Raw genomic sequence first — 56,580 nt, 5'->3', positions numbered from 1 at the left:
GTCATCCTGTCGATCCTGGCGCTGGTCATTGTCCCCCGTGTCATCGACCGCCCCGATCAGGCACGTGCGGCACGCGCACAATCGGATGTGGCGGCAATCTCGAGCGCGGTGCAGCTCTACCGCCTCGACAATTTTCGCTATCCCACCACCGAACAGGGGCTGGCGGCCCTTGTGACCCGGCCCACAACAGATCCTGTTCCCGCCAATTGGGCCACTTCCGGTTACATGGACCGGGTGCCGGTCGACCCCTGGGGCGCGCCGTACCAATATCTTGAACCGGGGGTACATGGCGAATTCGACGTCTTTTCCTATGGGGCGGATGGCGTGGCGGGGGGCACCGGCGCAGACGCGGATGTGGGATCGTGGGCGGTGAACTGACCCCGGATCGCCGCTGCGTCGGTGTCATCCCAAAGCACCGCGATGCCGGCGTTACCCTGATTGAACTGCTGGTGGTGGTGGCGGTGCTGGCCGTGCTGGCCGTTGGCGTCACCATCACGGCAGTGCGCGGGCAGGGGGCGGCCACGGCGGCGGATGCCCAAAGTTTTGCCCGCGCCTTTGATCTGGCCCGCCATCTGGCCGTGCACAGCCGTCAGAGCCAGGGGTTGCAGATCACGCCCACCGAATGGCGCCTGATGCGCCGCACCGCCCAAGGCTGGGTCGAGGCGGCCCCGGCACGGGCCTGGCGGGGCCGTGCGACCCTAAGCACAGACCACACCGTTTTCGACCCTGATACGCCTGAAATCGTGGTTTTGGCGACGGGGCAGAGCAGCGCCTTTGATCTGGTCTTTTCCACGCGCGGCGATGTGGCCCGCTGTGCCAGCGATGGTTGGGACGGTGTGACATGCAGCGGCTCATGAGCCGCCGGGATAGCGGTCTGACCCTGCTGGAACTGGCGGTGGCCATTCTGGTCCTGTCCATCGGCAGCATCGCCGCGACCCGCGCCACGGATCAGGCGCGCCTGGCCACGGCGGGCATTCACGATCGCACTCTGGCCCAGATTGCCGCGCGCAACCGGGCCGAAGAATTACGCCTGCTGGGTCTGGGGGGCACCTTGCCCGCGCAGGTCACTTTGGGCGGCCAAAGCTTTGATCTGACAACCGCACAGGAGGTGACGGCGGCGGGGCTGGTCGAGGTCACCGTGACTGCGCGGGCAGCCCAAGGGGCAGGGGCGCAATATGTCGTTTATCTGCTGCCGGGGGGGCGCCCGTGACGGATGGGGGACAGGACAAGGATCAGGGCCTCACCCTGATCGAGCTGGTGGCGGCCATGGCCATCTTTGCCCTTATTGCCGTTATGGGTCTGCAAAGCCTGACGGCCACCTTGCGCACCCGCGACCGGCTGGCCGAGATGAGCGCCGAAGGGGCGGCGCTCTCGCGCCCCCTTGCGCTGTTGCGCGGCGATCTGAGCGGTACGGTGCCGATGCTGTTCTATCCGCCCGGCGGGGCCGCTCCCCATTCGGCCCTGCGGCTGGCCGGGGCAGAGGCGGGCGGCGAAGTGCTGGCCTTTTCCGTGGCGGGGCAACCGGCGCTGGACCAGGGCGGCAGGGCCGTCACAGCAGGCTTTCACCGGGTGGAATGGCGGTTGGCGGATGGCATGCTTTATCGCCGCGTCTGGACGGTGCTGGACCCGGCGGGTGACGCGCGCAGCCCCGAAGTCGTCGTGATGGAGGGGGTGAGTGGTATGGATCTGCGCAGCTATTGGCCCCAGATCGGCTGGCAGGCAGGCGTGCGTGGACCAACGGGCGCAACCATCGACCCCGGCGCACTGGATGCGGACCTGGCGGGCGGCGCGGCCGAGGTGTTTTCCGACACGCTGCCTTTGGCCATCGAAGTCACGCTGGAGATTGACGGCCAGGGCACAATCCCCTTGTTAGAGACGTTACGATGAAGGATCGCGGCTTTGTCCTGGTCAATGCGCTGGTGCTGGTGGCGGCCCTTGCAGCGGCAGCCGTCTTTGTGCTGGCCCGGGCCGAGGAAGGGCGCGCGCGCCTTGTGGCGGCCCAGGGGGCGGGGCAGTTGGACTATTATCTGGACGCGTTCGAGGCCTATGCCCGCGCGGTCCTGGACCGCGATGGTGGCCGGGGCGGCATGGATCATGCAGGCGAGGATTGGGCGCAGGCGGCACCGCCCTTTGATCTGGATCGCGGCATGGCCCAGGGGCAGATCACGGATGCGCAGGCGCTGTTCAACATCAACTGGCTGGGCGACAGCACCAACACCGTCGCCCGCCCGGCGCTGGACGCGCTGTTGCAGGCGCGTGGGCTGGCCCCGCGCGTGGCCGAAACGCTGGCCGAGGCGGTGCGCCCGGCCAATGCGGCCAGCCGCAGGGCCCATGCGGGCCTGGACCCGCCCCGTGATCCGGTGGGTGGGGCGCTCTTCATGCCGCGCCAGTTGGCCGATATTCCGGGGCTCAGCGCCCAGGATATGAGCCGTTTGCGCGGCCTTGTGACCGTTTTGCCCGGGGACAGCCGCCTGAACCTGAACGCGGCCCCGCCCGAACTGGTGGCGGGGTTCTTTCCCGATGTCTCACCGGATGTGATCCGCACCCAGTTGAGCCGCCGGGTCAGGACCCCCTTTATCTCGGTTGACGCGTTCATCACGGCGGTCGAGGCGGGTCAGGGTGCGGCCCTGCCCGAGGATTTCGACGCGGGCCGGCTGTCGGTGGGGTCCGACTGGTTCGATGTGACCATCACCGCGACGCTGGACGGGCGCAGTGCGGCGCGGCGCGCGATGCTGTATCGTCAATCACTGCCCACGGGCACAACCACCCGTTGGCGGATTACGACCCGCCCATGATTTCATTGAACAATCGGGCAGTGCACGGCATCTTGCCCCTCAAAGCTGCGGCAGGAGCCAGAAACACAGCGTGAGCGATCCCCAGACCCCCCATCAAACCCCAGACAGGCCCGATTACGGCCCGGCCTTTGGTCCTGCGGCGCAGGCGGTGGGGGCTGTGACGGGGCCGCGCGATATCGCGCTGGTGCCGGGGGCGGCGGTGGCGGTGCTGGATCTGGACCTGCCTGCCGGGGTGCGGGGGACCGCATTGGAGCAGGTGGCGCGGCGGCAATTGCAAGACCGCGTGGGCCTGAACCCGACAGCGATAGACATGCGCCCCTTTTCCATTGGCGTGCCCAAGGGGCAGGATGGCTGGCGGCGGGTACAAGTCACCGCAACCAGCGATGTAGCGGCCTGGCGCAAGGCTGCGGGGCGCTGTCAGGCGATCCTGCCCGATTACCTGGCCCTGCCTGCGGCCCCTGACATCTGGGTCATTGCCGCCACACCCCACGGTATTGCCGCGCGTCTTGGCCCCCATGACGGGTTCGGGGCCAGCGCGACCTTGGCCCTTGCCACGCTGACGCAGCACTTGTGCAAGGCCAAGCCCAAGGTCATCGTGAATGTGGATGACGCGCTGCCCGGGCTGGCCGATCTGGCGCGCGCCCATGACATTTCTTGTGTGACAGCACTGGCGGAGGCAAAGGGCCTGGTGGCCTTAGGCCATGATGAGCTGTCCTGTGATCTGCGCCGTGACCCGCAACTGTCGCAGGCCAAACTGGCCGCGCAATTGCGCGCCTGGCGCTGGCCGGTCTTGTTCGGGGGCACGGCGGCGGCGCTTTGGGCGGCGGCGCTTTGGATCGAAACGGCACGGATAGAGACTGAAACAGCCGCCATTCGTGCCCAGACCCAAGCCATGGTGCGCACGCATTTCATCCCCACAGGGCCGATCCTGGATGTTCGCAGCCAGGTCAGCCGCGCACTGGCCGCTGCCCGCGCGCAAAGCGATCCCGGTGCTGTGCCCCTGACCCCGTTCGAGATGTTTGCCCGCGCAGGGCCGGTGATCGAGACCGAAGGGGTCGCCCCCCAGACCGTGCGTGCGGTGCAGGGGGACGCCCTGACGCTGGTGCTGCAAGTGGCGGATTTTGCCGCGGCAGACGCGGTGACGGCGGCGGTGGCGGCCACGGGCTTGCAGGTGGATCAGGTGGAATCGGTGGTTTCCGAAGGGGACGCAGGCGTGCGGACCCAGATGCGCCTGCGCGCGCCGGAGGGGCAGCCATGACCGCCCTTGCCGCTTTTCTGGCCGAGCGGAGCGGGCGCGAGCGGATGCTCTTTGCCCTCTTGGTACTGGTTGTCCTGCCGCTGGGCGTCGCGTTTGGCCTGGTGCTGCCGATGCACGAGGCGCGCGCAACAGCCCAGGCAGAGCGAGCCGAGGCGCAAGCGATACAGGCCTGGGTGGCCGCCCGGGTCGTGGAAAACCGGTCCCTTGTCACGGCACCCGAGGTGCAGCGTCCGCCGCCCATGGGCTCGGCCCAGGTGGAACAGAGCCTGATCGAGGCAGGCCTGCGCGCCGACGTCTCGCAACTGGGTGAGGGGGACGGGGGCGTGGTGACGCTGCAATTTGACGAGGTGACGTTTACCCGGCTGGCCAACTGGATTTCGGCTGAGGAGCCGCGCTGGGGATACGGGCTGGGCAGCTTTGCCTTCGAGGCGACGGACCGATCGGGTAAGGTGCGGGCGCGGCTGACGCTGACCCCGCTGGAACCTTAGGGCCGGGGCGCATACCGAGGGCGTTGGAATGTTTGCGCCAAGCTGGTGGAGATTGATCGGGATAGGGGGGATGGCTTTGCAGACGCGAACCTGCCGTTCAGCCCGAGCATAAAATTTGCTAAATTCTATGGTTCGTCGTGTTTTGCGACAACATCCCTTGGCAGCATTTCGGCTGCAAATTCCGCTCCTTTCGCAATCCGTTCGTAGTAGTCGTGGGATATCTGCTGATATTCAGCTAAGGTGTTGCTCTCCCTATGCATAAGAAACCTTAGGTCACTAAGAACCAGGTAGATTTCTTTCAATTTTTCTTGATCACTTAGCTTGCTCATTTGGTTGCCTTTGGCCTGGGTCGTTAAGATTAAATCGGGCCATAACTCGGAACGAGTATCAACGAACCATCGCATTCAGATTTCTGTAAGTATGGGCGCAAAAGCAGGCATCAGAGCAACTACAATGCATACGCATGACTTCGCCCTGCCCCTCTTAAAGGGCGCGCAGGCGGACGGCTATGCTGGCGCGGCGGGCGGCCAGTGCGCCCAGTGGGTCGAGATCGGGATAGGTTGTGACCACCTGCTTCATCGCCGTATCGGCCTGGCGCAGGAAGGCCCCGCCTTTGGCGCTGTCGCCTGCGGCCAGGGCCGCCAGTCCCAATTCGTGATCTGCGGTGGCTTGCACCGACAGGGCCGCCCCTTGGGCAGCGCCGCTTTGGCTGCTGGCCACGCGCCGCGCCTCTTGGGCGGCTTGGGCAAATTTGCCGGCCCGCAGATAGCTGTGGGCCAGTTCCAGCCGCAGGCGGGGTTCAAGGGGTCCCGCCTCTGACAAGAGCCGGGTATAGCCCGAAATCGCCCGATCATAGCGGCCCGCCTCAAGGGCGGTGCGCGCCGTGCCGTATTGGGCCTGAAACGAGGTCGCGCCAAATTGTGCGCCGGGGGCGCAGCTGATCAAAAACACGGAAACAAGGCCAAGTAACCCGGCCCGGGCTTTGGAGACTGCCTGCATAATGATGCTCATATCGTTTCTTTTTTGTTGCCTGTCCCTATCACGGGGCGCGCATTTCGTCCACAAATGGTCAGGGTTGGACGCATCATGGGGGCCGATTTGCGCGCGATTGCGGCTGTTATAACACTGGTGGCGCTGGCGGGGCTCGGTTTTGCGGGCCACCGCCTCTATCAGGTTGTGCTGGCCGAGCCGGGGCAGGCCGTGACCGCGCCCGTTCTGGACGCCTCCGACCCCCAGCCACCGCAAAGCGCGCCTGAGGATCTGCCCACCCGCATCTGGCCTGCGGTGTTTGGCGCCCTTGAGCCGCCCGCACCGCCACCGCCGCCCCCCGCGCCTGCACCCGAGCCGCAACCGCCCACCCCGGTGGTGGTCGAAGAACCCCAGCCCCCCAAACCGCCCGCCCCCCCCATCGAAAGCCTGGGCTATACGCTGAGTGGTGTGGTGCGCGCAGGTGATGCGGTCTGGGGCATGGTTTCGCATCCCACCGGCAGCCGCATCGTGCGAGTGGGCGATGCGCTGGCCGAGAATGTCACCGTCACCCGCATCGACGAGGCGGGGCTGTGGGTCGACAATGGCGGGGACGCCCCGGTGCTCTTGGGCTTTACCGACCCGTAGAGCCGCAAAATCAAAGGCTGTGCACAGGGCCAAAATCAAGGTAGAGTGCCCCCATTATACATGACAACGTCCCGAAGGACCGGCGCAAGACCGGCCCACGGACCGAGGCAGAGAGTGGTCATGACACACATATTTTCCCTCAGGGCGGCGTTGCTGTCCCTTTGCATTGTCTGTGCACAATTGGGTGCAGGCACGCGCATGGCGCAGGCTCAGGATATCGAGCTGAACCTGCGCGATGCCGATCTGCGCAGCTTTATCGAGATCGTGTCAGAGGCCACCGGCCGCAGCTTTGTCCTGGATCCGGGTGTGCGGGGCACCGTCACGGTCTTGGCCCCTGATCCCTTGTCCGCTGACGAGCTGTACGAAGTGTTCGTGACGGTGCTGGAGCTGAACCGCCTGACCCTGATCGAGGGGGGCACCGTCACCCGTGTGGTGCCCATGAACGTGGCCCGCGAGCAATCCAGCGGCCCCATCGACATCACCCGCGCCGGCTTCGAGACCCGGGTGATCGAAGTGGAAAACGCGCCTCTGAGCGAAATCATCGAAGTGATCCGCCCCTTGCTGCCTGCCGAGGCGGTGCTGACGCCCGTGCCCCGGTCGCGGCTGCTTCTTTTGTCGGATCGCCGTCAGAACCTGAACCGGATCGAGGCGCTGGTCGAGCGGCTGGACCAGCGGCTGGACCAGCAACCCATCGAATTGATCCGCCTGCGCAATGCCAGTGCCGCCGAGGTGGCCCAGGTCATCGAAAGCATGGGCATCGTGCCCGAAGGGTCCGCCGTGACGGTGGACCGGCGGTCCAACGCGCTGGTGGTGTCGGGCGATGACGACCTGCGTCGGCAGCTGCGCGTGCTGGCGGGCCGCCTGGATACCCAACGCGACAGCGTCGTGTCCCATGCCATCGAGCTGAATTATGCCGATGCTGCCGCCATGGCCGATGTGGTGCTGCGCACGATCAACACCACCGATACAGGCCCCGGCCAGGCCCAGGTGCGCATCGTGCCCGAAAGCCAGACCAATTCCCTGCTGATCTCGGCCCCCGAGGACCAGTTGGGCGACATCATCCAGATGGTCCGCTTTCTCGATCGTCGCCCCAGCCAGGTGCTGGTCGAAGCCGTCATCTTCGAGATGTCGGTGCAGGGCTTTTCCGACCTGAGCGCTCAGTTCGGGGCCGTGCTGAACAACGCTCTGGTGGGCGGGGTGGAATTCACCCTTGGGGATCGCCCCAGCCTGTCGAGCTTGGTGTCGGCCATCAGCAGCGATGCCAGTTCGGTCTCGGCGGGGGCGGGCGGTGTCATTGGCGGGGTGGCGGGCAACAGTGAGGACGGGATTGCGGGGCTCTTGACGGCCATCGCCTCGACCTCGTCCACGCGGCTGTTGTCGACGCCCTCGATCATGACCCTCAACAACGAAGAGGCCGAGATCGTCGTGGCGCAAAACGTGCCCTTTGTCACAGGCTCTTTCAGCCAGGTGGGCGAAAGCAACCAGCCTGACAACCCGTTCCAGACCATCGAGCGTCAGGATGTCGGCCTGACCCTGAACGTGACGCCCCAGATCAATGCCGACCGCACCGTGCGCATGGTGATTGATCAGGAAGTGTCGAACCTGACCAGCACCAACGCCGCCGCGGGCGGCGAGATTACGGCCCGGCGCGCCCTGTCCACCACCGTGTTGGTGCGTGACGGCAATGTCATCATGCTGGGCGGTCTGCTGGAAGACGGCAACGGGTCGGTGTCCCAGCGGGTGCCGGGCATCAGCAAGCTGCCCATCGTGGGGGGGCTCTTTCGCGGCAAGAATGCCAGCCAGGACCAGCGCGTGTTGCTGGTCATGCTGCGCCCCCGCGTGGTCAAGACCGACGCCGAGGCCCAGAAGCTGAGCCGCCAACTGGCCCGCAAGGCCCAGACCGCAAGCCTTGCCATCCAGCCCCTGGATGATGGAGTGTATCCAAGAACCCCGCCCGGCGGGCTGCCCTTTGACGGGGCCGATTTGGATCAACCCTTTGACGCGGGTTTCGTGGATGACTTTGCCCAAAGCCGAAATTACCCACCCCTCCCCAGCCGCATCCGCTTTGGCAACTGAAGGCGCACGCAGCGCGCGCCTGCCCTTTGCCTTTGCCCGCGATCATCAGGTGATCTGGGACGGGACGGGGGTGCGCTATGGGCCGGGCGTGACCCAGATGGGCCTGCGCGAGGCCGGGCGACGGGCCGCCGCTGCGGGCCTCTTTGACGTCGAGACCACGGCCCTGGCCGCAGATGCCTTTGAGAGCACCCTGGGCCGCATCTATGAGGACGGCGCCGATGAGGACGCGGGCGAGGCGCCCTTGTCCTTTGAGCTGGAAGACGAGGGCATTGGGGGCACCACCACCCGCCAGCGCGATCTGTTGGAACAGACGGGCGAGGCCCCGGTGATCCAACTGGTCAATCAGCTCTTGCGCCAGGCCGTGTCGGCGGGGGCCTCGGACCTGCATATCGAACCTTACGAGGACGGGTTGCGCGCGCGTATCCGCATCGACGGATTCCTGCAAAAGATTATGGACCGCAGTGACGTGCCCACCCGCCGCGTGGTGTCCCGCCTCAAGGTGATGGCGGGGCTGGATATTGCCGAAACCCGCTTGCCCCAGGACGGGCGCATTCCGCTCAGCCTCGGGGGGCGGATGATCGACACCCGCGTCAGTTCCCTGCCGGGCCATTACGGCGAACGGATCGTGCTGCGGATCCTGGACCGGTCGGCGGGGTTGATGCCTCTAGAGGGGCTGGGCCTGTCGCCCGCCCAGGTGGCCCTGCTGGAACGGATGTCGGCCATGCCCAATGGCATCATTCTGGCCACGGGTCCCACCGGGGCAGGCAAGACCACGACGCTTTATTCCCTGCTGCAACTGGCCAACCGGGACGAGCGTAACATCGTCACCGTCGAGGATCCCATCGAATATGATCTGCCCGGCATCAGCCAAAGCCAGATCAACGCCGAGATCGGCATGACCTTTGCCAATGGTTTGCGCGCCACCCTGCGCCAGGATCCCGACGTGATCCTGGTGGGCGAGATCCGCGACGGCGAAACCGCCAGCGTGGCGGCCCAGGCGGCCCTGACCGGGCATCTGGTGTTTTCCTCGCTCCATGCCAATGGATCGGTGGGGGCGGTGGTGCGGCTGCGCGATCTGGGGCTGGACGACTTTTTGATCGCCGCCACCTTGCGCGGTGTGATTGCCCAGCGGCTCTTGCGCCGCCTGTGTGCAGACTGCTGCGCACCCCATGCGCCGACACCCAGCGAGGCCGCGCATTTTACCCGCTATGGGCTGGAAGTGCCCACCGCAGTTTGTGTGGCCACGGGCTGCGACAGTTGCGGTGGATCGGGCTATGCGGGCCGGATCGGTGTGTTCGAGATGATCGAGGTGGGCGCCGCGCTGCGCGCCGCCATCGACAGCGGGGCGAATGAGGCGGCCATGCAGGCCCTGGCGGTGTCCGAGGCTGAAACCCTCTTTGGCCAGGGGCTGGCCGAAGTGGCCGCAGGGCGCACCAGCCTGGCCGAGACCCTGCGCGTGGTGGGGGATGTGGCGTGAGGGCCTATGCCTATGTCGCCTTCACCGCCGAGGGCAAGAAGCGCAGCGGGTCCGTCGTGGCCGAAACCGAAACCGATGCCGCCGATCAGTTGAGGGGGCAGGGGCTTTATGTTTCCGAACTCAGCGTGCGGAGCACGGCCAGGCTGCCCGGATTATCCCGTGGACGTGCCACGCTGAACGCGGATTTGCAGGCGGTGTTCACCCGGCAGATGGCCGTGCTTTTGGGGGCCGACATGCAGGTGGATGCGGCATTAGAGGCGGTGCGTCAGGGCGGCCATGCGGCCCTGGATGCCGCCGCGGCCCGCGCGCGCGCGCAACTGATGGACGGGGCCACATTGTCGGCGGCGCTGGCCGGATCAGGGGCAGGCTTTGCCGCTTATTACATCGCGTCCGTGCGCGCGGGCGAGACGGCGGGCGATCTGGGCGGTGTCTTTGCCGAATTGGCCGATCATCTGGAACGGCAGGGCCAGGACCGGGCCCAGATTTCCACAGCGCTGGTGTACCCGGCCTTCGTGGCGGCGGTATCCTTGCTGGTTTGCGGCATCCTGATGGTCAATGTCGCGCCCGAGATCGTGGCGATGTTTGCCCTGTCAGGGCGGCCCTTGCCGCAGATCACCCAGGTGGTTCTGACGATCTCGGATGCGATCCAGGCCAATATCATCCCCATCGGCGTGGGCCTCGCGGCCCTTGTGGCGCTGTCGATTGCAGCGGCCCGCGTGCCCCGCCTGCGGGCGGTGCGGGATCGGTGGTTTCTGCGCCTGCCTTTGGTGGGCCGCTTCATGCGCCTGTCGGCGGCGGTCCAATATCTGCGGACGCTCGCACTGGTGCTGGCCAGCCGCAACACGGTGCCCAACGCGGTCGAGAACGCCACCGAGGTGCTGAGCGTGGCGAAATTTCGCACCCAAGGCCTGGCCGTATCGGACGCGGTGCGGCGGGGCGAGACCCTGTCGCGGGCCCTGAAATCCCTGCCGCTGATCCCACCCGTGGCGCTGCAACTGATCCAGGCGGGCGAGGCTTCGGCCCGATTGGCGCCCATGACGGACCGGGCGGCGCAGATGGTGGAAAATGGCCTGTCCACCGAACAAAAGCGCATTGCGGCCTTGTTAGAGCCTGCACTGATGATGCTGGTAGGGGCCTTTGTGCTGATCATCGTGCTGGCAGTGCTGCTGCCGATCTTTGACCTGCAATCGGTTGTGAGCCCAGGATGACACGCCTTCCATCACGACCTGATATATTCTGGGCTGTCGTCAGGCGCTTTTTGCCAAGGCTGTTTGTTTTTTTATTGCTTCACGTCCATCTCGAGAAAGTATCGTATCCAGTGCGACGCATCAGAAAGCTGAACTGCGGGTGGTTTCTAAGCGGCAGTAACTCTTTGGAACCAAGCCGTTTCTTCACATTGTGCACAAAGGGTAATAGTGAGCCCAATGGATAAAGGTATAGGGGATTTCAAGCTCAGAACAGTTTGTGCAATAATACCGGCAAGGAATTGATACGAGGATGCCACAATATGTGTTTTTGTTCCATTCTCGCGCGGTGTGAGCAAAGATCGGGCGGGTAGGTGACACAATGAATTCGGCAACGAAACGTATCTTGATCTGGGGAGGGCGTGCTCAATCACGTCTGCTGCACCAGATGATAGAAGAGGCCGATGTCGGTGTGATCGCGGTAGTGTTCGATCCGTCGTTGCAGGTGCCAACCTATGACAGTGCAGCCGAGATATTGTTTCTGGCCACAGACCTTGCCGCACATATGGCAGATTTTGACAGTTTCGCTGTGGCTGTCGGTGCTGAATACGGATTTGCACGCTGGCGTATCGCACAGGAGTTACAGTCTTACGGGCTTGCCCCTCTTTCGCTGAGACACGCTCGCGCATTTTGTGAACCCAGTGCAAAAATAGGTGCGGGGCTTGTCATGATGCCGTCAAGTGTAGTCCACAAATTCTCCCGTCTGGGAGAGCAATGCATACTCAACACAGGTGCTGTCCTTGATCATGAATGTGTGCTTGGTAACGGTGTGCATCTGATGGGTGGTTGTGCTGTGGCCGGACAGGTTAATATAGGAGATTTTGCCACCATTGGCACTAATGCGACCGTCTTGCCGGGCCTCCGTATCGGGGTCGGTGCCTATGTGGGCGCAGGGGCCGTTGTGACACGGGACATCCCTGACTATGCTGTAGCTGTTGGTAATCCGGCCCGTGTGATCCGCACCCAGACCCTGCGCCTTGACGAAGATAGCCTGACAGAGTTGAAACAGGCCATGGCAGGTTGAAAACAGGTCAAAGGTCTCTGTTTGCCACCGCCATGCGACAGGCATCAAGCAACCTGTCTGCACTGGATTGCACGGCGCTCTGGAAACGTTTTCTGTTTTGTGCTCCGGTCAGGGCACGCATGTCGGCATCACCGATCAAATCTGCAAGGGCGTTGAAATACTCTGTATCCGTCGATGCGATAAAATCAGCCCCCAGATAAGGCCTGGCATCATTATTATGATAGCAGACTGCGGCTTGGCCGAGGCTCAAACACATTACTGTCGCACGTCCGCCACCGCTCATCGGGGGTACGACACAGATATCGCCCTTTGCCACAACTTCGGCTAGCGGGTTTGCATATGCGATAAACTCAATCCGGCCTTTGTCACGCAGCGTTGCTAGTTCCGGGAAGGTCTTTAGGAAGTTTGCAAGGCGGAAGTCTTTAATGCCGACACAGGTCCAGATCGTATCACGCGCTGCTTCCAGCGTCTTAGCCATGCCAGCAACAAACGCTTCCAGCCCACTTGGACAACGGATGTCCCAATCAACGCCCAGTGTGATCAGATTGATCTTTGATGGGTCCTCATTCTGGGCATTAGCCACCACGTCCGTAGAGTCGGGTAGGATAAGCAATTGCCCCACATCAAACCAATCACGGACATTGGTGCGCAGTTTCTTTTGCTCATCGTCGTCATAATAACAGGCTACATCTATAGGATAGATTGGATAGCTTCCAAGCTGGATTGGCAAATATACCACTGGTATGAATTCATTGAGCGCGCCAATACTGACCCACCGCAATAGGGTAGTAGTTATCACGCAGTCATAGTCGGCGTCGATAATGGACTGTATTGCACCTACAATCGATGTCTTGGCTATTTCTTTTGGGGTATTTACAACCTTGATACGATCTAGCACATCTGCTGGCACGTTGTAATTGTACTTCGGCAGCAATTTTTTTTTGTCGATAGGATGATAAACGGGGTAGCCTAGACACCGATTAATGCCACCGGCATTGAACTCTCCTACAGAAACGATATCGATTTCGATATCCTTGTACATCTCGAGTAGCGTTACGGCATAATCGAAAAATATCTTAGTTTCCGTATTGGTCGCCAGTGCAACAATGTCAGGAGCCAAAAAGGCAATTCGAAACACACTATCCGGTTTGGCTTTGGTGGGAGCTGGGATGAGTTCTTGTAAGATACGCTTATTAGTAAGGTGCATCAGATCTCTGAACTGGTGATCTACCAAATGTGGGTCAATTGTTCCGGTAATCCCAAAGATGGGGCGTCGACTACGGGCGTTATGAGTCATGAAAATAACGCAGTACAGGCCGCAAATGGCGTCATTCAAGCTGGCTGTACTCACAAATTCTTCTGTGAGTTCGAACAGATCTTTGGGACGTCGCATCATGATCAGCAAGGACGCACAGATATGGTAATTCCGCAGCGTCAGACGCCCCTTCCACCAGATCCTTCGATCCAGATCTACTTCAGCAGGCACATCCGCTTTTGCGAATAAAGAAACCATGACCGTAGTGCTGACTTGATAGTTGAACCGATCAGCCTCCGAGAAGACGGACAGAACGGTCACTACATCCCGAAAGAACGGATTATCACATAAAGAGGAATTCTCGAGGCCCACCGGATCAATATTTTCGGGAGCGCGCTTCCTGTCTTCATGTGCAAATAGCAAAGCGCAGGAAAATACATCGTTAGCATCAGGAGAAGGGACGGCCACCAGCTCCTTGAGCTGCTCGAACAGTTCCTTATGCAACCCCTCCATTTTATAGAGCTTTCTTCTCGGCTTCAAAAAAATCTGTCACATAGTTACAGATCGTATCTACCTGATCCATTTGTAGGCTAGGATATAGTGGCAAACGCAGCAATTGGCCGGCTTTTTCCTCTGTTACTGGCAGGGACCGTTCCGCGACAGAATGGCTTTTTCCATAGGGGGATTGGTGCAGCGGAACATAGTGGAATACCGACATGATATCGCGCTCTTTGAGGTAGGCGATCAAGCGCTGGCGCTGGGGAGTGTCATGCAGGGTAATGTAGAAGATATGGCCGTTGCACTCATTGTAGTCGGGTACGATCGAGATCCCCAGATCGAACTCAGCCATATTGACCAAATGATCGAGATTTTCCTTATAGCGGTAGAACAAAGCACGGCGGTGTGTCGTTATGTCCTCAATCTGCTCGAGCTGTGCCAACAGGAACGCCGAAAGAATATCGGACAAGATATAAGAAGACCCCAGATCAACCCACGAGTATTTGTCAATCTCACCACGGAAAAACTTGGAACGGTCCGTACCCTTTTCGCGAATAATCTCGGCTCGCTCGATATAGTTTTCGTTGCGGACGGCCAGCGCACCGCCCTCACCGCAGATGATATTCTTGGTCTCGTGAAAGCTGAAGCTGGCTATGTCGCCAAAAGTGCCCAATGGGCGGCCTTTGTATTTTGATCCGATCGACTGAGCCGCATCTTCGCATACAGCGATATCATGGGCTTGAGCAAGATCTAGAAGCGCATCCATATCGCATGAGATACCAGCGTAATTTACCGGCACGATCGCCTTGGTTGCCGGTGTGATCGCCCTTGCAATGGCATCCACCGAGATATTCATGGTGTCGGCTTCCACATCGACAAAGCTTAGCTTAGCGCCGCGTAATGCAAATGCGTTTGCTGTAGAAACAAAGGTATATGATGGTAGGATAATCTCGTCACCGGGGCCGACGTTGAGCAGCAAAGCAGAGGTTTCGAGGGCGGATGTGCAAGACGTTGTTAGCTGGACGTCCACCAGGTTTTCCAAATTTTTCTCAAGCGCGACTTCCGCGTGGCGCGAAAACGTCCCGTTACCCGAAGAGTGCCCGTTCATAATTGCCTGAGCGATGTAATATAGCTCGCGGCCAACAATTTCCGGCTTGTTGAAGGGTATTTTACTCATCGCTTGCAAGGGCCTCGTGCAAATATTGGTGCGGACTTCTGTATCCAGCGTGCTGTCGCCGCTTTGTATGTGGTACAGAAGTGGTTGAAAACCACAATCACCAAATTCGATCGTCTTCCATAGGATTGACGTGGTCCCAGCATTTCGGACAGGTTTGCAGCGTTTCTAAGCTGTATCGGGTTTAGGTTTCATGCTGCTTTCTGCTCTTCCAAGCCTTCCCAATATGCGTCGTCTGGCGTTCGCCGATCAAGCGCGGAATGGGGCCGCTCCGTGTTGTAGAATGCCATCCAGTTTTTGGCGACTCTTCTGGCCTGGAAGCTGTTACTGATCTCTTCGAGATAGATCACCTCCTGCTTCAGCGAACGCCGTAGCCTTTCGATGAAGATGTTGTTGAGGTAACGGCCTCGTCCGTCCATCGAGATGCGCTCGCCTGCCTCGGTCAGCGTCTTGATCCACGCCGATCCGGTGAACTGGCTGCTCTGAGCCGTGTTCATGATCTCAGGCAGTCTGTATTTGGCGATGGCTTCGTTCAGCGAATCGACGCAAAAGTGCGGCGTGCATCGTGTTTGAAAACCGCTAGCTCAGGATCTTGCGCGAGGCCCAATTTATGATCGCCATGAGGTAGAGGAACCTGTTGCGCACCGGCACGAAGGTGATGTCAGCGCTCCATACCTGGTTGGGCTGATCTATTTGCATCTTTCTCAGCAAGTACGGATAAATCGGGTGCTGAGGAAACGGCTGGCTGGTTCTGGGCCTTTTGTAGATCGCTTCCAAACCCATCTTTGCGATCAGCCGCCCGACGGCGGTGCCTTCTCTTCGCAGATAGGCCGTGATCTGGCGGCTACCGAAGAACGGATATTTGGTGAACACCCGGTCAATCTCTTTCATCATCGCCAAGGTGTCAGTATCTATCCCGACGGGTGTGTAGTAGAACGCCGAACGGCTTAATCGCACCAACTTGCACTGCTGAATAATGCTCAGCTCGGGATGTTCCCGCTTTATGATGACGCGTTTCCTATCTCGGCTCATCGCTTCAGCCCTTCGGACAAAAATCATCCTCGACAGCCAGCCTTCCGATCTTGGCATGCAGGTCTTTGACTTCTGCACCCGTCGGGCCGCTCTGTTTGCCGCTGGAAAACACATTGGCCATCCCGTCAATGGCTTGTCGCTTCCATGTCTTGACCTGATTTGGGCGCAACTGATGCTTCGCTGCGATCTCTTGCACGGTCTTGTCGCCGCGCAGCGCTTCCAACGCCGCCTTGGCCTTAAACTGATCTGTAAAGTTCCGGCGCTTCGCCATTCTCGCATCCCTTCAAAGATTTGGGAAACACCTTAGCTGACTGTCCAGTTTTCTGGGACTACTTAACCTCCCAGGAAATTCGCGCTTTGCTGACCGCGCAAATCTGTTCAACAGGTGATCATCAACATCGAACTCTCGATGAGGGGAGTTCTCCGGAACTTCGGCCCGAAGCTCGGACACGTCACCCGGGTCAGGTACGACGCCCGGGTGAGGGAACTGGTTCCCCAAAACGACATCCTATCCGCTTCGGCGTTGTCGCTTTTACGTGCCCGGGAGCAGCTGCGGGCCGAGCTGGCAAGCCTGGATGAAAAGGTCGTGGGACTGGCAGAGCATGACGGTGTTGGCTGCCTGATTATGACTATGCCGGGTGTCGGCCCAATTGTTGCTCTCACTGTAATATCCGCGATCGACGATCCGACCTGCTTTGCGCGATCAAAAGATGTTGGTCCGTGGGTGGTGCTGACGCCGAGGCGCACTCAATCCGGAGAAATGGACATCGTTGGGTAGATTACACGAGCGGGTGAATGAGGATTGCAATCGGCGTTGTATCAGGCCCCGGCGATCTTGATGCACCGTGCAGCACCGAATTAGTTGCAGGCCTGGGCACTTAGAGTGGCACATAGGCACGGAAAGAAGCGAGTCTTGATTGCGCTCGCGCGACGTATTGGCGTCATTGTACACCGGATGTGGGTGGATGGTTCGCCTTTTCGCTTCGCGCAGAGTCCAAGCTCGATGACCTAAGCGGCACGCTTCAAGGATCATCGTAACGGAGGCATGAACTGCAACTAACAACAGGTACGCAGAGGTCCCTTTTCGGAAAGAGATTCCCGGAGGTGCCGTAAGGACACTGGCTATCAACAACTGTTGAATGCGCGTGAAAGATGGGCGCCTAGGACCAGATTCGAACCAAGCATAGCATGGCAGCTTTGAGGCTGACTGCGGACGTAAGAGCGAAGCCCGGGCAGGGGTAGCCCTCAGTCCTTTAGTGCGTTTGCAGTGAAAAAGAAAAAGTCTGCTTTTGGTTTAGTGTCTTAAATCCGGTGAAGAAGGAGATATTCGCCGGAATTCTTGGCGTGTCCGAAACCCTTGACAGTGATCCGCCCCATTACAGAAGTTGCCTTCCTGTTTTGGGACTGACGGAAGAGGACTTTCAGGGATTTCTCTGACGGGCCTGGGTTGGGTTCCGGTCTGACATTTCAGGTCGAGACTTTCCCATGCAAACTGGAATTTTGCGTGTGCTGCGCGCAACCACTACCTCGTTGTGGCGGCACAAAAAGCTGCCTCGGATGGACGATTGTGTCGACCTACGCGCCGGTCGAGCGTTTTTCATTGGCACCGCTTGCCGTTGCGCTTGGCACGCCCTGCATCGACATACTGCCGGTCACGGACGTCGTGGCCTTCGCGAAACTTCCACGCGTCTTGCGAGGGCAGCCTAATGAACTGGCCCATACAACGAAGACCCAGCAGCGGCTCAACCGCTCTTATGGCGATACCCGGTTTGGGAACACGTCCTATGCGCGCGAAGAAATCGTCGCCGAACTCGCGTCGTGTTTCTTGGGGCAGGAACTTGGCTTCTCGGCCCATACGCTCGAGATGAGTGCCGCCTATCTCGACAACTGGCTGCGCGTCCTACGCTCGGACAAGACCGCAATCTTCAAACATGCCGCGGATGCGCAGCACGCCTGCGATTGGCTCATCGCCGCGTCGACCGCCGGTCACAACGCCGCGACCGATGAAGCTGCGTGATCGCACTAGGGAAGGAGTGAGCCATGAGCCTACAAGAACCGAAAACCTTGCGTGTCGCCTGCTGGCCGGATGGTAGGCGCACAATCATCATGTTCCGTCGCGGCGCATATTGGTGGAGCCGATCGGAAGGGTCCCACCCACTGTCCGCTGCGATCCAAGCTGTCGAGGAACGCGGCGGCTGGATCGCGCGCATACCCAATCCGAACTGGCGTCCGCAGTCGCTGTTCGATTTTTGATCCTGCGATCGCGCGCCGGAAAAGGGAAAGCGGGCTTTGGGTCTGGTGGTTTCAACGCTTCCCGAAAGGACTGACCCATGAACCCATCAACCTCCATCGCGCCAGAATGCCCAGATCCGGCGGTCATCGCCGCGCAGAACGACGCCTTCCGCAGGTTCGCCTGTCTTGGCGAAACACCCACCGAGCCCATTCAGGGTCGCATGGTAATGACGCAATCTCTCTGCGCGGCCGGAGACGGCTTCGTGACCGAGGCTGTGCAAGCCGTAGGTACGTTTGACACTTTCGAGCCGGAAAATGATCCGGCAGGCTGGCATGACTTCGGATCGGTGACGATCCGTGGCGAGTCGGTGTTTTGGAAACTCGACCTTTATGAGGCCGACAGCGACTTCCGCTTCGGCGCGGAAGCACCGGACAATCTCGCAACGACCATACGCGTGCTGACCATCATGATGGCGCGTGACTGGTAGGGCAGGGCTCTCCAGACCTGTCCGCATTGGGCCTGCTGACCCTTTCAGAGGGAAAGCGGGCCCATTGTCTGTGTGGTTCCCGACATCGGGGATTGGTTCCGGTCAAGAAGACCGGGGCCTGAACACTAATCACAAGGACAGACCATGACCCAAGCCTTCAAACCCGTCTCTATTGCCATCGGCAATCTTGTGCCCCATCCCGCGAATGTGCGCGCCAAATCGCCCGAAACCTATGCCTCCGAGAACATCACCCATCTTAAGGCCAGCATCGCCGTTCTTGGCTTGCTGCAGCCGCTGCTCGTCCAGAAGATCGGCGGAAAGTTCGGAGTTCTCGCCGGTGGTCGCCGACACGCGGCGCTGCAGGAGCTTGTCGCGGACAAATCGGCCAAGGGCTTCACCAAGAACACGAAGATCGACTGCCGTCTCGTGCCCGACGATTGCGATGTGATCACGGCGCTCTCGCTGGCGGAAAACATCACTCAGGAACCGATGAACGCCATCGACGAGTTCGAGGCATTCGCGCGCATGATGGAGGTCGACGGGCAGACGCCCGAGACCATCGCCAAGACGTTCGGCACGACGATTGCGGCCGTCAAAGGCCGCCTGCGCTATGGCCTCATCCATCCGGACATCCGCGATGCGGCGCGGGCGAAGACCATCACGCTCGATACGATGAAGGCGTTCGCGGATCACCCAAGCCAACAGGTTCAGAAGCAAATCTTCGAAGCTCTGACAAAGGAGGACAGCTATCTGCAGGCCTACACCGTGCGGCAGGCGCTCAAATCCCGCGGTGTGCAGGTGAGTGACGATATCGGGGCCTTCGTGCGTGAAGAGTATGAGGCCCGGGGCGGACCCATTGCTGCCGATCTTCTGGAAGAACACTCGGTGCTGGAAGATGCCGAACTGGTCGAAACCATCCTCCTCGAGAAACTCACCACTGCTGCCGAGGACACCTGTGCACAAATGGGCTTTTCCTGGGCCGAGGCGGTCGTGCGCTACGACTACGCGGCGATGGCGGACTATGGCCGTGTCTACCCCGGACCCATCGAACCCGATGAGGTCGGTCAAAAGCGCCTGGATGTGATCAGCGAGGAACTCGAGAAGCTTCAGCTGGAGATGGAAGACGAGAGCCTCGAGGAGGCCGCCTACGATGCGCTCTACAACAATTTGGATGCGCTGGAAGCCGAAGCGCGCGATCTGCAAGAAGCCTACAGCGCCGAGGATCTTGCCCGATCCGGCGTGATCGCATCCTGGTCGAACGGCCAGGTCACCCTCCATATCGGTCTCGTGCGTCCTGAAGATCAACAGGAGACAACCGGCAAAGCGTCGAGTTCTTCTGCCAAAAATGACGGCCTCGACAGCGACGAGATCGTCTATCCGGCCTCGCTGACGGAAGACCTCAAGACCGAGCGCGCCATGGCTCTTGGGGCGGCCCTGACCATGCATCCGAAAGCCACGCTCGACCTGACGCTGTTCAAGCTGGTGAGCGATGTTGTCGGCACCGGCATGAGCGTCACGCAAGCCATCAAGGTCGATGCCCGCAAGGAGTATCGTACGCACGCGAAGATGGACGAGATCGACAGCACCTCGCTTGAGCAGGTAGCCGAGGCCCATGACGCGCTGAACCTCTCGTGGAACGATGAGGCGATCTCGCCTGCTGAGCGCTTCGCCCGGTTCCGCGAGCTGAAGCCCACGGAGAAGGCCAAGCTCGTCGCTTTTGCGACCGCCGCAACCACGCAATCCTGCTTCGCGCGGGATCGGCAACGCGACAGCCTGATGCATGATTTCGAGATCGAGGTGATGCCGGATATTCGGGCGCACTGGACGCCCAATGCCGCGCTCTTCAACCGCTTCACGAAGGCCTGGCTCCTCAAGATCCTCGGCGAGGAGCTGGGGCTCGCGCAGGAAGCCATCACGCTGGCCTCGTCGAGCAAGAAGGAGATCGTCGCCTTCTGCGACAAGCTCTTTGCCGAGCCCTTCGCGACACTCACGGATGCACAACGCGAGGCGGTCGCCACCTGGTGTCCGCCAATGATGCAAACGGCCGGCATTGAGGCTGCAGAACCGAGCATGACTGAAGACTCACCCGACGAAGCCGATGTGGCGAAAGCCGCCTGATCCTCTAGCGATCCACCGCGGGTCTCACCGGAGGTGGATCGCTTCTCCTCCTCCTCAATCGAAAGCAAAGCCCATGTCTCTTCTCAGCTGCCCCGCGACAGCTGTCGCGGGGCAAATAGCCCACGCGCGCTCCTGTTCAACCTTCCTTCCGAACTGGAACGGACCTGTCGGCAAGTCGGCCCTGATTCTCATCGTCGGCACGACCACACGCATCGTGACGACGGCGCAAGCCGATCCGTCCTTCGCCTTTGCCGATGGTCTCAACCCGTTTCGTAATCCAGATTGGATGGTGGCACGCCAAGCGGCCTTCCGCGATCTCACGGGGCAACTCTACACCGACATCTTTGAGGACGTCGAAATGCTCATTGACCGCGGTCATGACACGATCCGCCTTTCAACAGACGGGCATTCGATCCGGGTCTTTCTACGACGCGCGGCGGACTACTTGATTGGGGGCGCCTATGACGTCCCCTCCGGCCTAGGTGGCACGTTTCGCGTCATCCTCAAGGATGCGACCGAGACGCATGCTCTCGTGCAGAGCGACGGCAATTGCGAAGACTTCGACGAGATGCTGCCCTATCGCGTCCCGCTTGATGCTCTCATGGAAATCGATGAACGGAGGGCGGCTTGACGCGCCCTTTCTAAATTTGCATCGCCAATACCCTGCCGCGCTACGCGCTCTCGGGACATTGGCGACCATGAAATCTTCTTAAGAGAAAGGACTCTGAAATGGGTTGGCTCTTCTACACCGATCGCCGGGTCAAGACTTACGCGGATGAGAAGGCAGAGATCACCCGCCTTTGCACGTTTGACAGTGACGTCCGTAGAACGGAATTGCTCAAAGCCTGCAAGGTTGGATCGACCTGGTATGCGGCGGTCAAGGTCACGAACCTCGACGGCACGGCGGTTGAAGATCGCACCTACACGCCTGATGACGATGGCTCGATCACACTCGCGGCGGTATTTCTGACGCGCTACGAAGATGGCCGCTGGGGCTACAAAGATATGGAGGAAAGCGCGGGCCCGGTGGAATCTCGTGTCCCACTCAGCATCCTGAACCTGCTCTCCGAGATCAAGGACCCAGATAGCTACGCCCATGCCTGGCGGCAGCGGTGCCGCGATTGGGCCGCCATCCCGGACTACGAAGATGGCGACAAGATCAGGCTTGCAAAGCCCGTCACGTTCAACGATGGCAGCACGTGCCAGATCGTGACAGCCACATATTATCGCCGCGGTCGCCAAAAGCGGCGCTGCTACCGCATCGAGGAAACTGGTGATCTCATACGGCTTTCGAAAGCCTCGCTCGCGGGGTCGACCCTGCTGAGTACGAGTAAGGCGGAGGCGAGCCCCGTACTCGCAGAGTTCTTCGCCGGGGCGGGCTCTGAAATACTCTGAATGGCCAGCTTAATCGTTATTTACTCACGCCCACGCTGCCTCCTCAAAAGCGCAGAGTGGGCGTTTTGTCCTGTCAGACCTTCAATCTGACATGAGAGGACGAGCCGATGGATGGTGCAGCCGCACGCAAAACACATTCTATTCCGACGAAGCGGGAACTGAAGGATGCCCTCGCCCACATCGGTGCGACGATCCGGCAAGAACCGCTGAAGAGCTCGACGCTTGCGCGGTTCATGCGAGAGAGCTTCGGCCGCAGTGATGCGAGCGGTGTGTGGGATTGGCGCATGGCTTACGACATGATGCAGGCCGCTGCGGTGGCAGAGGTTTGCCGCGAACATCACGTGGATGACGCGACCCTTACCGCAACACTCGCGTCGCGTCTTCTTTCTGAGACACGCCGGTCCGAGCAGCAAATCCGTCTACAACAGTTTTCGACACCGCTGTCCTATGCGGCCTTGGCGGTCCAGGCAGCAGGTATCCGCAAGGGCGAGCTTGTCCTCGAGCCATCGGCCGGCACCGGGGCGCTCGCCGCTTTTGCAGCCCGAGCAGGCGCGAAGCTTTTCCTCAATGAAGTCGATCCCTTTCGCAGAGCACTTCTGGAAATCGTCTTCGAGACAACGACCACCGAGCATGACGCAGAACATATCGACGATCTGCTGCCGCCTACTCTTTCTCCATCGCTCATCGTGATGAACCCGCCTTTCGCGTCATCGGTTGATCGGTCGAACGACAAACATATCGCGGCGAAGCATCTGATCGCGGCGGCCAAACGGCTGGCGCCGGGCGGGCGTTTGGTTGCCGTCATGCCAACCAGCTTCACACCCGGACGCGATAACGCCCATTGGACGCGCGCAACGCGGATCGTCACGCCGCGTCTCGCACTCACGATTCCAGGTCATATCTATCGAAAGCTCGGGACTAGCGTCGACACACAGCTCATGGTTTTCGACAAAGTCGCTGACGAGGTCGAGATGATCCGAACTTCGGTCGAGACGCTCGAGGAGGGCCAGCGATACGTCGACGAGATCGCAATAAACCGTCCGGTCCTGATTGCGCAACAACAGCTCCGACACGTCATTCCTCAAAAAAATGCCCAAGCGAGCGCACAGCCGCTGAAGCAGCGGCAGTCCCCCGCGAAACAGCGCCCGACCACCCGACCCACTCACGCAGTGCGGCCGCTCACTTTCACCCAACTTGCGGCTCCGCGTGACAACGTGCCCGTGTCAGACATCTACGCACGCTACCGCCCGCAGCGGATCGAAATCGCAGGCGCGCAGGAACATCCCACTCCGCTGGTCGAGAGCATCGCCATGGCCTCGGTCGCACCGCCACTGCCCTCGGCCGCCAATGCCGATGCCTTGCGCTTGCCCGCGCGCCTGATCGAGGAGGGGCACCTTTCCGAGGCGCAGCTCGAAACGATCATCATGGCGAACGACGCCCATGCGCGCGATCTACCTGGTCGCTTCACCGTTGATGAGGACCAGTCCAAGCTCACGCGCGCAGACGAGGACCCGGAGGCGCAACCCTACCGACTTGGCTATTTCCTCGGAGACGGGACCGGATGCGGCAAGGGCCGGGAATGCGCGGGGCTCATTCTCGTGAACTGGCTCGCGGGTCGTCGAAAAGCGGTCTGGATCTCGAAATGCGCCACGCTCATCGAGGACGCGGTCCGCGACTGGACCTATCTCGGCGGCTCACCCGCCGACATCCAGCCGCTCTCCAAGTGGAAACCTGATCAGCCCATCGGCATGGGTGACGGTATCCTCTTCGTCACCTACGCAACGCTGCGCTCCGCAGGCAAATGCGGCACCACGCGCCTCAGCCAAATCCTTGGCTGGATGGGCGGCGCGTTTGACGGCGTCCTCGCCTTCGACGAGGCCCATGCGATGCAGAACGCCGCGGGGTCCGAGGCGGGCCGGGGTGCCAAACCCTCGCAGCAGGGCCTTGCCGGGTTGCGCCTGCAACTCGCATCACCACGGGCGCGGGTTTTCTACATCTCGGCGACAGGAGCCACGAGCGTGCACAACCTGGCCTATGCTTCGCGCCTCGGTCTTTGGGGGCAGGGACCCGAGTATCCCTTCCCGAGCCGGGAGAGCTTTGTCTCCGCCATGGAAGCCGGTGGCGTCGCAGCGATGGAGGTGGTCGCCCGCGATCTGAAGACGCTCGGTCTCTACACCGCCCGCGCGCTCAGCTTCGACGGCGTAGAATACGATGTGCTCGAACATGCGCTGACACCGGCACAGATCGAGATCTACGATGCGTATGCAGGCGCGTTCCGCACGATCCACCAGAACCTTGAAGCCGCGCTCACCGCGACCAGCGTCAATGATACCGCTGGCGAGACGAATGCCTCAGCCGCAAAGGCCTCAGCCAAGTCGCGGTTCGAAAGCACAAAACAACGCTTCTTCAATCACCTTCTGATGGGGATGAAAGCGCCAAGTGTGATCGACGCGATGCGCGCCGATCGTGCAGCGGGCCATGCCTGCGTTGTCCAGGTAGTCTCCACGGGCGAGAGCCTTCTGAAACGCCGCCTAGAGGCGATGGACCCCGAGGACGCGCTGGTCGAAGGAGCGCTGACGCCGCGAGACTATGTGCTGAGCTATCTGGAACAGGCTTTCCCGATCCACGCCCAGAAGCTCGTCGAGATCGACGGCAACATCGTGGCCGAACCGCTGCGCGATGCCGATGGGCAGTTGGTGGTCTCGCGCGAAGCATTTCAGCTGCGCGAAGAAGCGATGGTGGAGTTGATGTCCCTCGCGCCGATCCTCTCGGCGCTCGATCAGATCATCTGGGCCTTTGGCGACGAAGCCGTGGCCGAAGTTACCGGGCGCTCGATCCGTCCGCTCAAGTCCTCCGACGGTGCCCTCTACATCGAAAAGCGCGCCGCCAGCAGCAACTCTTCCGAAACAGCAGCCTTCATGGACGGCGAGAAGAACATCCTGATTTTCTCCGATGCGGGCGGAACGGGCCGGTCCTACCACGCGGCGGAAACTGCGAAGAACCAGAAGCGGCGGCGCCACTATTTGCTCGAGCCGGGCTGGCGCGCCGATGCGGCGATCCAGGGGCTCGGGCGGACGCACCGCTCGGCGCAGGTGTCGGCCCCGTTCTTCCGTGTCTGCACGTCGGATGTTCATGGCGAGAAGCGCTTCACCTCGACGATCGCGCGGCGGCTGGACCAGCTCGGGGCGCTCACCAAGGGACAACGCGAGACTGGTGCGCAGGGCATGTTCCGCGCGGAGGATAATCTCGAAAGTCCGATCGCGCGGGCGGCGCTCCGAGGTTACTACGCCGATCTCGCCGCGGGTCGCGCCGCAGCGATGGATTACGAGACCTTCACGGACTGGACGGCGCTGCGTCTGATCGACAAGGATGGCGTGCTGCTCGAGGACCTGCCGCCGATCCAGCGCTTCCTGAACCGCGTCCTTGCCTTGCCGATCCACATGCAGAACGCGCTCTTCGAAGAATTCACGGCGCGCATCAGCGATCAGACCGAACGCGCCCGCGCCGCCGGCACGCTCGATCTGGGCGTCGAAACCTTGCGCGGCGAGCGGATCGAACAGGTCTCGGCCGAAGATCTCTGGACCTGCCCGAAATCTGGCGCGGTCACGCGGATCATCGGACTGGATGTCACCGATCCCGTGCATATTCTGAGCGCGGATGCCGCTCTGGAGCGCCATGCCAGCAAGGTGCCCATGGTCAACCGGGCATCCGGGCGGGCCGCGCTTCTGTCAGCCCGGCCCATGCAGTTCCACGACGAGGATATCGTCACGCTGATGCGGAAACTCGTGCGGCCGGCAGGCTCCTCCTATCTCGAAGAAACGAAGTTTGAAGCGTCAGCGTGGGAAGTAATTGGCAAGCGTGAGTTTCGTCGCCTGTGGGACGGTGAAGCCGACAGCCTGCCGAAGACGATCACCACGCGGCTGTACCTCCTCACGGGTCTTCTTCTGCCGATCTGGAAGGACATTCCGTCGGGCAATGAGCGCATCTATCGGGTCACGCCGGAAGGCTATCCGAGCATGATCGGGCGCACGGTCAGTGAGGATGGCGCGGCGGCGCTCCGCGCGCGGTTCATGGTCGGGGCGCCGAAGTCGGTCGAGGACATGCTGACAGCGGTGCGGGGGTCCACACAGCCGGTCGATCTGGGTCGTGGGCTGTCGCTTGTCCGCCATCGGGTCGCGGGAGATGTGCGCTTCGAGATCGAAGGGGCCGATCGCGGGGCCATCGATGCCCTGAAGGCCGCAGGGTGCTTCACCGAGATCATCGCCTTCCAGCTGCGGGTGTTCCTGCCCCATGGGGACGGTGTCGACAGCGCCGGGATCCTCAGACGGATCACCGGCGCGTCTCCCGAAGAGGCGGATCGCGCCGCCTGAAAGGGAAAGTGGGCTTCGGGTCAGGGTGCGTGGGAGAGCGGTTTGCTGTCCCGCGTATCAAACCCTCTTGAGAAGGACCTGACCGATGACAAATCCCCAGATTGACTATGCGGAGATGATGGAGAAATGGCGTATGGAGCGCGAGGCGGCTCTCAAAGCCGCGCGCGCCGAACTCATCGTTGCACTTCGTGTCCTTGGTGTCGCGCAAGTGATCGCAGAATATGAAGGCTACGGCGACTCCGGCAATGTCGAAGACATCACCCTGCAGCCAAACGAGATGACGCTGGACGAAGACCTCAATCGCAAACTCGAGGACTTCGCCTGGTCCGTTGCCTACAACCAGCATCCCGGCTTCGAGAACAACGAAGGGGGCTATGGCACGCTCACCTGGGACATCATCGCCGACAGCATCACGCTCGATCATGCGGACCGCTATGTCGAATGCTCGCACAGCTATGACGAAGGACTCTGACATGGCCCATCCCTTCCATCACGCCGAAAGCTCCGCCCGTAAGTTCGGCGGTGACCCGTCTGACTATCAAGGCATTCACGATTGGATGGACGCCTCCAAAGAGCATCTCGCCCTCTTCACGCACCGCGCCCTGCGGCATCACACCCAAGGCATTTTCGAAGCCGAACGGGTCTTCGGCCAGACACTCACGAACTCCGCGGGCCGGGTGATCCCAGTTCGCTGGATCGGCGAGCAGCATGTCAAGGAAGACTGCCAGGGCCGCATCCCGAGCCTGGCCGACTGGTTCATGCGCATCGTGCCTGAACCGTGGATGGCCAATGGACGTATTGATCGGACATCCAGTGAACCCTGCGGCGATCCACGGGAGGCGTGGATCGCAGCCGTGTCCTCCGGTCGTACCATTCTGGGATCGCGGGACTGGATGGCCTCACGTGGGCAGAAGGAAGAGATCCTTGCTCGGGAGCCAGCATCGCACATCTCCACCAACGCCAGTGCAAGCTGCGATAGCAGAGCGGAAAGGAAAGAGGGCTTTGGGAAAGTGTGATCCCACGAGGGGTCGAAAAGCAAACCACCGGGCACTGATCGGAAGATAGGGCCCGGGCAATCCAGAGAAGGAACATCCTATGTTCGCAGGAACGCTCACCAAAACCACAGACACCGCAAATGCCGTTTACACCGGCATGATCCATTCCAGCCGCTTCGACATCGCGATCCAGTTGGAGACCCGCCCGAAGATGTCCGAGCGCAGCCCGGACTTCGACGTGACCGCCGTCAACAAGTCGGGCCGCAAAGTGCGTATCGGCACCGCATGGAACGAGACTGGCAATACCACGGGCAACCCCTACATCTCCATGCAGCTCGACGTTGGCCTTGGACCATTCCGCGTCAATGCGGTGCAGTCGAAAGAAGCCCGCGAGGCGCAGAGCGGGCAGTTCGAGATCATCCCGCTCGTCTCCACCGGCACCATGAAGTCCGGGTCGATCTCCGGCGAGTTGACGGCCATGGACGCCGACAACGCCTTTTCCGGCTACATCGCCAACATGATGTTCGATCTTGAGTTCATGCTCATCGAGAACGACTACAAGACCGAGCAGACCCACCCCGACTACCGGATCGAGGTCAGCTCGCCCAAAGGCACGCCCATCCGCGTCGGGTCGGCCTGGATGGCCAAGAGCGTGCGGACCGGGAACGAGTATGTCTCGCTCCTGATCAACACGCCTGATGGCGATCTGCGGGTCAATGCCGTGCAGAACGAAGAGCAGCGCGGCGGTCAGACCTTCTCGATTATCCCGTTTGTGGACAATGGCGAGCGGGAGCAAAGCGAAGGTGCCGGATTGTCGCTGGTCGCCTGATCACCGACCGAAAGTCACGACATATCGAGCAGGACGGTTGGGCCTCAGACCAACCGAGCAGGGAGTCGCGGAAACGTGGCTCCCTTTTGCTGTTTCGGCAGGACTGACGGGTAATGTCGCGAACGGCGACCATCAATGCTTTGACGCGTAGGGCGCGATCAGCGTTACCTGCGGCTGTCGCCCTGACTGGCCGACCCGTCGCTATTCCTGAAACTGTTTTCGCGCCGAAGCCAGTTTCACCCAGTCACGCCCACCAAAGGCAACGAGCGCGAGATAGATGATACCAACTGCGACATCTGGTTTGAACACGATGGTCAGGCGTTGGCCGGACCCACCGTGGCGCACGAGCCAACCATTGAGCTTCCCCGACAGTCGCACACCAGAGGTTGGATTGGACGCGATCGAATCCAACAATACATCCACTTCATCAAGGCGACGCTCTGCTGCCGCAAAATCCCCATCTGTCACGTCGACAATGTGATCCACCATGCCGATGAGATCCCGCTCGAAGAACGGGTGTCGGACGAAGTGCATCAGATTCTTTGCGTCAAAGCAGCCAGATGTTCTCGGGCACTTCCAGTCACCTTCGTCGCTTCGCCAACCGGTTCCCACTGGTCGAGTGGCAGTGACAGACGCCGTTCCAGTTCTGCCTCGAGAACGGACCTTTCCCGCTCACGCTCTGCTTTGACCTTCGCCAATTCTCCAGAGACCGCCGCGCTCATGTTCGGATACTCCCCGGCCTCGACCAGTTCTTTCGCGAAGGCGTAGGCGGTATCCGTAAAACTGACGGTCTGTTTCTGAACGCTCATGTCGGCTCCTTTGGTATTCCAATAGACTACCGTGACGGAAGTCGGTTGGCAATGGCGTTCAGGTTCAGGCCAGCGCAGGGACAGATAGGCTGACGGCCTCCCATGTTCGGCTTCGCGTGTCACATGGGAGAACAGGCCCTTGGCCTGTCGCGCATTCGGCCATGCGGCCTCACCGCGGCGTTTCGCTTGGCATCCCGGTTTGCCCGCCTCGCGAGCACGTCCCTCCCCGGCCGCTCCGCCGGATTGCGCTCTGGTCTGTTTTGGCCGAGGCCAAAACGATCCCGCCGCTCCATCCGCCTCCCGCGTCCGGTCGGTCCGTTTGCCTGCTCGGGTCCGGCAAACCTACCGACACACCACACACACATGAGCGCGGAAGCATATCCTCCGGATGGCCCCCAAATCAGCCCGCCTCAAGGATCGCAAAACTTTCCGGCGAGAGCGGGGGCTATGGCGTGGTGCGGTCCTGTGCGTGAGGCAGCGCATGTGTCGGGTGTCGCGCGCAGAAAACTTTTGCGCCCGGCAAGCCGGCGGCTGCGCCGTCCCTGACACGGGCAGATTCGGAAACCAGACGTACGGCCATGCCACCACACTCCCGTGGTGGTCGGACAAACATCTGGAGAACCGACATGGCTTACGATCAAGCAAACACCTACGAGACCATTGAACTCTTTGGGCTGACCGAAAAGGATGCCCACCTGCCGATCCCCGAGGATCACATCCTGACCGACAGCATCATCCGGGAAACCTTCGAGACCCTGCTCGGCCAGTTGCGGAACACTGGGCTGGAGGCCGAGATCGAACCGCTGGCCCACGGGCTCGCGACGGTCCTGCAGCGCCGCAAGATCGCAATCGGCAAAGAGCTGGATCGCACTGCCGACAAGATCGGCGCGCTGGCGAAGACCCATGACGGCTCGGAGATCGCCGAGACCGCACTCGAAGAGGCGCAGGCGCGGTTTCTGTACTTGCGCGAGATCGTCGGCGCCATCGAAGCGATGAGCGAAGCGGCGGCCGAGTGCTACGAATTCGAGACCGGACATGCCTTCATCCCGGCGGCAGGATCGCGGGCGAGCGCGAAAGCTCAGGAGACGGGAGCCGTCTTCGAAGCGAAACAACTCCTGGAGCAGCACGACCGCGAGACGGCCGCGAGGTCGAAAGTCGAGGGCGTTCCCCTGATCGTCTCGGGTGCGACCGACTGGACCGATATCGACGTCATCTTCTCGACGCTCGACAAGGTCCGGGAGCGGATCAAGCAAAACCGCAATCAAGCGATTTTCCTCTGCCATAAGGGGGGCAAGCACGGTGCCGAGATGATCGCGGCCCGGTGGGCGCGGGCACGGGGTGTCGCGCAGGCGCGGTTCGATCCGCGCTGGTCTGCGCATGGCCGGGCGGCACCGTTCAAGTGCAATGACGAGATGCTGGACGACAAATTCGCCGCGACCGGGGTTGTGCTCTTCGGCGGCAACGGGGTTGCACTGAACCTCGGGCAGAAGGCCGAGGCGAAGGGACTGACGGTCATGCGGGTTGCGGACCCGGCGAAAAAGACAGCGGATACCTAAGATCGAGAGGGTCGCCTTCGGGCGGCCCTTTTGTCGTTCTCACGGGAGTTGGATCACCCGTCGGGGGCAATATGAGCGCTGCGTCTCCAGTTTCGATCCGATGGCGCGCTCCAGCCGCGGCCATCCGATGAGCGGCAGCCTATCCGCTGCTGAGAACCAACAGTGAAGCATCGCTTGCTCCTGAACCGGGTCGGCCGGACAGCCACGCATGAGGCTGAAGACGACGCTATCGGTCCTGTGTCGCGGATCCTCATACCGACGCAAAGCGGCAGCGTGTTGTCTATCGCTCAACGTATCGATGATCCGGCAACAGGTCGAAGCATCAAAGCCGCCCGCTCATCCGCGTCTCTCCTTCTTGCTATGCATGTGGATCGCACGGGGTCGGCCGGGTCGTACCTTCCGCTGACGCTTCGGCAAGCACAAAGGCGGCTTCCACGGGCGGGCCCGCGGACCCTCCGCATTTGCGCTTGCACCCTGTCCTGATGCCCTCGTGCTGGGTGATCCCCATCGCAAAAAAGGAGAGACCCAAATGACCAACCACTATGTCGCAACCGTTCCCGTCAAGTTCACCGACAACGACGGCCAGGAACGGACCCGCTTCCAGCGCGTCGGCGCGATGTTCCGCAACACCCGCAACGGCGACGGTTCGGAGTTTTTCAGCCTCAAGCTCGACTTCCCCCTCGCGGTCCAGGAGCTGGTGATGTTCCCGCCGAGCGCGAAAGAACCCGAGGCGTGATCCACCTCGCGAAGGGCCGCCTTAGGGCGGCCCAATCTCGTTACCGGGGTCCCTGCGCGAGAGAAGGAGAGCCGGGCCGGTGGCCCGGCTCAAGTTATTTTTGTGGGGACCACAAGCGGTCCCAGGGGAAGAACTGAGATGGTGAGTGACAGGGCGATCCAACGGCCTCAAGGGGGCCATCCGGAATAACCCTCCGGCTCCGCCGTTCGGGTTTTTCCGGCAGAGATTTGGCGGCCCAAATCTGGCCACCCTTGACCCCGGTGGACCGCCCCATCGGAGAGGGTTTGCGCCGCCCCCTCGCTTCCGTCCGAACACGGGGCGTGTTCGGTCAAAAGCTCTGGCGCGGGCGTAAGTGAAACCGGGCGGAAGTCTTGACGTGAGGGTAGCCGCGAGGCGCACATCGGGCGGCATGGAACTCGGCGTTTCGATGGCCGCCCATCCCCACGGGTGCCCGGCAAAAATCGGCCCAGAAACAGAAATCCTGTTGAGCATTCAATAATGCAGTATTGACACAAACCGTTTGCTTTGTGATTGTGGAGAGGTCGCTGCTGAAGGTGGCAGGAAATAGGGGGGCTTTCTTCGCGTGTCCCAGACGAAACGACTAACCGCCAACCAGAAGATGGAGATCGTGCGTGAGGCCGCGGAAGGCGTCTCGACGGCGGTTCTCTCCGAGCGGTTTGGGGTATCCCAGAGGGCGATCCAATACACGCTCAAAGCCGATGCGGAGCGGCAGAAGGACACCGCCGTGGCGACAGCAGCGGTGACCGTGAAGCTGACACCTGATGAGCTCGAGGCGCTGGATGCGGTGTTTTCCGCGGCGGGGATCGAGACCCGCACAGAGGGGCTGAGACGGCTCATCCAGGCCGCCGGCGGAACCTTCGTTCCGGACACTCAACTGGCGGCTCAAATGGCGCGCTACCGGACTTCCTTGCAAGAGGTCGGGAACGGAGTTGCGCAACTCACGAAACGTATGGCCGAGGCCAACCGCACGGGGCAGGGGGCGGCGGAGTTTTCCGATCTGCGACTCGCCCAGATGCGCGGCCTCGCGCGTTTCATTCTCGATTCCGCCGACGAAATCGACCTGCTGGTTCGGCGGCGTCGCGACGCGATGCAACTGGAGGCCACGGCCGCCTTGAGGGAGTTCGCCCATGCGGCTGAATGATGCTGTCAACGACGTGACCGGCGAGGTCTTCCGGGAGGGCTGGAGCCGGATCCGGGGCTCGATGCATGGGCTGCATGTTGCCAAGCAGCGGCAGCTGATCCGGGCGGCGGCAGGGCATCGTGCAGCCGTCTTCAAAGCGATCCGGGGCGGGGGCACACATTCCAAATCCGAGCTCTCGAACCAGCTCGGTTACCTCACCACCAAGTCCACTCATATTGTCGACAGTTCCGGGTTCCTCGATGGCAAGGCAAAGCTCGACAACAAAGAGATCAAAAAGCTGACGGCGCGCTTCGCAAAGCGTTGGAGTGCGGGGTTCAAACCGAAACTCGGACAGACGACCCATATGCTTCTGTCCTACCCGATCGGCACACGGGGCGAGGACGTCCGCGACATCACGGCGAATGTCGCCGAGCGGTTCTTCCAGACCGACGAGGGGCACTTCGACTACATCATCGCGGTCCACGAGGACCGCGCGCACCCCCATGCCCATATCGTCCTGAACCGCCGGTCCCAGGAGGGCGAGTTCTTCTTCCTCGGGCGCGATCACCGCTTCAACTATGACGACTTCCGCCTCGCCATGGTGGAGGAGGCCGAGAGGTTCGGGGTGCGTCTGGAAGCGACCCGACGCCTGGACCGGGGGGTGGTGCATTACCCAGCCAGAACGCGCGAAGTCTATGCGGCGAAAGAGGCGGGCCGGGTGGCGAAACCGCGGCCCCGGGTCGGGGCTGATCTGGAGCGTGCGCTTGCCGAGATCGCGAACACCGGGACTGTCTATCACGCGCTGGCGTCGGAAGCCTCGCGAGAGGCCCGAGAAGAGTTATCCGACGCCCTGTTCCGGGCCGGGGAGCTTCTGGCGCAGGGCGGCAAACTGAACCTACAAGGAGACGTTTATATGGCCGAGGAGCAATCATTCGATGAGTTGAGAACCCGCTATGCCGATCAGGTCGCGCGCGTCCAGGGCATGATCGCCGCGAAGCAAGAGACGGAGCGCCCGCGGCTGGAACGGAGCCTCAACGAAATCCAGGCACGTCTCGCCCATATGCAACCTCTGGGGCTGAGGTCCGTAACCTTGACTGAGCGGCCGTCCGACGGCGGGGTGTATTCCGAGGCAAACATCGACCGGGACCAATTGGTGCGGCTGCAGGAACCCGACGTCCGGGCGCAGATCGACACTGCGCTCAGAGGCACGGGGATCCGGTCCTCGGTCGTCATTGCGCGGATGGAGACCGGGGCGCAGAACGCCGCCCTCGAGCGGCAGTGGATCGCCGATGATCTGGCGCGGGTGGCAGAGACCGACGGGCTCAACCTCGAGCGTCGCGCCGATCTTGAGACCGCGCGCGAGGCGCTGAACCGGGCGCATGTCCAGCTCGGCATCACGCTCGAACGAAACGAGGTGCTGCGCAAGGACGGCGTAATCGAAGAGGAGCGCGACACACCATTGAGGGATAGCGTTTTCTCGGAAACCGAGGTGCGCGCAGCGACAGAAACCGTCCGCGCGCCGACCCTCGATCCTGATCTGCGGCGGGTTCTCGACCATGAACGGGCCGGCGAGATGACCGCCCCCTTCGTGGACCTGGAGCAGCGGCTGGCCTATCGCGAGGCCGTCGAGCGGGAACTCGATGCGGAGCAGATCGAGCGGCTGCAAGACGGCGACACGGACGTCCTCCGGGAGCAGATCTCGGATCGTCTCGACCGGCTCTACGCCGCCAAGGTCTACCTTCAGTCCGACGAGGCGCCCGCGAACAGCGAGGCGGCGCGGGCCGTCGTCGAGGAAATAGCTGACCGGGAGTACGAGCTTCAACGAGCCGATCTCACCGACGGCGAAAAAGAGCGCGGGGAGACTCACTGATGGGCGGCATGGGGAGAGGGAGGCTCGCCGTCGGCGTGGTGCTGGTGAGCCTCGTTGCCATCGCGATTGGCTACGTGATCGCGTCCGCCGTCCTGACCTTCCGCGATCTGGGGTTTCAGGCGGATCCCGATTTTACCTTCATCGTTGAAAACTACCTGTGGCTGCGAGAAGCCCGGCCGGACGACTTCCGACTGATCAACCTGATCATGTGCGGGGCAGGGATCCTGGGTCTCCTGATGAGCCTCGCGATGTCAGGTTCAGCGCTCACCCGCTTCGGCTACACCCACTGGCAGACTCGCCGGGAGATGAAGCGGAACGGGTTTTTCGGTGACCCCGGCACGGGCTTTGTGATCGGCAAGCTCGGCAAGCCCACCTCGCGCGCGCCATTCCTCTGTTCAAAGACTTTCCCCCACGCACTGATCGTGGCGCCCACCGGGCGCGGCAAGACCACCGGCTTCGTCATCCCGAACCTGCTTACTTGGCAGGGTTCGGCCGTCGTCCTCGACGTGAAGGGCGAATGCTATGAGGCGTCGGCCCGTCACCGCGCCGCGGCGGGCGACGAAGTCTACCGCTTCTCGCCGACCGACTGGGAAAACAAGCGCACCCATCGCTACAACCCGCTCCTGCGCATCTACGAGTTGAAAGACCCGGCACGCCAGCAGATGGAGCTGTTGCTCCTCGCCACGCTGTTCCTTCAGAACGATAACGACCGTGTGCAGGGGCTTCTCAAGGGCGGGATCGATCTCTTCGTCGCCGCGGGGCTGTTGGCCTTCCAGCGGCAGCGGCCAACGTTGGGCGAGATTTACCGCATCGCCGCCTCGGGCGGACACAAGCAGAAGGAATATCTCGCCCGCGCTCACGAAGTCTGGAACCCGGCCGCACGGCTGATCTTCACCCGGCTCGCGTCGACCAACAACGACACGCTGACCTCCTACGTCTCGCTCCTGATGACGTCCGGGCTCGATCAATGGCAGAACCCGGCGATTGATGAGGCCACGTCGGTGTCGGATTTCGACTTCCGGACGATCCGCAAGAAGCCGTTCAGCGTATATCTCGTGGTCCAGCCGCTCATGGTAAAGCCCTTGGCGCCCCTGATCCGCCTCTTCTTCTCGGACCTGCTCTCGGCGATGCAGGACAAGGAACCGGGTCCGGACGAGCCCTGGCCGGTCATGATCCTGCTCGACGAGTTCAATCGCCTCGGCAAGATGCCCATCGTGGCCGAGAGCATCGAGATCCTGCGCCAGTATCGCGGGCATCTCGCGATCGTCACACAAACGATCCCCGCCATTGACGAAATCTACGGCGAGAACACGCGGCGCGCGCTGCAGGGCAATGCCGGCATCAAGCTCTATCTCACCCCCTCCGACGAGAAGACCGTCGAGGAGCTGAGCAAGGCTGTTGGCAAGACGACGAAGACCGTGGTCACGCGCTCCCGAGCAATCGGCAAAAACCCCTTCGAGGGGCGCAGCCAGTCCGAGCGGACTGAAGAGGTCTCGCTCTTGCCAGAGGACGAGGCGCGGCGCCTGTCGCTCGACGAGATCGTCGTCGTGGTCGATGCGCAGATGCCGGTCCGGGCCAAGCGCGTGGTGTATTTCGAGGACCCATTCTTCAAGAGCATTCATGCCGCGCAGGAAGGTGATCTGCCGTTTCCGGAAGGACCGGTCCCGCCGATGGGGGAGTTGCCGCTGAGTGTTCGGGCGATGCCGACGGCGCCGCGGGGTTCAGGTTTGACAGAGAAGGATTTCGAGGCGCGAATGGGCATTGGCGAACGGGGTGCGGACGCGCCATCCTACCCCGAACCAACTCCGGATGGGCGGCGTGCGCGCGCCGCAGTAATCGCGGACGATCAGCGGCAGTTCGAGATGGATTTCGAGGGTCAGGTCGAGCTCGATGTCGAGGCCGCGAGCGAAGATGACCTGGCCGTTGTTCAGGATGCGCTGAGTGAGTTGGATCGGCTCGAAGAGGAGATTGCGGGTGCTTCGGAGCGGGCGGGCAGGGTTGTGGCGCGCTGAGCAATAACGCCGCTTTGGAGAGCTTACAGCATTGCTTCCACTGACTTCCGCCAAGCTTGGCGACATTAATTGCGATCAAGCCGTTTGTTCCTCTCAAGCTGAGCTTGATACCGTGCTGCGGCACCGGTGTCTGCCGGGTTTTGGGGAGTGTTGGCAATCGGTTGGTTTGGTGCGGCCCCGAAGTACCTGCGCTCCGGCATGGGAGCGATGCCCATCAAGGCGCGGGCACGTAGCGCGGCATATTCAGATCCTGTCGCGCCTCCCATTAGGTATCTGTTCTGTGCTTGTTGCGAGCCAAATGCAGCGCGACCAAATGCATAGGCTCCACCGACACCGCCGGAGATAGCCGGCATCATGATATTGCCGGAAACGGCGCGCACGATTAATGGTGTCGCGATGATGAAGCCCTTCGCCATGAGCACCATCATGAAAAAGGGAACGAGGGCACCAATGTTGGGGGCCGCGGTTGGATCGCCAAGCTCGCCTAGGAGAGCTGTTGAAACGCCAGTGATGGTTGAGAACACGCCAGCAATGATGATCGGATACATAGCAAAAGAAACGACAGCGGATAGCCACCGGGCGAAATAGTCTTTTGTGACTTCAAAGAGCGTCAGGAAGATCATGATCGGCGCGAGACCGAGCAAGAGTGCGATCATAAGGCGCGACGCGACCATGAGGAATGCGGCAAGTGCTCCGAGGAGCGAGAGTAGGAAGACACCAAGGTTAGACAGAATTGCACCCGCCATCCAATTGAGTTCCTCTCCGGCTGCATTCAAATAATCTCCGAAGCGGGCAATCATTCGATCGAATTCTTCGGCGTATGTTCCAGATGGGCCTGGTGCGCCGCCGCCCACTGCAGCAATCAGCGATCCGGCAATACTGTCGATACCGCTCAAGATCGCTGCGGAGAGCGCATTAAATTGTGTCCAGTTTTGCGCGAAAATGCCGATCAGAACGATCTTCACTGCGAGCCAGAAAGCTGTTCGACTATCCATGGCGCGATACTGGAAGACCATATTGATGCAGACCAAGATGAGAACGAGCGTTACACCCAAGGTGGTGATCGTGCCGACTGTGGCCGCAACGGCACCAAACTGGGTTTCTGCCGCATCATCAAGAAACCCCTGAGCTTCGTCGACGATGTAGGACACAACGCTCATGTCTCTCCCCCTATTTCACCAATTTCCCGCAGCTTCGCAGATCTGCCTTGCGGCTGATCGAAGCTCGTTGAACCGGGTCAAATAGCGATCTTCCGCGTCTCGCATCGTGTTCCGATCCGCGCCTAGGTACCGGTCGTTGAAGTGCTGAACCGCGGCGTCCCAGGATGGGAAGCGCGTCGCACAGGAGCACTCGCCAGCTTCGATCACTCGCTCGAGGCCCTGTGCGCGATAGATTGTTTGAATAACCAAGCGTTTATAGTTCTCCCGCGATGGCAAGCTGCCCATCCATTCAGGCTCCGGCGGGCGGTCTTGGCAGAATTCGAACTGTTGATCCATTGTCGGAACCAAGCCCTGCGCGAAAGCCATGGAAGGAGCTGAAGCCAACGCAAAGATGAGAACTGCTTTGAAGCAGCTCATGCTCGTTTCTCCATAATCTGCTTGTACTCGTCTTCTGAGATTTCCCGTTGCAAAACGACTGTCAGGATTGGTTGCAATCCCTGCATCTGCGTAGCGGAGATGATCTCCCAGCCTTCAATCGTATAGGTGAAAAGGATGTCTTCTGCATTTTCCATCGAACCCTTTTCAGACGGGGAGAAAGTCAGGATTTTCGGCTCATAACGCTTCATTTTGGGCTCTCCTCAAAAGATGTGCCTGGAAGGTAAAACTCCGTGATCCCCCGTTTTCCGTCTTCGCGGCCCGCTTGAATGATCACGTCGATGGAGCTTTCGATGTATTCTATCATGTCGCGATAAAGGATCGGGACCTCGGTCTTAAGGGCTGCGATCGCTAGGCGCTGAACCGCCAATTGGGGGGTTTCGGCGTGTAGCGTTGTCATCGAGCCACCGTGGCCGGTGTTGATGGCTTCGAGGAAGGTCATGGCCTCTTTCCCGCGGACTTCGCCCAGGATGATACGGTCAGGCCGCATACGGAGGGTGGCGGTGAGCAACACGTCAGCCGTCTGGTTCATGGCATCTCGGTTTGAGATAAGGGTAACGGCATTAGGTTGTTTCGGCAGAAGCTCGGCGGCTTCTTCGATCGTCACGATCCGCTCGTCATCATCAACATAAGACAGGATCTTTCGCGCAGCGACGGTCTTGCCGGTGGAGGTGCCGCCCGAGACGATCATATTGAGCTTGTTCTCGACGCAATGTGAAATCGCTGCATCGATATCACCGCTGACGACCACCTCGCGGAGTTCGCGGTTCTTCTCCTGACGCAGCTCCTCCAACCTCCGCTCTTTGCCATAGAGGAAGCCCAATTCGATGGACGCGAGCGGCAGGCTGGAAAAGAACCGTAGGCTGATCGACATACCCCGGCTGACGGCGGGCGGAGTGATGACCTGGGCACGGATCGGCCGATCGCGATATGCGATCGAGACGGATACGATGGGCCGGTCCTTCGAAAGCGGCGTGGAAGCATCCGAGGCGATCTGGTTTCCGAGATCCTTGATCTGATCTTCGGTGAAGGTCTGACCCAGACGATGCATGAAATGGTCCCCTTGGAACTCGCCCCAGCAGGACCCGTCCGGATTGATGCAGATCTCGATGACATCCTCGCGCTTGGCATCTTCCAGCTTGTCGATGGAGGCCTGGAGATAGCTGAGTGACATCGTCAGAAGATCTCCAGATCCCGGTCCACCATGACGGTGATCCGCGCGCCCTGGTCCACGTAGATCACGGGGCCAATCGAGAGGTATTCACCGATCACGCTGTCGGTTGCGTCGGCCAGATCGTCGCCGATGTCTTCGAGGACGTCTTCGGCGAGTTCATCTTCCGTTTCACTTGCCGCCACGGTGGGTGCCGCGGAGATCAGCGAAATGAGCGCGGCCGAGCCGAAGCGCTCTGCGAACCGTGTGTCGACAAAGCCCGTGGTGCCGGAGCGGCCAAGCTCGTCGGCCCCGAAAGCGCTGATCTGGATCGTCTGGTCGTTGGGCAGGATGATCCGATCCCAAGCGATTGTGAGCCGCCTTTGGGCGATATCCGCGCCTGAGCGATACCGCCCGATCAGCCGGGATCCGGCGGGGATCAGAAGGCGCGTGCCGTCGTAGCTGTAGACATTCTCGGAGGTGATGGCGCGGACCTGGCCGGCCAATTCACTTGTGATAGCGGTTTCCAGAGCGGCTTGTATGACTGTGCCCTGGATCACGGTGTTCGCCGGGTTCGCAATAATTTCGGATTGGGTGACAGGGCTCGGGAAGGCCCCGTTCAGGACGAAGTCGGTGACTTCGCCGAAGGTACGTTCTGCCAGTTCGGTACCATCTGTGCCACCGGTCGCGCCGCCGAAGGCGATAACGGGAGAGAGGATGCGGCGTTCCTGAAAGGCGCGCTCTTCCTCGGCGCGGCGTTGCAACTCTGCAAGACGGCGCGCTTCTTCTTGCCGCCGCCGTTCCTCCTCCATTCTCCGAAGTTCTTCGCCGACCGGACCCGCCGGAGCAGGGGTGGGATGTTGTGCTTCAAGGCGGGCCAGATCGAGGTCCATGCGCAGTTGTTGCAGCTCGCGATCTCTCGCTTCTAATTCTTCGGCGAATTGCTGCTGCGCGGCCTCCGAGGCGGTCTGCAGTTCTGCCAGTTGGGCGGTCAGCGCGTTGATGGCGTCCGCGGCTGCCGTGTCTTCTTCGACCACCGGATCCGGGGCGTTCCGAAGCTCTTCGATCTGCGCTTGGAGCGCTGCGATCTGGGCGAGCAGTTCGGCATTCGGTTCCGGTGCCGGGGCAGGGACTTCCACGACTTCCGGTTCCGGCGGGGCAGGCGGCACGAAGGGCTCGATAGTCCCGAAGCCATCGCCTTCCGGCTGGAACTCGTCTGGTGTGGCCGTGGGCAGGGCTATTTCCTCTTCGGGCTGGTTCAACAGGTAAAGGACGGTGCCGCCGAGACCGACGAGCGCGACGACAAGAAGGGCCGTCAGAGGCGAGCGGCGGGTTGTGGTCCCCGGGCTGCCCGAGGCGCTCGCCTCAAGCCGGGCGAGGCGTTCGGACATGTCAGATTGGTTCGGCTTGTCGCTCATCACGTGCCTCCCGTCAGCGAATTGGCTTGAATGCAGACGACGGTATCGCCGAGGCGCAGCACCCACTGGGCATTCACACCCGAGACCCGGATCACGCCAGGCTCCGTCGCCTGGGTGTTGACGGTGCGCTCGAGTCCACTCGAATACCGGAAGATCGCCGGGACGGGAGCGTTCCGCGAAAACTGGAAGTAGGTGAACGTGCCGTCATCCCAAACACGCGCGGGTGTGATTTCCGTGCGGTCGCTGGCCCCATAGTTGTAGTTCGGGGCCTGAGCCGCGACGGCATTCTGGGGGCGACGCTCCTCATCCGGATAGTGGAACTGCACCACGTAGAATGTGGGTGTCGGGACCTCCTGAACGTTGAAATAGTAGCTGCGCCGGTTGGTATAGACGGTGACGTTGGTGTGGACACCGCGCGCGAGCGGTTTGATCGCGAAGGCCTGACCGCCGGGCACGCCGTCGAGCTCGAACCCTTCGGTGTCGCCCGCAAGGATCGAGCGGATGGTTTCGCCGGTCCCGAACTCGATGGTGGTCACATGGGTGAGCGAGACGTTCAGGCGAAAGACCTGGCCCTCCTGATAGGTGGCGATCCGGACCCGTGCGTCATTGGGTCCGCGCCGCGGAGTCGCCTCGGCAAGTGCGGTGGAGGCCGTCAATATGAGGATGAGAAGGCCAAGTCCGAAGCGCCGCATATCAGTTCTCCAATCTGTCGGACCGGATCGCGTACTCGATCACCGTGAAGCCGAAGGGGTTGGTCCAGACCTGATCGATCGTGCGTGCGGTCTCGGGTCGGAATTCGAAGAGGAGCGTTGCGGTGAAGAGCCCTGCCTGGATGCCTTGTATTGAGGTAAGCCGTTTGCGCAGACGCACGGTCGCGCGGTTCTCCCCGATCAGGTTGATGCTCAGAACTTCGACATCGAGGGTGGAATCCTCGCCGTAGACCGTAGGTGGATATTGCTGGTTCGCGCTGTTCCATTGTGCCCGGACAGAGGCTTCGGCCCGGCCATCGGATCGTTGCAGAACGCTGCGGATCCGCAGATCATTGTCGAGCTGGTTGTAGACTTCTCGGTCGGTCACATAGCGGAAGATCTCCGCCTCGATTACAGCCTGGTTGCCGGTCACTTGCGTGGCCCCGACCGAGGCTTCGGGCAGGGCAAATCCGGTCTCGGGATCGTAGGGCACAATAACAGGCGGCGGATCGACGTCGAGAATGGCGACCATCACTGCGCCGAGGCAACCGGCCAGCCCGAACATGATCCCGAGCAGGCCCAAGCGCTGCCAGAGCCGTTCGCGACGCAGCGCGCCGTAGACCAGTTCCTCCTCGATGATTTCGCGTTCGCTGTTCAAAGTCTCGTGCCTCGATAGTCAGTCGCCCAGATCCGGAATGGTGAACTCCATGAAGTTCTGTTCCTCGGCGATGGTGGCGGCATCGATGACGCCGCCGGTGCCGTCGCCCACGGTCTGCACGGCCTCGAGCTGCCACATGGCAACAAGCGCGATGGCGAGTTCGGCGGTGACGCGGGTGTTGAGATCGACACTTTCCTTGAGCTCGTCCATGTCGTCGATCAGGCCGACGAGCCGATCTACGCGTTCGAGCGATTGGCCCGCATCGTCGTAGCTGTTCTGGGCAGCGGCGGAGACGAGCGCGCCGGTGGTCGCTTGTGTGGCGATCCGCTCGGCCCCGGCATTGCCGCTCGTGGCCATCTCCCGGAGCGTATCGTCGTCGAAACCAAGCTCTGCCAGGACGCGGTCCATCTGGGTTTCGATCTCGGCGGCACCCGAGCCACTGAGCCCCGAGAAGTCGCCTGTGCGAATGGCCTGGATCGTGGCTTGTATGTCGCCAAATTCCTGATCGAGGATGCCATTGAGTTCGGCCTCCATTTCAGTGGCGATAACTTCGGGGAGTTCCGCGAGGCGGGTCAGCGCCTCATAGGTACGCTGAAGCTCGGCCAGTTGATCGGTGAGTGTGGTGAGTTGTTCGCGCAGCTGCAGGAGCTGCTCGTTCTGCAAGAGCTCGTCCTCGATCATCTGGCGCAGTTGCTGGATGTTTTGTGCGATGTTCTGGGCGTCGACGACCGGGACGCCTTGTGCCATCCCGGTTGAAGGTATCAGTGTAAGTGGAGTGACGATGCCACCTAGTGGCAGCAAAGCTGTCAAAGTGAGTATACTTATAGTCTTAAGACGGGTTTGGGCGGGCATCAGTCCAGCTCCTCAATGATGAAGGTCATGAAGTCTTGTTCCTGCATGCGGGCGGCAGCGAGCCGCATCTGCTCGGCACTAAGAGGCTGCGTGCGCGCAGCTTGGAGACGCGTCAGGGCAGCGATGAGTCTGACCAGTTCGGCCCGTGCGTAGGTGTTGAGCGCCATGGACTCATGCACGTCGGCAGTGCTGCCGATCCGGGTCACGATATCGCGCACGCGAAGGGCGGCCTGTCGGATCGCGGTTGGGGAGTTGCTGCCATAGAAGGCGGCACCTGCACCGGTGAGGGAGAGGTTCGAGTTGGCGAGCAGGGCCGGGTCGATGGTTCCGAGCGCTTCGATTCCGCCGATCCGCGCGAGATAAGCGTTGTATTGTTGCGGGATGACGGTGACGTAGTGTTGGGTTTCCCGGAACGGTGGCACGCCACCATATTCGATCACGCGACCCGGGCCTGCATTGTAGGCCGCAAGCCCGAAGAAGATGTTACCAGCAAAGCGCGCGAGCTGGTCTGAGAGATACCGCGCACCGCCGTTGACCTGCAGATAAGGGCTCGTGCGGTATTCCGGGTTGATCCCGAGATCGCTGGCGGTCCCAGGCATGATTTGGGTCAGCCCGTATGCGCCCACAGGGCTTTCCGCGCGGATCACGAAGCGGCTCTCCTGCCAGATCAGCGCCTGGAGAAGCGCGCGCCACTGGACAACCGAGAGACCCGCGGCAGAGACCCCGGGTCGGCCGTGGGTTTCCTGGGCAACCCGGATGATCAGCTGCTCGATATTCTCCGCTGCGTCGCCGAACATCTGTTCACCGGCGGGATTGGGGTCGATCTCGGACGTCCCATAGACAGCTGCGGCTGATCGGTCGGCATCTCCACTTCCGCTTTCGAGGTCCGTGACCACACCGGTGATCGATGCGCTGTCGAAACTGGTCTGTGCGTCAAGGATTGCATCGAGCACCGCAAGCTGTTCGCGTTCGATCGCCGTGATCTGTTCCTGGACAGTCAGCGTCTCGCGCTGCACCGCCAGATCAGCTTCGCGGTCCGCCGTCTCGATCAGATCGCGTGCGGTGAGCCCGCTATCGTTGACCGGCACGCCTTGAGCCAGCGCGACAGACGTCGCGCCGATCAGAAGCAGCGTGGCAACGGCGCGCTTACTCATTGGCAACGTCCTCGGGATCAGGACCACGAAGCGCCTCGAAGTGGCAGTCAAGTGGGGCAGGGCCTTGGGAAACGAAGGCAAAGCAGTTCGCCTGCGGCTCACGGTAGTTGGAGCAGGCTGCAGCGGCACAGAGTAGCAAGGCGAGAGAGATTGTCTTCATGGCTGGAGCCTCCAAAAATCAGGACGGTCGCGGTAATCGGGTCCGACGAGTTTTTCGCCGGCCTCCATGCCGCCAAGGATGGTGAGGTTGGGCCCGAGGGCGCTCAGGTCAGCATCGACGACCACCGAGCCCTGATCATCGCGGATGAGCGCGAGCCGGGAATTCGTGCCGGTGTTCAGCAGCGTATCTAGCTCTTTCTGGTAGAGATTGAGCATCTGATAGTCCGACGCGTTTGCGCGGATATTTGGTAGCAGGACCTGCGTCGGGACGGCCTCGACGATGGTCTTGCCTGTGCGCGTGCGTTCGAGCTGGCTCGCGTACTGGGTCATCATCACAGCAACAGTGTTTTGTTTCCGGGCCGTGACGAGCCATTGCGATAGCCGCTCGGCAAAATACGCGTTGTCGAGCGCCTTCCAGGCTTCGTCGATGATGATGATCGTGGGCTTACGATCCTCGATCTTCCGCTCGATCCGGCGGAAGAGGTAGCTCAGGACCGCCATCCGTTCCTTGTCGCTTTCGCTGTCGAGGATGCCTGTTAGATCGAAGCCGACCATGTCGCCATCGAGAGAAAAGGTGTCTTCGAGACTATGGCCGAAGATCCAGCCGAAGCGGCCTTTCTCGGCCCATTCGAGGACGCGCTGGTTCAGATCCCCCTCATCATCCATGGACATGAAGAGCGAGGCGAAGTTCTGCCAGTCGCGAAGGCCGGGATAGGTGGCCTGTGCGTTCTGGCGTACGCACTCCATGATCCGGTTGGTTTGGGCCGGCGTCAGTGGCTTGTCTTCGCGATAGAGGAGCGTGCAGAACCAGTCCGCGAGCCAGGCAATGCCGCGGCTGTCGGTCTCGGTCCAGAGGGGATTGAGCCCCGTGGGCATGCCGCCCTGGATCGTGGTGTAGCGCCCGCCATTGGCGCGCACAGCCATCTCCATGCCCCGCCGGTAGTCGAAGACGAAGACCCGCGCCCCGGCACGCTTTCCTTGAGTCATCAGAAAGGCGGCCAAGACCGATTTGCCAGAACCGGGACGGCCCATGATGAGCGTGTGACCGCTGGTGGGTTCTTTCTCAGGCGATCCTGCCTCATGGAAAGAAAAGCGATAGGCGCTCCTTTCCGGGGTAGGGAAGAGCGAGATCACCTTGCCCCAGGGCACCCCGTCGCCATGCTTGCCAAGCTGCGTCCGGTGGAAGGCCGCGAAATCCGCGAAGTTGCGGTTGGTGATCGTGCTTGGCCGCAAGCGCTTGGGCTGATTGCCCGGATGCTGGCTGAAGTAATGTGTGTTGGCCCCGAAGCGGTCACTCACCATCGTGACGCCTTCGGAAGCCGCAGCATTCACGATCTCGGCGCCGAGGGGTTCCAGGGCGTCGAGTGTTTCGGCAAAGACCGTGACCACCATATGGTGATCGCCCATGCTGGCGCGTTTGGCTTCGAGATCATCGGCAAGGAAGGAGAGGTTTTCGCGCAGTGACACCGCGGCATCATCGGCGGCATGCATCTGCTTCATCTGCCGCTTGATCCGCGAGATCGTCATGTTCGTGTTCACGGGTGCGAAGGAGTGTGTGACGATCATATCGACGGGCAGGTTGAGCGTGTCGAACATCGTGCAGTTCGTCTGCTCGGAGTAATCCTTGATGGAGTAGCTCTTGCCGAAACGGCGGCCGGCGACGCCCTCGCTCAGCTCGAAATGACCCCCGAAGAAGGTCACGCGGGTATTCGCGGCCGAGGAGGCCAGAAAGCCGAACTGCGAGCTATGATAGAGCGGGCGTTCTTGGCCGGTGTTCAGGGCACCGAGGAAGCCCACGAGATCCCCGGTCTCGGCCGAGAGCACCGAGGGCTTCAGCTCCGTCAGACCAGATGTGAAGATCCCGACGGCTTCATTCAACCGACGCAGCCGCTTCGCTGTCTCGTCTTTGAGCCGTTCGGGGGAGGGGCTCCGCATGAAGCTGAGGAAGCTCTTGTTCGGCGGGCGGTGGATGACGGTGAGCGTGAGCGTCTTGTCCCGAAGCCCGCTGCTTTCCATCTTGCCACGCCATTGTGCGTCGACAATCGCGGCGAATGTGTCGCCCTCAATCGGCTCAAGATCGACATGAATACCCTTCGAGACCTTGTGGACGTAGTAGGAGAATTCTTCGCCGAGCTGCGCGACGATCCGGGCAAAGAGGGCGCGGACTTTGTCGAGGTAGTCGTCATCTTTCGTGTAGCTGTTGACCCCCGTGATCCGGACGCATTGGAAGAGCTCGTTGACCCGGGTGCGGACCGTGTGATCATCGACGAGACTCACGTATGGCAGCATATGTGCGAGGTGTCGTTCGTGCTGAAACCATTTTGGCATCAGCGTGCGCTCATCACGCTCGCCGCGTCCGCTGACGTCATCACGGGGCATAGCTGTCTCCCCCATGGATTTTGCGGTTTCGGGTGGGCGGGGTTTCCTGAAGCGTGGTCATCGCGACATCGATGAAGCGCGGATCCCAGTCCGCGGCCTTCCAGATAAGGGGATAGAGAACGGCTGCGATACCAAGGACGGCGAAACTCTGAATCCAGACGAAGAGCAGGACGGAGCCGAAGAGCCAGACCACGGCATACATGATCGGCAGACCGAAGAGTTTCGGCGGGCGTACGAGGCCAAGGAAGAGGGGGGATCGTTCCGCCACGCCAATCTCGTCAGCTGAAGACCGCGGCCACGATCGTGGGCGCAGCGGCGACACCTGCGATGCCGACCAGAACCCAAAGGGCCTGGCGCAGATCGATGATGTTGAAAAACCAGCTCAGGAAGACACCGATCACGGCGAGCGTGGCGATGACGACGCCGAGGGCGCCGGTAAGGGCGTCTACGATGCCCTGCAGAAGATCCTGGATCGGCGACAGGTCAATCGATTGCGCCATCGCTGGTTCGGCCACAAAGGCGAAGACCGTCAGAACGGTCAGAAGTAGGGGTAACGGCCTCATGGGGTTTCTCCTTCCAGCCTGTTGAACACGGCCAGCACCCGCTGAACGTGGTTTTGCGTTTCTCGATAGGGGGGAATGCCATCATGCGCGCGGACAGCGTCGGGTCCGGCGTTGTAGGCCGCCAACGCCAGTCGCGTGTCCCGGAAGGTCTCGAGCTGTGCGGCCAGATACCGTGCGGAGCCATCGAGATTGGCGCGCCAGTCAGAGGAATCGACGCCGAGAATCTCTGCGGTTCCCGGCATGAGCTGGCCAAGGCCGATAGCGCCGACCCGCGACCGCGCGTTCGGATTGTAGGCACTTTCGATTTCGATGTTGGCGCGAAAGAGGAGGCGCCACTCTGTCACCGAAAGGCCAGATGTACGCAAACCTGAGTGGCTGGCATAGCGAAGCGCCGTCTCGTCTATGGCGGCGAGGATGTCCGGGCGCGGGACCGCGAAGCGTGGGGCGACCGCTGCGATGCGGAAGGTGCCATTGTCCGGCTCAAGCTTGGTCTCGGCGCTGTCTCCAAAGATATGCAGCGGCGCGTCGGGATCGCCCTGGCCCACGCCGTCATTGTAATTGCGTGCGAAACTGTTTTGGGCGTTTGAGTGGGAAAGCGATCCGTCGCTTTCCATCGTGAAGACCATTTGCGCCGGTGCGGCATGTGCCGCGAGCAGCAGAAGAACGGCGCTAGCCGTCGCTGTCGTCGTCGGGCGTATCTGCCAAGGTGTAGGTCCAGCGCTGTCCTTCGTAAACCGGGAAGGCCACCACCGAGAAACCGAGATCGATGAGGAAGGAGGTGAGGCCAGTGACGGTCTTGAAGACCCTGAGTTGGATAAAGTCGCCATCGGGGCGCGCCCGGGCGGTGACGAGTTCCTTCTCGACCCCGTCTTCGTTGACGGCGCGCAAGAGCCATACGCCATGCCACACGGAGTTCTTCCGGTAGGCATCCTGCTTGCACACGACTTCGACACTGTATCCGGATTCAACGAGCATCTTGAATCCCGCTTCTGTAACCACATTCGGCGCTTCTTTTTGTAAATCTATCGCCACGGCGCGCTCTTCCTGTCTTTGGGCGCACCGGAGCAATTGGTTCCGATGAGCCATTATTACAATAATACTGTTTTGATTGCAAGATGCGGTTTTGTCTTGCGTAAGCTTTCGCTCGACGCCAGTATTACGCATGGCGAGCCGCTTTCCTCAAGCATCGAGGGCCTGATCCCATGCGCAAACAGATCACCTGTATCTGCTATATCGCTGTATTATTGTCTCTTTGGCTTCCGGAGGTCGCGATGGCACAAACTTGCTACGCGCCGGAACGGCCATTCGTGCCAACCGACGCCAAAGACATTCGCGCGTATGCGGACCTGATTCGGTCTGACTTTGATCTCTATATCGAGGATATCCAGGCGTATTTCCGCTGCCTCGACGAGGAGCGCGCGCGGGCCTTCGAGGAGGCACGGGAGGTGAGCGAAGACTACGGACGGTTTCTGCAAGTCGTCGGTCAATGACGCACAAGCGGCTTTTTCGGCAAACAACTGCGTGGAGATGATCAATGGATGGCAAGCTGCGGAACGAGCGCTTGGTTCCGGCCTCCGGTTTTCTCGTGGGACGGATTACTATGAACGTTTTGCTGATCATCGTGATCTTCAATTTTGAGGCTGGGTCTGAAGTGGAGACGCGCGTGGATTTCGAGGACGAAGCAGCCTGCCATGCGGCTGCGTTGGACGCCTTCCTGACGGTGGACAAGAACGCTGAAATCCGCGCGATGGATGTTCCGGACGAGCAGGAAATGCTGGAAGGTACGATGATCGTCTACGGCGAAACAGGTGGCGAGATTGGTATGTATGCCTGCAACGTGTTGCGTGCGACTTTGCAGAGACAAGACGGGTAGGGGACCTCGATACATTCAGGAGCCAGAATAGCGCGCGCAGGCGGCTGGTCCGATGGGGAGGAAGCTTGTGCACTTTGCGCAAGCACGCGGAACGCCTTGCTGCCTAGTAGTTCACCTGCTCGAAACCGTAGTTGCCTTCGTAGTCGCGCCACTCCACGAAAACCGAACGATGCCAGATACCCGGGCAGTGATCGCCATAGCGCTCGACTCCGATATGGGCGTCGGGAAGGGCACCTATGCTGCTCCCAGTCCAACCGTAGCCGCCCTGCGGGCCGTAGCTGCCGAGTCGCACACTCGCATATCGATTGCAGTCGCCACCGTCCTCTCCGCCACTTTCCCATTGACGTGCCTGAGTCTGAAAGACTCGGATCGAGCGAACGAAGTTGAATTCCGGACCGCTGATGTCGATATCGGCGCGATCCTGCACGAGCTGCAGCGCAGACCCTTCCGGCAACAGCGTCGCGTCGTTACCCGTGACATGGAGGACAGCAGGGTGTGGTTTCGGAAATGTGGGGGCAGGGGCGCCTGCAAGGCTTCCGTCTATGTCTGCGACTGGGAAAGACTGAAGCGGGGCGGACTGATCGAGCTCGAAGATGATCTCGTAGATCCGCTCGCTGGTGAGAAAATCCGGATCGGCCTTGTATGCTGCACCCATTGGGCAGCGCCAGATCTGCAGGGGTGGTTCCACGGGCCAGGGTGTGATGCGCCGGATGAACTCGGCACGCGCGTGGGCGCAAGGGACCGACGCTGGCCAACCGCCCGACAGGCAGAGAAGGATTGCGCAGTCGATCTGATAGGATTGGGCTTCGGTTCGACCCGGTGTCATGACAAACGCAAGAGCCGCCAACGTTGCCACGGCCGAGACTGTCGCTCTGAGGGTAACCAACATGAAATCTCCTCGGTGCAAAGCTAGTCATGGCGATTCAATAATTTATTATTGACATTATAATACTGTTTTGACAAGTACCTTGCCCTGTATCCTTGCTGCCGTCTTCGCGTAGCGGGGCAGGCTCAGATGCGTTGGAGCGGGTGACTCAGCTTGCGATCAGCATGAAATGGCCGATCCCGCAACGGGCTATTTCTTGAGAGCTATGTTTCAGGGGATGAAAAAAGCAGATTGTGAGGTTCTGATGATTTCACAAAAAACGAAGAGCACGATAAGGCTTGCCGCGTTACTCTCAGTTGCTTCCTCAATGGCGACTGCCGGCGGGATCGAGCGGCGCGGCGACCCATCGCAGATCCTATTCGAAGAGGGACGGAACTATCTCGAGTTTTCCGTAGGAACGGTGAGGCCAACGGTGTCGGGCGTTCCTCTGTCTGGTATTCCGGCAGGGCCGACGGGCAACATCGCCAACAGCTACCAGGCATATGCGTTCGGGTACAAACGCGATCTGAGCGATCGAGTGACGCTGGCGTTTGTTGTCGATGAGCCGGTGGGCGCGTCGTTGGACTATTCAAATGCGCTCGCCTTCTTTGGCGGCTCCAGCGCAGACGTGACGTCCATTGCCTACACCGTAATCGCTAGATACGAGATCAGCGACAGGGTTAGCGTCTACGGTGGTCTGTGGCTCATTGGTGTCGATGGAACCATCACTGTCATTTCGCCTGCATCAACACCGAGCCCCTACGATCTGAGCGTCAGCAAAGACTACCAGCTGGGATACCTTGCAGGCATCGCATACGAGATACCGGACATAGCCTTTCGGATTGCCGCTACCTACAAGTCGCGGACAAGGCACGATTTTCGGAACAACGGCGGGTCACCATTCGAGGTCGAAATCCCACAGGCCGTCACTGTCCACGCCCAAACCGGGATAGCGGCTGATACGCTTGTCTTCGGATCGGTCCGTTGGCGCGAGTGGTCTGAGTTCAGGGTACAGCCCGCCGATTTCTTTTCTCTGGTTCCTGGCGTCGGCCCGGTCAATACGCCGATCGCCAGTGGGACTAGCGATATCTGGACCTATGAGCTTGGGATAGGACGCCAGTTCACCGAGAACTGGAGCGGGGCCTTGGCCATTGGCTATGAGCGGGATCTTGGCGACACCGTCGGAAATTTCTCGGGTACTGATGGCTTTGTCAGCTATAGCTTAGCCGTGTCCTATCAGGTAGAGAGCTGGGAGGTGACAACCGGTCTCACATATTTCGAACTTGGCAGTGCGGACTCCTAAGTCACGGCTTTTTCTGGGAATGATGGCGTCTCGGCGGGCCTGAAGGTCAGCTACACATTCTAGTCGGATGACGAGCGACCCCTGAGGAACCTACGCAATCGAAGTCCTGCGCAGAGGATGTGTGGCGGTAGGGCCAGCGAGTAGTGGCCGCAGTTGAGCTCCAGCACGTCGGGATGAGCGCCCGAGGCTAGCAACCTCTGAACGAACGTGTGTGACAGTTCCGGGACAACAACTGTATCCCGTTTCGCCAATACAAGCTGCAGGCCTAGCCCGGACCGGGCGAGTTGTCGGGCATAATTCTCCTGGTTGATCGGACTCCATGCCCTTCTCAGGTCTGCGAGGTCCATGCTGGGCTCAAGGCTTTGCCGGATCGCCTCTGTTGCACGTCCGGTCCAGACCATATCCGCAAGGCTGCCGGCCGTCAGAAAAAGCGAAGCTTTCGAGACGTTTTCATCATAGGCCGCAACCAGACCCGCCACCCATGAGCCAAGGCTCATGCCGAGCACGGAAATCTCCCCATATCCTTCGCTTTTTAGCCAGGTGATGAGTTTTCGGCCATCGAGAACAGCTTGCCTTACCGACTGGATGGTTCGACCGATATTGGCGCTGAGCATGTAGTTCGCATAGACGGAACCCGGCCGACGGCGCTCGAAGTGATAGGGCATTGCCATCTCGACGACGGTGATACCGCGTTTCGAGAAGTGGTTCTCGAGGTGGCGCTGATGCTTTTGGGCATTCCAGTGATGAAAGACGATCAACGCTTGCTCAAGCCGCCCGCTTTCCGTCACCCGAGTCCAAACAACGTTGTTCTCGTCGATGTCGGTTTGAACGTCTGACGGAAACATCAGACGATCTTCCACGCGCTGGACATCGACAAACGGCGCTTCCGGGCGTTCAAAGAATAACGGATCGTGGGAGGCCTGTTCCGCAAGGGTACAGAAGTCCGCGAGCGTGACATCCTGCTCCGGCACTCGGAAAGCCAGGTCGGCGTCTAGGACAAGTTCAGTTTGTGCTTTCAGCGCATTTCCCTGTTGGACGCGCCTCTCATCCCACCGATCCAACCAACTCAGATACACTCTAGCTTCTCCGCTTTTCGTTCGTGCTCTTTTGTCCGAAATCCGGATCACAGAGAGCGTAGGTTGCAAGTAACACGGCAGCCAACAGCAAGACCGAGAAACCCGCAAACGCGCCAATCAGCAAATAGGCTGTGCTCAAAAGTCCGATGGTCACCACCATCATCCCAAATCGGTTATTTGCACGAACCCCACCAGTCACCCGTGACGCGCCGTGAAGGAAAACAAATATCGACGACAGAACGATCAATAGGCTCGTGAAGTGATTGGGCGCGCTGTAGTTCCCCAGGCTCTGCGGCCTGTCGCCTGAAGAGAAAACCGCCCGCATGTCGATCATCAACCAACGGAGGATATTTTTGCCACTCGAGGTCAGATAGGCACTTTGCAGTTTCATACAGACCGCGATGAGTATTGCCAGCACAACGCAACGAAAGATCGCCCGCATCACTCTGGCCCCGATCACCCTGATTACATCGTCGTTGACCGCATCTCTGTTGCCTGGATCGTTCGACCGGATGTTTCCGAAGTCCTGAGCAACGCAGTAAAGCAGAATGAGTGCCGCGAAGAAAAGGTAGAAGGAAATACACATGTAGAGATAAGCGAAACCCGTGAAGGCCATCGCTTCCGGCACCGAAATGATCTCCGGACTTACGATCGCCAGCGACCCCCAATCGATCGCGAAGTCCCCTCCGCCGCGCAACAGCGGGAGCAGCCGGACGCTGATCCACTGAAAGACTCCCGCGAACAGAAGGCATATGAGAAAAACAGCCCAAAAGGTGTAAGATGAGGCGTCCAGATTGCGCGACCAGTCACGATGGTTCTCAAAAAGAGATACCTCGTTCGCGACCTTAGGTCGGCCCGTCTCTTTCCAGAATGACAGCAACTCAGCGGTAGCCGCGAAAAATATGGGCATGAATGCGAGAAACAGAAACGTCCAATTGGGGGCCCAAAGGAATCCGACCTGCTTGGTTAGGCCGTCGGGGGCTTCGAAAGTCACTTCGTGGATACCAAGGAAGTAGGAGGTGAACTGAAGCGCTACGGCACCCGCGAAGACCGAAGCCGGCAGGTTCAGTGGTGAACGGCTAAACACCGCCTCAGTTGCCTGCACAAGCCACGAACGTTGTGTTGGTTGGGCGGCCGCATCCGGCTTCGTCGCTAAAGATAGTTCGTTCTCTGGCTTGCTTTCGCAAACGGGGCTACTCATGTCCAAATCTGGAGCGCGCGTGGCTGTCGTTTCCTTCGCTCCCCGCTTTTTGCGCCGTTTGGCGTCCAGCTTGGATCGAGCTGCGCTTAGCTCAGTCTGCCACTCGCTCGCCGCCTTTGGATCATCACATCCGAAGATCCGTGCAAGCCATCTGAGATTCTCGTTGCTGATCCCGTTGTCATTGTCCTGAAACCAGACCTGGACGGTACGGAGTTCAATGCCGTTACTATTGACCTCGATCGACGAAATTGCGTCAGCCAAAGTTTCTGGCGTCCACGGTCCGTCGGGGAACCCGTGAGGATCAACCCGTTTACCAGCACCTGCTGACGCTAGACGAGCAAAAAGTTGCTTAAAATCCTCGTCCGTTTTCTGCGGTGCAACAAAGTATTTTCCATTCCGTGTCAATGTCTTGCGCGCCGGTTTTTCGTTCTTTTGCGCCCTGTTTCGTACTGTATCGTGATCGCGCCAGACAGGTAAGCTCAACTATTCCGAGTAGTGGAATTCGGCTGAAACTGGCCGTTAGAGCAGGGCTGGCTCGGTCTCGAAATTCACGTGTACTCGTCGTCATGAACCGGAGGGTAAGACGTGACTTCTGTCGTCAAGATCGAAACAAGGCCGATTATTTCCCTTCGCATGGTTAAGAAGTGCACCTGCGAAGAACGTCTTCATGCTCATGCGGTCAAACGCATCTATGACCGCAAAACCGGTGAGCATGTTGGCTGGCTCTATGAATGGAACACCGGAGAGCTTGTTCCTAGGTGGTCAACAGCACCACACAGTGATGTTGTTTATCGCTGATTATGGCGTCAACCAATGCTCTGCCGGTCTCATTGCCATCTAAAACCGAACAGCGACGCAGGTGTGAGCGATACCTGAACTGCGACTCCTATTCCTTTCGAGGGTACGGGCGTTGACCCATTTCTTCCATCATCTTTTCGCGGAAGACTTCGGCGGGGGTCTTCCATCCGAGGCATTTTCGGGGTGTTGCGTTGAGGCGGTCACAGATCATCTTCAATTCATGATCTGAGACTGCCGTGATGTCGCGCTTCCTCGGCAGCCATCTTCGGGCGCGTCGGTTGGTGTTTTCCACTGTGCCTTTCTGCCAAGGCGAAGAGGGGTCACAGAACCACGTCTGCGTCCCGATCTCAGCCTGCAGGTACGGCCAGCTGACGAACTCGGTGCCGCGATCGAAGGTGATTGAGCGGCGGGCAATGTGGGGCAGGTCGCGGACAGCCTTCATGATCTTGCCCATCACTGGCTTTGTGCGTTTGTTGGGGTTCTTCAGCAGCACGGTGAACCGGCTGACGCGCTCGACAAGCGATGTAACGTTTGATTGTCCGAAGCGTTGTTTGAACAAGACAAGATCGGCCTCCCAATGTCCAAATTGGCGGCGGTGTGCAACATCATCCGGGCGGAACAAGATGCTGACATCACGGTCGAACTTGGGCTTCTGACGCTTTCTGGCGCGGCGTGTCCTGCGGGCTTTGCGATGCTCGGGCAGGTACCACCACAGCTCCTGGTCCATGCCTTCCTTAGAATAGATGTAACGGTAGATCGTCTCCTGGCAGACGCGCAGCGCAGCGCCTTCGTAGATCATCCGGTTTCCGATCTGCTCGGGAGTCCAACCAAGCTTGATCTTGGCTATGACCGACTTGCAGAGATCTGGATGTTGGATCAGCTTGCGCTGCACGGAACGGCGCTTGTTTGTCTGCAGCTGAGCCGCATGACCAAAGTAGCCCGCATACTTCTTGTGGAACGCATCATCGGCCCAGAAATTGCGTTTGATCTCTCGAAAGATCGTCGATTTGTGGCGCCTCAGAACACGCGCCATCTCTCTGACGGGCACTTTGGCATGCCACCAGTTCTCGATTTTGCGACGTTCTTGCAGTGATAGTTGCGTGTAAACGGCTCCCATGCCATGATCTCCTATTAGATAACTCATTGTTTTCTAATAGGAGTCGCACTTCAGGGTAGCGCGCTCCTTGATAAACCGATTCGACTTGTAATTGGAATTATGTAAAATTTCCTCCTATATACCTCATCCAGTGGTCTTTCAAAGAAACACGAAATCGTCCGCATCAAGGCCACCGATAGTCACGTCTTCGAGGCGGATGATGCCGGTTCCCAGCGTGATGAGGACGTCATTGCCCTGTTGGCTCATCGACAGATCCCCAAAACTGTTTGCGCCGCTGCCGATCAAGATGCTGTCCTCGTTCAGGGTAAAGTCGCGGATCACATCCGTGCCCTGGCTGGCATAAAACACAAAGCTGTCGGCGCCGCCCTCGCCGATCAGCACATCATTGCCTGTGCCGCCCACGATCTCGTCATCGTCGGCCCCGGCCCAGAGCGTGTCATTGCCGGCCCCGCCGCCCAGCGTGTCGCGGCCACCGCCGCCCAGCAGCACGTCATTGTCGTCCTCGCCCTCCAGCACATCCGCGCCACTGCCCCCCTCCAGCACGTCATTGCCCGCCCCGCCAAAGAGCGCGTCATTGCCATTGACCCCGAACAGCGTGTCGGCCCCATTGCCGCCATAGCCCGTGTCATTGCCTTGCCCCAGGCGCAGCTCGTCATTGCCCGCCTCGCCGATCACCAGATCGTCGCCGGCCCCGCCCCAGACCTGATCGTTGCCCGCCCCGCCATCCAGCGTGTCATCGCCATTGCCCCCAAAGATCACGTCATGATCGTCCCCGCCTTCGGCCAGGTCGTTGCCATCCTCGCCCGTGATCGTGTCGCGCCCGTCCAGACCCTGGATCGTGTCGTTGTTTTCGGTGCCCTCAAGCGTGTTGTTTCCATCTGTGCCCATGATCACGTCGCCCGCATCGGGCAACAGCACCAAGACCCGGTCCGGCCCGATCAGCCCCCCGGCAAAGAGGTCGCTGGCATCCATCGGCCCGCCCCCTGCCGAATAGACGTCGATGGTGGCATCGCGAAAGGTGATCCGGGCGCCCCAGGCGGTGGGCTGGATCGTCAATTGGCCCACCCAGCGCAGCATGGGGAAGTCCGACATGTCCAGCTGATCAACCCCGGGGGTGAAATCGGTGATTACGGTCAGGGGGGCATCGGCATGGATCACGAACCGGTCCAGGCCCCCGCCGCCCGTCATCTGGCCCCCCGCAGCCCCCGAGATCAGGATGTCGTCGCCGGCCCCGCCCGACAGCG

At 60.6% G+C, this 56,580-nt stretch carries 56 protein-coding genes and 4 pseudogenes (1 of these 60 only partly in view); 33 read left to right on the top strand and 27 right to left on the bottom strand.

The genetic code is table 11. From position 1 onward, the window contains the following. The 7 genes from gspG to gspM all read left to right on the top strand — a co-directional run. Positions 1-378, top strand: the 3' portion of a protein-coding gene (gene gspG, locus Q1A44_RS19535; protein ID WP_299628603.1) for a type II secretion system major pseudopilin GspG. The gene continues 84 nt to the left of window position 1, outside the view; the window shows 378 of its 462 coding nt (coding positions 85-462); the start codon falls outside the window, past its left edge; its stop codon occupies positions 376-378. Then, complete coding sequence (locus Q1A44_RS19530) at positions 363-857, top strand: GspH/FimT family pseudopilin (protein WP_299628600.1); 495 nt, start codon at positions 363-365, stop codon at positions 855-857. The genes gspG and Q1A44_RS19530 overlap by 16 nt, the downstream gene beginning before the upstream one ends. Beyond that, complete coding sequence (locus Q1A44_RS19525) at positions 842-1,210, top strand: prepilin-type N-terminal cleavage/methylation domain-containing protein (protein ID WP_299628599.1); 369 nt, start codon at positions 842-844, stop codon at positions 1,208-1,210. The genes Q1A44_RS19530 and Q1A44_RS19525 overlap by 16 nt, the downstream gene beginning before the upstream one ends. Further along, positions 1,207-1,887, top strand: coding sequence for a type II secretion system protein GspJ (locus Q1A44_RS19520; protein WP_299628596.1), 681 nt, complete (start codon positions 1,207-1,209; stop codon positions 1,885-1,887). The genes Q1A44_RS19525 and Q1A44_RS19520 overlap by 4 nt, the downstream gene beginning before the upstream one ends. Then, complete coding sequence (gspK, locus tag Q1A44_RS19515) at positions 1,884-2,795, top strand: type II secretion system minor pseudopilin GspK (protein ID WP_299628595.1); 912 nt, start codon at positions 1,884-1,886, stop codon at positions 2,793-2,795. Before Q1A44_RS19520 ends, gspK begins: the two co-directional genes overlap by 4 nt. 70 nt (positions 2,796-2,865) lie before the next feature. Further along, positions 2,866-4,053 (top strand): type II secretion system protein GspL, encoded by a 1,188-nt coding sequence (gene gspL / locus Q1A44_RS19510; protein ID WP_299628594.1) that lies wholly within the window; start codon positions 2,866-2,868, stop codon positions 4,051-4,053. Then, positions 4,050-4,541: a type II secretion system protein GspM gene (gspM, locus tag Q1A44_RS19505; RefSeq protein WP_299628593.1), complete on the top strand. Its 492-nt coding sequence runs from the start codon at positions 4,050-4,052 to the stop codon at positions 4,539-4,541. Before gspL ends, gspM begins: the two co-directional genes overlap by 4 nt. A 125-nt stretch (positions 4,542-4,666) precedes the next feature. Here the strand turns inward: gspM and Q1A44_RS19500 are convergent, their stop codons facing one another. Together Q1A44_RS19500 and Q1A44_RS19495 are read right to left on the bottom strand one after the other, a co-directional pair. Further along, positions 4,667-4,945 (bottom strand): hypothetical protein, encoded by a 279-nt coding sequence (locus tag Q1A44_RS19500; protein WP_299628591.1) that lies wholly within the window; start codon positions 4,943-4,945, stop codon positions 4,667-4,669. A 79-nt stretch (positions 4,946-5,024) separates the two neighbouring features. Continuing rightward, positions 5,025-5,552 carry a tetratricopeptide repeat protein gene (locus Q1A44_RS19495; protein WP_299628589.1) on the bottom strand — a complete coding sequence of 176 codons (528 nt, stop codon included), beginning with the start codon at positions 5,550-5,552 and terminating at the stop codon, positions 5,025-5,027. Between the two features lie 75 nt (positions 5,553-5,627). Here Q1A44_RS19495 and Q1A44_RS19490 point away from each other — a divergent pair, with 75 nt between their 5' ends. The 5 genes from Q1A44_RS19490 to Q1A44_RS19470 all read left to right on the top strand — a co-directional run bounded on the left by Q1A44_RS19490 (position 5,628) and on the right by Q1A44_RS19470 (position 11,976). Then, the gene (locus tag Q1A44_RS19490; RefSeq protein WP_299628587.1) at positions 5,628-6,155 is read left to right on the top strand and encodes a hypothetical protein; all 528 of its coding nucleotides are present in this window, start codon (positions 5,628-5,630) and stop codon (positions 6,153-6,155) included. Between the two features lie 120 nt (positions 6,156-6,275). Next, positions 6,276-8,231 (top strand): secretin N-terminal domain-containing protein, encoded by a 1,956-nt coding sequence (locus Q1A44_RS19485; protein ID WP_299628585.1) that lies wholly within the window; start codon positions 6,276-6,278, stop codon positions 8,229-8,231. Next, complete coding sequence (locus tag Q1A44_RS19480; protein WP_299628583.1) at positions 8,170-9,708, top strand: GspE/PulE family protein; 1,539 nt, start codon at positions 8,170-8,172, stop codon at positions 9,706-9,708. Before Q1A44_RS19485 ends, Q1A44_RS19480 begins: the two co-directional genes overlap by 62 nt. After that, positions 9,705-10,916: a type II secretion system F family protein gene (locus Q1A44_RS19475; protein WP_299628581.1), complete on the top strand. Its 1,212-nt coding sequence runs from the start codon at positions 9,705-9,707 to the stop codon at positions 10,914-10,916. Before Q1A44_RS19480 ends, Q1A44_RS19475 begins: the two co-directional genes overlap by 4 nt. A gap of 358 nt (positions 10,917-11,274) precedes the next feature. Further along, positions 11,275-11,976: an acetyltransferase gene (locus Q1A44_RS19470; RefSeq protein ID WP_299628579.1), complete on the top strand. Its 702-nt coding sequence runs from the start codon at positions 11,275-11,277 to the stop codon at positions 11,974-11,976. Between the two features lie 7 nt (positions 11,977-11,983). Here the strand turns inward: Q1A44_RS19470 and Q1A44_RS19465 are convergent, their stop codons facing one another. The 3 genes and pseudogenes from Q1A44_RS19465 to Q1A44_RS19455 all read right to left on the bottom strand — a co-directional run bounded on the left by Q1A44_RS19465 (position 11,984) and on the right by Q1A44_RS19455 (position 16,206). Continuing rightward, positions 11,984-13,735: a hypothetical protein gene (locus tag Q1A44_RS19465; protein WP_299628577.1), complete on the bottom strand. Its 1,752-nt coding sequence runs from the start codon at positions 13,733-13,735 to the stop codon at positions 11,984-11,986. A 10-nt stretch (positions 13,736-13,745) separates the two neighbouring features. Beyond that, complete coding sequence (gene rffA / locus Q1A44_RS19460; protein ID WP_299628575.1) at positions 13,746-14,906, bottom strand: dTDP-4-amino-4,6-dideoxygalactose transaminase; 1,161 nt, start codon at positions 14,904-14,906, stop codon at positions 13,746-13,748. A 188-nt stretch (positions 14,907-15,094) separates the two neighbouring features. Continuing rightward, positions 15,095-16,206, bottom strand: a pseudogene (locus Q1A44_RS19455) (IS3 family transposase). A gap of 114 nt (positions 16,207-16,320) precedes the next feature. Between Q1A44_RS19455 and Q1A44_RS19450 the strand changes: the two are divergent. The 12 genes and pseudogenes from Q1A44_RS19450 (at position 16,321) to Q1A44_RS19395 (ending at position 28,362) form a co-directional block, all read left to right on the top strand. Next, complete coding sequence (locus Q1A44_RS19450; RefSeq protein ID WP_299628574.1) at positions 16,321-16,713, top strand: transposase; 393 nt, start codon at positions 16,321-16,323, stop codon at positions 16,711-16,713. Positions 16,714-17,420: 707 nt separating this feature from the next. Then, positions 17,421-17,631, top strand: a pseudogene (locus tag Q1A44_RS19445) (hypothetical protein); the annotation flags it as partial. Positions 17,632-17,640: 9 nt separating this feature from the next. Further along, positions 17,641-17,952, top strand: a pseudogene (locus Q1A44_RS19440) (zincin-like metallopeptidase domain-containing protein); the annotation flags it as partial. Between the two features lie 23 nt (positions 17,953-17,975). Next, positions 17,976-18,188: a DUF6330 family protein gene (locus Q1A44_RS19435; RefSeq protein ID WP_299628573.1), complete on the top strand. Its 213-nt coding sequence runs from the start codon at positions 17,976-17,978 to the stop codon at positions 18,186-18,188. A 77-nt stretch (positions 18,189-18,265) separates the two neighbouring features. Continuing rightward, entirely contained in the window at positions 18,266-18,655 is a 390-nt protein-coding gene (locus tag Q1A44_RS19430; protein WP_299628572.1) for a DUF3768 domain-containing protein, read from the top strand. Positions 18,656-18,799: 144 nt separating this feature from the next. After that, positions 18,800-20,773, top strand: coding sequence for a ParB/RepB/Spo0J family partition protein (locus tag Q1A44_RS19425; protein ID WP_299628571.1), 1,974 nt, complete (start codon positions 18,800-18,802; stop codon positions 20,771-20,773). 73 nt (positions 20,774-20,846) lie between these two features. Further along, positions 20,847-21,404, top strand: coding sequence for a regulator (locus tag Q1A44_RS19420; protein ID WP_299628570.1), 558 nt, complete (start codon positions 20,847-20,849; stop codon positions 21,402-21,404). Positions 21,405-21,502: 98 nt separating this feature from the next. Then, positions 21,503-22,168 (top strand): hypothetical protein, encoded by a 666-nt coding sequence (locus Q1A44_RS19415; protein WP_299628569.1) that lies wholly within the window; start codon positions 21,503-21,505, stop codon positions 22,166-22,168. Between the two features lie 107 nt (positions 22,169-22,275). Then, positions 22,276-26,538, top strand: coding sequence for a strawberry notch family protein (locus tag Q1A44_RS19410; protein ID WP_299628568.1), 4,263 nt, complete (start codon positions 22,276-22,278; stop codon positions 26,536-26,538). A gap of 85 nt (positions 26,539-26,623) precedes the next feature. Further along, positions 26,624-27,010: a DUF6878 family protein gene (locus Q1A44_RS19405; RefSeq protein ID WP_299628567.1), complete on the top strand. Its 387-nt coding sequence runs from the start codon at positions 26,624-26,626 to the stop codon at positions 27,008-27,010. A gap of 1 nt (position 27,011) precedes the next feature. Beyond that, a pseudogene (locus Q1A44_RS19400) lies at positions 27,012-27,443 on the top strand (hypothetical protein); the annotation flags it as partial. Positions 27,444-27,633: 190 nt separating this feature from the next. After that, entirely contained in the window at positions 27,634-28,362 is a 729-nt protein-coding gene (locus Q1A44_RS19395; RefSeq protein WP_299628565.1) for a DUF736 family protein, read from the top strand. Between the two features lie 201 nt (positions 28,363-28,563). On the opposite strand, the gene Q1A44_RS19390 is transcribed toward Q1A44_RS19395, so the two are convergent. Beyond that, positions 28,564-28,896, bottom strand: coding sequence for a type II toxin-antitoxin system RelE/ParE family toxin (locus Q1A44_RS19390; protein WP_299628564.1), 333 nt, complete (start codon positions 28,894-28,896; stop codon positions 28,564-28,566). Next, entirely contained in the window at positions 28,896-29,171 is a 276-nt protein-coding gene (locus Q1A44_RS19385; RefSeq protein ID WP_299628563.1) for a hypothetical protein, read from the bottom strand. Before Q1A44_RS19385 ends, Q1A44_RS19390 begins: the two co-directional genes overlap by 1 nt. A 626-nt stretch (positions 29,172-29,797) precedes the next feature. Between Q1A44_RS19385 and Q1A44_RS19380 the strand changes: the two genes are divergently transcribed. The 5 genes from Q1A44_RS19380 to Q1A44_RS19360 all read left to right on the top strand — a co-directional run bounded on the left by Q1A44_RS19380 (position 29,798) and on the right by Q1A44_RS19360 (position 36,486). Continuing rightward, entirely contained in the window at positions 29,798-30,727 is a 930-nt protein-coding gene (locus Q1A44_RS19380; protein WP_299628562.1) for an SLOG family protein, read from the top strand. A gap of 529 nt (positions 30,728-31,256) precedes the next feature. After that, entirely contained in the window at positions 31,257-31,463 is a 207-nt protein-coding gene (locus tag Q1A44_RS19375; protein WP_299628561.1) for a hypothetical protein, read from the top strand. A 583-nt stretch (positions 31,464-32,046) separates the two neighbouring features. Continuing rightward, the gene (locus Q1A44_RS19370; protein WP_299628560.1) at positions 32,047-32,625 is read left to right on the top strand and encodes a transposase; all 579 of its coding nucleotides are present in this window, start codon (positions 32,047-32,049) and stop codon (positions 32,623-32,625) included. Beyond that, a complete protein-coding gene (locus Q1A44_RS19365; protein WP_299628559.1) occupies positions 32,612-34,474 on the top strand; it encodes a relaxase/mobilization nuclease domain-containing protein in 1,863 nt (620 codons plus the stop codon). The genes Q1A44_RS19370 and Q1A44_RS19365 overlap by 14 nt, the downstream gene beginning before the upstream one ends. An 8-nt stretch (positions 34,475-34,482) precedes the next feature. Further along, complete coding sequence (locus tag Q1A44_RS19360; protein ID WP_299628696.1) at positions 34,483-36,486, top strand: type IV secretory system conjugative DNA transfer family protein; 2,004 nt, start codon at positions 34,483-34,485, stop codon at positions 36,484-36,486. 65 nt (positions 36,487-36,551) lie between these two features. Here Q1A44_RS19360 and Q1A44_RS19355 read toward each other — a convergent pair whose 3' ends face one another. The 15 genes from Q1A44_RS19355 to Q1A44_RS19285 all read right to left on the bottom strand — a co-directional run bounded on the left by Q1A44_RS19355 (position 36,552) and on the right by Q1A44_RS19285 (position 48,267). Then, a complete protein-coding gene (locus Q1A44_RS19355) occupies positions 36,552-37,646 on the bottom strand; it encodes a type IV secretion system protein (protein WP_299628558.1) in 1,095 nt (364 codons plus the stop codon). Positions 37,647-37,661: 15 nt separating this feature from the next. Beyond that, entirely contained in the window at positions 37,662-38,063 is a 402-nt protein-coding gene (locus Q1A44_RS19350; protein ID WP_299628557.1) for a hypothetical protein, read from the bottom strand. Beyond that, on the bottom strand, positions 38,060-38,272 hold the full coding sequence (locus Q1A44_RS19345; protein ID WP_299628556.1) for a hypothetical protein: 213 nt from the start codon (positions 38,270-38,272) through the stop codon (positions 38,060-38,062). The genes Q1A44_RS19350 and Q1A44_RS19345 overlap by 4 nt, the downstream gene beginning before the upstream one ends. Further along, a complete protein-coding gene (locus Q1A44_RS19340; protein ID WP_299628555.1) occupies positions 38,269-39,255 on the bottom strand; it encodes an ATPase, T2SS/T4P/T4SS family in 987 nt (328 codons plus the stop codon). The genes Q1A44_RS19345 and Q1A44_RS19340 overlap by 4 nt, the downstream gene beginning before the upstream one ends. 2 nt (positions 39,256-39,257) lie before the next feature. After that, a complete protein-coding gene (locus Q1A44_RS19335) occupies positions 39,258-40,649 on the bottom strand; it encodes a TrbI/VirB10 family protein (RefSeq protein ID WP_299628554.1) in 1,392 nt (463 codons plus the stop codon). Next, positions 40,649-41,341: a TrbG/VirB9 family P-type conjugative transfer protein gene (locus Q1A44_RS19330; RefSeq protein ID WP_299628553.1), complete on the bottom strand. Its 693-nt coding sequence runs from the start codon at positions 41,339-41,341 to the stop codon at positions 40,649-40,651. Before Q1A44_RS19330 ends, Q1A44_RS19335 begins: the two co-directional genes overlap by 1 nt. A gap of 1 nt (position 41,342) precedes the next feature. Further along, positions 41,343-41,996, bottom strand: a complete 654-nt coding sequence (locus tag Q1A44_RS19325; protein WP_299628552.1) for a virB8 family protein — start codon at positions 41,994-41,996, stop codon at positions 41,343-41,345. Positions 41,997-42,014: 18 nt separating this feature from the next. Then, entirely contained in the window at positions 42,015-42,743 is a 729-nt protein-coding gene (locus Q1A44_RS19320) for a type IV secretion system protein (protein ID WP_299628551.1), read from the bottom strand. 104 nt (positions 42,744-42,847) lie between these two features. Further along, positions 42,848-43,936 (bottom strand): lytic transglycosylase domain-containing protein, encoded by a 1,089-nt coding sequence (locus tag Q1A44_RS19315; RefSeq protein WP_366942616.1) that lies wholly within the window; start codon positions 43,934-43,936, stop codon positions 42,848-42,850. A 58-nt stretch (positions 43,937-43,994) separates the two neighbouring features. Further along, complete coding sequence (locus tag Q1A44_RS19310; protein WP_299628549.1) at positions 43,995-44,162, bottom strand: hypothetical protein; 168 nt, start codon at positions 44,160-44,162, stop codon at positions 43,995-43,997. Then, positions 44,159-46,540 (bottom strand): type IV secretion system protein B4, encoded by a 2,382-nt coding sequence (locus Q1A44_RS19305; RefSeq protein WP_299628548.1) that lies wholly within the window; start codon positions 46,538-46,540, stop codon positions 44,159-44,161. Before Q1A44_RS19305 ends, Q1A44_RS19310 begins: the two co-directional genes overlap by 4 nt. Further along, positions 46,530-46,808 carry a VirB3 family type IV secretion system protein gene (locus Q1A44_RS19300; protein ID WP_299628547.1) on the bottom strand — a complete coding sequence of 93 codons (279 nt, stop codon included), beginning with the start codon at positions 46,806-46,808 and terminating at the stop codon, positions 46,530-46,532. Before Q1A44_RS19300 ends, Q1A44_RS19305 begins: the two co-directional genes overlap by 11 nt. Positions 46,809-46,818: 10 nt before the next feature. Continuing rightward, entirely contained in the window at positions 46,819-47,103 is a 285-nt protein-coding gene (locus Q1A44_RS19295; RefSeq protein WP_299628546.1) for a TrbC/VirB2 family protein, read from the bottom strand. Continuing rightward, the gene (locus tag Q1A44_RS19290) at positions 47,100-47,729 is read right to left on the bottom strand and encodes a lytic transglycosylase domain-containing protein (protein WP_299628545.1); all 630 of its coding nucleotides are present in this window, start codon (positions 47,727-47,729) and stop codon (positions 47,100-47,102) included. Before Q1A44_RS19290 ends, Q1A44_RS19295 begins: the two co-directional genes overlap by 4 nt. Before the next feature lie 43 nt (positions 47,730-47,772). Continuing rightward, the gene (locus Q1A44_RS19285; RefSeq protein ID WP_299628544.1) at positions 47,773-48,267 is read right to left on the bottom strand and encodes a hypothetical protein; all 495 of its coding nucleotides are present in this window, start codon (positions 48,265-48,267) and stop codon (positions 47,773-47,775) included. Between the two features lie 107 nt (positions 48,268-48,374). Between Q1A44_RS19285 and Q1A44_RS19280 the strand changes: the two genes are divergently transcribed. Together Q1A44_RS19280 and Q1A44_RS19275 are read left to right on the top strand one after the other, a co-directional pair. Beyond that, positions 48,375-48,593, top strand: a complete 219-nt coding sequence (locus Q1A44_RS19280; protein ID WP_299628694.1) for a hypothetical protein — start codon at positions 48,375-48,377, stop codon at positions 48,591-48,593. 44 nt (positions 48,594-48,637) lie between these two features. Next, positions 48,638-48,976 carry a hypothetical protein gene (locus Q1A44_RS19275; RefSeq protein ID WP_299628543.1) on the top strand — a complete coding sequence of 113 codons (339 nt, stop codon included), beginning with the start codon at positions 48,638-48,640 and terminating at the stop codon, positions 48,974-48,976. Positions 48,977-49,079: 103 nt separating this feature from the next. Here Q1A44_RS19275 and Q1A44_RS19270 read toward each other — a convergent pair whose 3' ends face one another. Further along, positions 49,080-49,802, bottom strand: coding sequence for a hypothetical protein (locus Q1A44_RS19270; protein ID WP_299628692.1), 723 nt, complete (start codon positions 49,800-49,802; stop codon positions 49,080-49,082). A gap of 367 nt (positions 49,803-50,169) precedes the next feature. On the opposite strand from Q1A44_RS19270, the gene Q1A44_RS19265 reads away from it, so the two are divergent. Beyond that, the gene (locus Q1A44_RS19265) at positions 50,170-51,144 is read left to right on the top strand and encodes a hypothetical protein (RefSeq protein ID WP_299628542.1); all 975 of its coding nucleotides are present in this window, start codon (positions 50,170-50,172) and stop codon (positions 51,142-51,144) included. Positions 51,145-51,203: 59 nt separating this feature from the next. On the opposite strand, the gene Q1A44_RS19260 is transcribed toward Q1A44_RS19265, so the two are convergent. Then, positions 51,204-52,220, bottom strand: a complete 1,017-nt coding sequence (locus tag Q1A44_RS19260; RefSeq protein ID WP_299628541.1) for an alpha/beta hydrolase family protein — start codon at positions 52,218-52,220, stop codon at positions 51,204-51,206. Between the two features lies 1 nt (position 52,221). Next, positions 52,222-53,904 (bottom strand): hypothetical protein, encoded by a 1,683-nt coding sequence (locus Q1A44_RS19255; protein WP_299628540.1) that lies wholly within the window; start codon positions 53,902-53,904, stop codon positions 52,222-52,224. Positions 53,905-54,006: 102 nt separating this feature from the next. On the opposite strand from Q1A44_RS19255, the gene Q1A44_RS19250 reads away from it, so the two are divergent. Then, positions 54,007-54,219, top strand: coding sequence for a hypothetical protein (locus Q1A44_RS19250; protein WP_299628539.1), 213 nt, complete (start codon positions 54,007-54,009; stop codon positions 54,217-54,219). A gap of 88 nt (positions 54,220-54,307) precedes the next feature. Here Q1A44_RS19250 and Q1A44_RS19245 read toward each other — a convergent pair whose 3' ends face one another. Both Q1A44_RS19245 and Q1A44_RS19240 read right to left on the bottom strand, forming a co-directional pair. Continuing rightward, entirely contained in the window at positions 54,308-55,336 is a 1,029-nt protein-coding gene (locus Q1A44_RS19245; RefSeq protein ID WP_299628538.1) for an IS30 family transposase, read from the bottom strand. Between the two features lie 138 nt (positions 55,337-55,474). After that, positions 55,475-56,580: calcium-binding protein (locus tag Q1A44_RS19240; protein WP_299628537.1), on the bottom strand; the 1,106-nt coding region annotated here is incomplete at its 5' end.

The sequence above is a fragment of the uncultured Tateyamaria sp. genome, assembly GCF_947503705.1.
Classification (GTDB): domain Bacteria; phylum Pseudomonadota; class Alphaproteobacteria; order Rhodobacterales; family Rhodobacteraceae; genus Tateyamaria.
The sequence above is the reverse complement of the archived record's forward strand: the minus strand, read 5'-3'. Positions and strand labels throughout refer to the sequence as shown.

What these genes read in the sequence shown, in the direction of transcription:
- Q1A44_RS19265 (WP_299628542.1), top strand. Translation starts at nt 50,170, where the DNA reads ATGGCGACTGCCGGCGGGATCGAGCGGCGCGGCGACCCATCGCAGATC.
- Q1A44_RS19345 (WP_299628556.1), bottom strand. Translation starts at nt 38,272, where the DNA reads ATGAAGCGTTATGAGCCGAAAATCCTGACTTTCTCCCCGTCTGAAAAG.
- Q1A44_RS19375 (WP_299628561.1), top strand. Translation starts at nt 31,257, where the DNA reads ATGACCAACCACTATGTCGCAACCGTTCCCGTCAAGTTCACCGACAAC.
- Q1A44_RS19485 (WP_299628585.1), top strand. Translation starts at nt 6,276, where the DNA reads ATGACACACATATTTTCCCTCAGGGCGGCGTTGCTGTCCCTTTGCATT.
- Q1A44_RS19415 (WP_299628569.1), top strand. Translation starts at nt 21,503, where the DNA reads ATGGGTTGGCTCTTCTACACCGATCGCCGGGTCAAGACTTACGCGGAT.
- Q1A44_RS19275 (WP_299628543.1), top strand. Translation starts at nt 48,638, where the DNA reads ATGGATGGCAAGCTGCGGAACGAGCGCTTGGTTCCGGCCTCCGGTTTT.
- Q1A44_RS19405 (WP_299628567.1), top strand. Translation starts at nt 26,624, where the DNA reads ATGACAAATCCCCAGATTGACTATGCGGAGATGATGGAGAAATGGCGT.
- Q1A44_RS19490 (WP_299628587.1), top strand. Translation starts at nt 5,628, where the DNA reads ATGGGGGCCGATTTGCGCGCGATTGCGGCTGTTATAACACTGGTGGCG.
- Q1A44_RS19470 (WP_299628579.1), top strand. Translation starts at nt 11,275, where the DNA reads ATGAATTCGGCAACGAAACGTATCTTGATCTGGGGAGGGCGTGCTCAA.
- rffA (WP_299628575.1), bottom strand. Translation starts at nt 14,906, where the DNA reads ATGAGTAAAATACCCTTCAACAAGCCGGAAATTGTTGGCCGCGAGCTA.
- Q1A44_RS19320 (WP_299628551.1), bottom strand. Translation starts at nt 42,743, where the DNA reads ATGGCACAAGGCGTCCCGGTCGTCGACGCCCAGAACATCGCACAAAAC.
- Q1A44_RS19295 (WP_299628546.1), bottom strand. Translation starts at nt 47,103, where the DNA reads ATGAGGCCGTTACCCCTACTTCTGACCGTTCTGACGGTCTTCGCCTTT.
- Q1A44_RS19305 (WP_299628548.1), bottom strand. Translation starts at nt 46,540, where the DNA reads ATGCCCCGTGATGACGTCAGCGGACGCGGCGAGCGTGATGAGCGCACG.
- Q1A44_RS19385 (WP_299628563.1), bottom strand. Translation starts at nt 29,171, where the DNA reads ATGAGCGTTCAGAAACAGACCGTCAGTTTTACGGATACCGCCTACGCC.
- Q1A44_RS19340 (WP_299628555.1), bottom strand. Translation starts at nt 39,255, where the DNA reads ATGTCACTCAGCTATCTCCAGGCCTCCATCGACAAGCTGGAAGATGCC.
- gspM (WP_299628593.1), top strand. Translation starts at nt 4,050, where the DNA reads ATGACCGCCCTTGCCGCTTTTCTGGCCGAGCGGAGCGGGCGCGAGCGG.
- Q1A44_RS19350 (WP_299628557.1), bottom strand. Translation starts at nt 38,063, where the DNA reads ATGAGCTGCTTCAAAGCAGTTCTCATCTTTGCGTTGGCTTCAGCTCCT.
- Q1A44_RS19430 (WP_299628572.1), top strand. Translation starts at nt 18,266, where the DNA reads ATGAACCCATCAACCTCCATCGCGCCAGAATGCCCAGATCCGGCGGTC.
- Q1A44_RS19525 (WP_299628599.1), top strand. Translation starts at nt 842, where the DNA reads ATGCAGCGGCTCATGAGCCGCCGGGATAGCGGTCTGACCCTGCTGGAA.
- Q1A44_RS19390 (WP_299628564.1), bottom strand. Translation starts at nt 28,896, where the DNA reads ATGCACTTCGTCCGACACCCGTTCTTCGAGCGGGATCTCATCGGCATG.
- Q1A44_RS19495 (WP_299628589.1), bottom strand. Translation starts at nt 5,552, where the DNA reads ATGAGCATCATTATGCAGGCAGTCTCCAAAGCCCGGGCCGGGTTACTT.
- Q1A44_RS19355 (WP_299628558.1), bottom strand. Translation starts at nt 37,646, where the DNA reads ATGAGCGTTGTGTCCTACATCGTCGACGAAGCTCAGGGGTTTCTTGAT.
- Q1A44_RS19270 (WP_299628692.1), bottom strand. Translation starts at nt 49,802, where the DNA reads ATGACACCGGGTCGAACCGAAGCCCAATCCTATCAGATCGACTGCGCA.
- Q1A44_RS19360 (WP_299628696.1), top strand. Translation starts at nt 34,483, where the DNA reads ATGGGGAGAGGGAGGCTCGCCGTCGGCGTGGTGCTGGTGAGCCTCGTT.
- Q1A44_RS19420 (WP_299628570.1), top strand. Translation starts at nt 20,847, where the DNA reads ATGTCTCTTCTCAGCTGCCCCGCGACAGCTGTCGCGGGGCAAATAGCC.
- Q1A44_RS19245 (WP_299628538.1), bottom strand. Translation starts at nt 55,336, where the DNA reads ATGGGAGCCGTTTACACGCAACTATCACTGCAAGAACGTCGCAAAATC.
- Q1A44_RS19435 (WP_299628573.1), top strand. Translation starts at nt 17,976, where the DNA reads ATGAGCCTACAAGAACCGAAAACCTTGCGTGTCGCCTGCTGGCCGGAT.
- gspK (WP_299628595.1), top strand. Translation starts at nt 1,884, where the DNA reads ATGAAGGATCGCGGCTTTGTCCTGGTCAATGCGCTGGTGCTGGTGGCG.
- Q1A44_RS19480 (WP_299628583.1), top strand. Translation starts at nt 8,170, where the DNA reads ATGACTTTGCCCAAAGCCGAAATTACCCACCCCTCCCCAGCCGCATCC.
- Q1A44_RS19285 (WP_299628544.1), bottom strand. Translation starts at nt 48,267, where the DNA reads ATGCGTAATACTGGCGTCGAGCGAAAGCTTACGCAAGACAAAACCGCA.
- Q1A44_RS19425 (WP_299628571.1), top strand. Translation starts at nt 18,800, where the DNA reads ATGACCCAAGCCTTCAAACCCGTCTCTATTGCCATCGGCAATCTTGTG.
- Q1A44_RS19395 (WP_299628565.1), top strand. Translation starts at nt 27,634, where the DNA reads ATGTTCGCAGGAACGCTCACCAAAACCACAGACACCGCAAATGCCGTT.
- Q1A44_RS19410 (WP_299628568.1), top strand. Translation starts at nt 22,276, where the DNA reads ATGGATGGTGCAGCCGCACGCAAAACACATTCTATTCCGACGAAGCGG.
- Q1A44_RS19290 (WP_299628545.1), bottom strand. Translation starts at nt 47,729, where the DNA reads ATGGTCTTCACGATGGAAAGCGACGGATCGCTTTCCCACTCAAACGCC.
- Q1A44_RS19380 (WP_299628562.1), top strand. Translation starts at nt 29,798, where the DNA reads ATGGCTTACGATCAAGCAAACACCTACGAGACCATTGAACTCTTTGGG.
- Q1A44_RS19330 (WP_299628553.1), bottom strand. Translation starts at nt 41,341, where the DNA reads ATGCGGCGCTTCGGACTTGGCCTTCTCATCCTCATATTGACGGCCTCC.
- Q1A44_RS19310 (WP_299628549.1), bottom strand. Translation starts at nt 44,162, where the DNA reads ATGAAGACAATCTCTCTCGCCTTGCTACTCTGTGCCGCTGCAGCCTGC.
- Q1A44_RS19500 (WP_299628591.1), bottom strand. Translation starts at nt 4,945, where the DNA reads ATGCGATGGTTCGTTGATACTCGTTCCGAGTTATGGCCCGATTTAATC.
- Q1A44_RS19280 (WP_299628694.1), top strand. Translation starts at nt 48,375, where the DNA reads ATGGCACAAACTTGCTACGCGCCGGAACGGCCATTCGTGCCAACCGAC.
- Q1A44_RS19365 (WP_299628559.1), top strand. Translation starts at nt 32,612, where the DNA reads ATGCGGCTGAATGATGCTGTCAACGACGTGACCGGCGAGGTCTTCCGG.
- Q1A44_RS19335 (WP_299628554.1), bottom strand. Translation starts at nt 40,649, where the DNA reads ATGAGCGACAAGCCGAACCAATCTGACATGTCCGAACGCCTCGCCCGG.